The sequence below is a fragment of the Paraburkholderia oxyphila NBRC 105797 genome, from assembly GCF_000685075.1.
Classification (GTDB): domain Bacteria; phylum Pseudomonadota; class Gammaproteobacteria; order Burkholderiales; family Burkholderiaceae; genus Paraburkholderia; species Paraburkholderia oxyphila.
Map to the genome: position 1 here is coordinate 1 of NZ_BAYD01000053.1, position 57,125 is coordinate 57,125.

At 64.4% G+C, this 57,125-nt stretch carries 52 protein-coding genes and 1 pseudogene (1 of these 53 running past the window's edge); 13 read left to right on the forward strand and 40 right to left on the reverse strand.

Annotated elements, in window-relative coordinates:
• The 6 genes from BO1_RS28310 to BO1_RS28340 form a co-directional block, all read left to right on the forward strand.
• The coding region (locus tag BO1_RS28310; RefSeq protein ID WP_028220440.1) for a transposase at positions 1 to 619 on the forward strand (619 nt) is incomplete at its 5' end.
• 479 nt (positions 620 to 1,098) lie between these two features.
• Positions 1,099 to 1,632: a PAAR domain-containing protein gene (locus BO1_RS61360; RefSeq protein ID WP_063744720.1), complete on the forward strand. Its 534-nt coding sequence runs from the start codon at positions 1,099 to 1,101 to the stop codon at positions 1,630 to 1,632.
• A 2-nt stretch (positions 1,633 to 1,634) separates the two neighbouring features.
• Positions 1,635 to 2,153, forward strand: a complete 519-nt coding sequence (locus BO1_RS60620; protein WP_052409622.1) for a PAAR domain-containing protein — start codon at positions 1,635 to 1,637, stop codon at positions 2,151 to 2,153.
• Positions 2,154 to 2,190: 37 nt separating this feature from the next.
• A complete protein-coding gene (locus BO1_RS28330; RefSeq protein ID WP_028220441.1) occupies positions 2,191 to 2,868 on the forward strand; it encodes a hypothetical protein in 678 nt (225 codons plus the stop codon).
• A 48-nt stretch (positions 2,869 to 2,916) separates the two neighbouring features.
• Positions 2,917 to 3,480, forward strand: a complete 564-nt coding sequence (locus BO1_RS58005) for a lysozyme (protein WP_084688242.1) — start codon at positions 2,917 to 2,919, stop codon at positions 3,478 to 3,480.
• Positions 3,481 to 3,601: 121 nt separating this feature from the next.
• Complete coding sequence (locus tag BO1_RS28340; protein ID WP_028220442.1) at positions 3,602 to 3,916, forward strand: hypothetical protein; 315 nt, start codon at positions 3,602 to 3,604, stop codon at positions 3,914 to 3,916.
• Positions 3,917 to 3,945: 29 nt separating this feature from the next.
• On the opposite strand, the gene BO1_RS28345 is transcribed toward BO1_RS28340, so the two are convergent.
• Positions 3,946 to 4,326, reverse strand: coding sequence for a site-specific DNA-methyltransferase (locus BO1_RS28345; protein ID WP_322788546.1), 381 nt, complete (start codon positions 4,324 to 4,326; stop codon positions 3,946 to 3,948).
• Entirely contained in the window at positions 4,327 to 5,214 is an 888-nt protein-coding gene (locus BO1_RS28350) for a LysR family transcriptional regulator (protein WP_028220444.1), read from the reverse strand.
• Between the two features lie 137 nt (positions 5,215 to 5,351).
• On the opposite strand from BO1_RS28350, the gene BO1_RS28355 reads away from it, so the two are divergent.
• Positions 5,352 to 5,834, forward strand: a complete 483-nt coding sequence (locus BO1_RS28355) for a YybH family protein (RefSeq protein WP_028220445.1) — start codon at positions 5,352 to 5,354, stop codon at positions 5,832 to 5,834.
• 127 nt (positions 5,835 to 5,961) lie between these two features.
• Here BO1_RS28355 and iolG read toward each other — a convergent pair whose 3' ends face one another.
• From iolG to BO1_RS28405, 10 genes are all read right to left on the reverse strand, one after another.
• Entirely contained in the window at positions 5,962 to 6,984 is a 1,023-nt protein-coding gene (gene iolG, locus BO1_RS28360; RefSeq protein WP_028220446.1) for an inositol 2-dehydrogenase, read from the reverse strand.
• Positions 6,985 to 7,080: 96 nt separating this feature from the next.
• Positions 7,081 to 8,199, reverse strand: coding sequence for a porin (locus BO1_RS28365; protein WP_028220447.1), 1,119 nt, complete (start codon positions 8,197 to 8,199; stop codon positions 7,081 to 7,083).
• Positions 8,200 to 8,401: 202 nt separating this feature from the next.
• Positions 8,402 to 9,199, reverse strand: a complete 798-nt coding sequence (gene iolB, locus BO1_RS28370; RefSeq protein ID WP_028220448.1) for a 5-deoxy-glucuronate isomerase — start codon at positions 9,197 to 9,199, stop codon at positions 8,402 to 8,404.
• Positions 9,196 to 10,155 carry a myo-inosose-2 dehydratase gene (iolE, locus tag BO1_RS28375; RefSeq protein ID WP_407670014.1) on the reverse strand — a complete coding sequence of 320 codons (960 nt, stop codon included), beginning with the start codon at positions 10,153 to 10,155 and terminating at the stop codon, positions 9,196 to 9,198. The genes iolB and iolE overlap by 4 nt, the downstream gene beginning before the upstream one ends.
• Positions 10,152 to 12,065, reverse strand: a complete 1,914-nt coding sequence (gene iolD, locus BO1_RS28380) for a 3D-(3,5/4)-trihydroxycyclohexane-1,2-dione acylhydrolase (decyclizing) (RefSeq protein ID WP_043286889.1) — start codon at positions 12,063 to 12,065, stop codon at positions 10,152 to 10,154. Before iolD ends, iolE begins: the two co-directional genes overlap by 4 nt.
• Positions 12,062 to 14,026 (reverse strand): bifunctional 5-dehydro-2-deoxygluconokinase/5-dehydro-2-deoxyphosphogluconate aldolase, encoded by a 1,965-nt coding sequence (locus BO1_RS28385; protein ID WP_028220451.1) that lies wholly within the window; start codon positions 14,024 to 14,026, stop codon positions 12,062 to 12,064. Before BO1_RS28385 ends, iolD begins: the two co-directional genes overlap by 4 nt.
• A gap of 41 nt (positions 14,027 to 14,067) precedes the next feature.
• Positions 14,068 to 15,090, reverse strand: a complete 1,023-nt coding sequence (locus tag BO1_RS28390) for an ABC transporter permease (protein ID WP_028220452.1) — start codon at positions 15,088 to 15,090, stop codon at positions 14,068 to 14,070.
• A gap of 42 nt (positions 15,091 to 15,132) precedes the next feature.
• A complete protein-coding gene (locus tag BO1_RS28395) occupies positions 15,133 to 16,698 on the reverse strand; it encodes a sugar ABC transporter ATP-binding protein (protein WP_028220453.1) in 1,566 nt (521 codons plus the stop codon).
• A gap of 89 nt (positions 16,699 to 16,787) precedes the next feature.
• Complete coding sequence (locus BO1_RS28400; RefSeq protein ID WP_028220454.1) at positions 16,788 to 17,708, reverse strand: sugar ABC transporter substrate-binding protein; 921 nt, start codon at positions 17,706 to 17,708, stop codon at positions 16,788 to 16,790.
• A 194-nt stretch (positions 17,709 to 17,902) separates the two neighbouring features.
• Positions 17,903 to 18,748, reverse strand: a complete 846-nt coding sequence (locus tag BO1_RS28405) for a TIM barrel protein (RefSeq protein ID WP_028220455.1) — start codon at positions 18,746 to 18,748, stop codon at positions 17,903 to 17,905.
• A gap of 287 nt (positions 18,749 to 19,035) precedes the next feature.
• Here BO1_RS28405 and BO1_RS28415 point away from each other — a divergent pair, with 287 nt between their 5' ends.
• Positions 19,036 to 20,100, forward strand: a complete 1,065-nt coding sequence (locus tag BO1_RS28415) for a LacI family DNA-binding transcriptional regulator (protein ID WP_028220456.1) — start codon at positions 19,036 to 19,038, stop codon at positions 20,098 to 20,100.
• 6 nt (positions 20,101 to 20,106) lie between these two features.
• Here BO1_RS28415 and BO1_RS28420 read toward each other — a convergent pair whose 3' ends face one another.
• The 11 genes from BO1_RS28420 to kdpF form a co-directional block, all read right to left on the reverse strand.
• Positions 20,107 to 20,970, reverse strand: coding sequence for a sugar phosphate isomerase/epimerase family protein (locus BO1_RS28420; RefSeq protein ID WP_028220457.1), 864 nt, complete (start codon positions 20,968 to 20,970; stop codon positions 20,107 to 20,109).
• Positions 20,971 to 21,049: 79 nt separating this feature from the next.
• Positions 21,050 to 22,291 carry an NAD(P)/FAD-dependent oxidoreductase gene (locus tag BO1_RS28425; RefSeq protein WP_028220458.1) on the reverse strand — a complete coding sequence of 414 codons (1,242 nt, stop codon included), beginning with the start codon at positions 22,289 to 22,291 and terminating at the stop codon, positions 21,050 to 21,052.
• A gap of 4 nt (positions 22,292 to 22,295) precedes the next feature.
• A complete protein-coding gene (locus BO1_RS28430) occupies positions 22,296 to 22,604 on the reverse strand; it encodes a MocE family 2Fe-2S type ferredoxin (RefSeq protein WP_028220459.1) in 309 nt (102 codons plus the stop codon).
• A gap of 90 nt (positions 22,605 to 22,694) precedes the next feature.
• Positions 22,695 to 23,771 (reverse strand): fatty acid desaturase family protein, encoded by a 1,077-nt coding sequence (locus BO1_RS28435; RefSeq protein WP_028220460.1) that lies wholly within the window; start codon positions 23,769 to 23,771, stop codon positions 22,695 to 22,697.
• 168 nt (positions 23,772 to 23,939) lie between these two features.
• Positions 23,940 to 25,601, reverse strand: a complete 1,662-nt coding sequence (locus tag BO1_RS53070) for a hypothetical protein (RefSeq protein ID WP_043286896.1) — start codon at positions 25,599 to 25,601, stop codon at positions 23,940 to 23,942.
• A 211-nt stretch (positions 25,602 to 25,812) separates the two neighbouring features.
• Complete coding sequence (locus tag BO1_RS53075) at positions 25,813 to 26,220, reverse strand: hypothetical protein (RefSeq protein ID WP_052409623.1); 408 nt, start codon at positions 26,218 to 26,220, stop codon at positions 25,813 to 25,815.
• Between the two features lie 11 nt (positions 26,221 to 26,231).
• Positions 26,232 to 26,870 (reverse strand): GNAT family N-acetyltransferase, encoded by a 639-nt coding sequence (locus tag BO1_RS28450; protein ID WP_028220462.1) that lies wholly within the window; start codon positions 26,868 to 26,870, stop codon positions 26,232 to 26,234.
• 134 nt (positions 26,871 to 27,004) lie between these two features.
• Complete coding sequence (locus tag BO1_RS58010; protein ID WP_028220463.1) at positions 27,005 to 28,021, reverse strand: potassium-transporting ATPase subunit C; 1,017 nt, start codon at positions 28,019 to 28,021, stop codon at positions 27,005 to 27,007.
• A 16-nt stretch (positions 28,022 to 28,037) separates the two neighbouring features.
• Positions 28,038 to 30,221, reverse strand: a complete 2,184-nt coding sequence (gene kdpB, locus BO1_RS28460) for a potassium-transporting ATPase subunit KdpB (protein WP_028220464.1) — start codon at positions 30,219 to 30,221, stop codon at positions 28,038 to 28,040.
• 54 nt (positions 30,222 to 30,275) lie between these two features.
• The gene (gene kdpA, locus BO1_RS28465; RefSeq protein ID WP_028220465.1) at positions 30,276 to 32,075 is read right to left on the reverse strand and encodes a potassium-transporting ATPase subunit KdpA; all 1,800 of its coding nucleotides are present in this window, start codon (positions 32,073 to 32,075) and stop codon (positions 30,276 to 30,278) included.
• Positions 32,076 to 32,152: 77 nt separating this feature from the next.
• Positions 32,153 to 32,263: a K(+)-transporting ATPase subunit F gene (gene kdpF / locus BO1_RS62095; protein WP_084688243.1), complete on the reverse strand. Its 111-nt coding sequence runs from the start codon at positions 32,261 to 32,263 to the stop codon at positions 32,153 to 32,155.
• 287 nt (positions 32,264 to 32,550) lie between these two features.
• Between kdpF and BO1_RS59480 the strand changes: the two are divergent.
• Positions 32,551 to 32,673, forward strand: a pseudogene (locus BO1_RS59480) (potassium-transporting ATPase subunit KdpA); the annotation flags it as partial.
• A gap of 149 nt (positions 32,674 to 32,822) precedes the next feature.
• Positions 32,823 to 33,107, forward strand: coding sequence for a hypothetical protein (locus BO1_RS28480; protein ID WP_028220466.1), 285 nt, complete (start codon positions 32,823 to 32,825; stop codon positions 33,105 to 33,107).
• 93 nt (positions 33,108 to 33,200) lie between these two features.
• Here the strand turns inward: BO1_RS28480 and BO1_RS53090 are convergent, their stop codons facing one another.
• From BO1_RS53090 to BO1_RS28520, 8 genes are all read right to left on the reverse strand, one after another.
• Positions 33,201 to 33,791: a PqiC family protein gene (locus BO1_RS53090; protein ID WP_043286900.1), complete on the reverse strand. Its 591-nt coding sequence runs from the start codon at positions 33,789 to 33,791 to the stop codon at positions 33,201 to 33,203.
• The gene (locus BO1_RS28490) at positions 33,788 to 35,410 is read right to left on the reverse strand and encodes a PqiB family protein (RefSeq protein ID WP_028220467.1); all 1,623 of its coding nucleotides are present in this window, start codon (positions 35,408 to 35,410) and stop codon (positions 33,788 to 33,790) included. The genes BO1_RS53090 and BO1_RS28490 overlap by 4 nt, the downstream gene beginning before the upstream one ends.
• Positions 35,385 to 36,668: a paraquat-inducible protein A gene (locus tag BO1_RS28495; RefSeq protein WP_028220468.1), complete on the reverse strand. Its 1,284-nt coding sequence runs from the start codon at positions 36,666 to 36,668 to the stop codon at positions 35,385 to 35,387. Before BO1_RS28495 ends, BO1_RS28490 begins: the two co-directional genes overlap by 26 nt.
• Positions 36,665 to 38,161: an efflux transporter outer membrane subunit gene (locus BO1_RS28500; RefSeq protein ID WP_028220469.1), complete on the reverse strand. Its 1,497-nt coding sequence runs from the start codon at positions 38,159 to 38,161 to the stop codon at positions 36,665 to 36,667. Before BO1_RS28500 ends, BO1_RS28495 begins: the two co-directional genes overlap by 4 nt.
• A gap of 1 nt (position 38,162) precedes the next feature.
• Positions 38,163 to 41,381 carry an efflux RND transporter permease subunit gene (locus BO1_RS28505; protein ID WP_028220470.1) on the reverse strand — a complete coding sequence of 1,073 codons (3,219 nt, stop codon included), beginning with the start codon at positions 41,379 to 41,381 and terminating at the stop codon, positions 38,163 to 38,165.
• Positions 41,382 to 41,392: 11 nt separating this feature from the next.
• Positions 41,393 to 42,589 (reverse strand): efflux RND transporter periplasmic adaptor subunit, encoded by a 1,197-nt coding sequence (locus BO1_RS53095; protein WP_043286903.1) that lies wholly within the window; start codon positions 42,587 to 42,589, stop codon positions 41,393 to 41,395.
• 157 nt (positions 42,590 to 42,746) lie between these two features.
• Positions 42,747 to 43,349 (reverse strand): lipid-binding SYLF domain-containing protein, encoded by a 603-nt coding sequence (locus BO1_RS28515; protein ID WP_028220471.1) that lies wholly within the window; start codon positions 43,347 to 43,349, stop codon positions 42,747 to 42,749.
• 139 nt (positions 43,350 to 43,488) lie between these two features.
• Positions 43,489 to 43,875: a response regulator transcription factor gene (locus tag BO1_RS28520; protein ID WP_028220472.1), complete on the reverse strand. Its 387-nt coding sequence runs from the start codon at positions 43,873 to 43,875 to the stop codon at positions 43,489 to 43,491.
• A 251-nt stretch (positions 43,876 to 44,126) separates the two neighbouring features.
• Here BO1_RS28520 and BO1_RS28525 point away from each other — a divergent pair, with 251 nt between their 5' ends.
• Both BO1_RS28525 and BO1_RS28530 read left to right on the forward strand, forming a co-directional pair.
• Positions 44,127 to 45,290 (forward strand): patatin-like phospholipase family protein, encoded by a 1,164-nt coding sequence (locus tag BO1_RS28525; RefSeq protein WP_084688245.1) that lies wholly within the window; start codon positions 44,127 to 44,129, stop codon positions 45,288 to 45,290.
• A 5-nt stretch (positions 45,291 to 45,295) separates the two neighbouring features.
• Positions 45,296 to 46,036: an acetoacetate decarboxylase gene (locus BO1_RS28530; protein WP_028220474.1), complete on the forward strand. Its 741-nt coding sequence runs from the start codon at positions 45,296 to 45,298 to the stop codon at positions 46,034 to 46,036.
• A gap of 31 nt (positions 46,037 to 46,067) precedes the next feature.
• Here the strand turns inward: BO1_RS28530 and BO1_RS28535 are convergent, their stop codons facing one another.
• Both BO1_RS28535 and BO1_RS53100 read right to left on the reverse strand, forming a co-directional pair.
• Entirely contained in the window at positions 46,068 to 46,697 is a 630-nt protein-coding gene (locus BO1_RS28535) for a response regulator transcription factor (protein ID WP_028220475.1), read from the reverse strand.
• A complete protein-coding gene (locus BO1_RS53100) occupies positions 46,694 to 47,887 on the reverse strand; it encodes a two-component system sensor histidine kinase NtrB (RefSeq protein ID WP_167338401.1) in 1,194 nt (397 codons plus the stop codon). The genes BO1_RS28535 and BO1_RS53100 overlap by 4 nt, the downstream gene beginning before the upstream one ends.
• Positions 47,888 to 48,113: 226 nt before the next feature.
• Between BO1_RS53100 and BO1_RS59485 the strand changes: the two genes are divergently transcribed.
• Positions 48,114 to 48,296 carry a hypothetical protein gene (locus BO1_RS59485; protein ID WP_156992428.1) on the forward strand — a complete coding sequence of 61 codons (183 nt, stop codon included), beginning with the start codon at positions 48,114 to 48,116 and terminating at the stop codon, positions 48,294 to 48,296.
• 397 nt (positions 48,297 to 48,693) lie between these two features.
• Here BO1_RS59485 and BO1_RS28545 read toward each other — a convergent pair whose 3' ends face one another.
• The 7 genes from BO1_RS28545 to BO1_RS28575 all read right to left on the reverse strand — a co-directional run.
• A complete protein-coding gene (locus tag BO1_RS28545) occupies positions 48,694 to 49,647 on the reverse strand; it encodes a dimethyl sulfoxide reductase anchor subunit family protein (RefSeq protein WP_028220476.1) in 954 nt (317 codons plus the stop codon).
• Between the two features lie 24 nt (positions 49,648 to 49,671).
• Positions 49,672 to 50,418 carry a 4Fe-4S dicluster domain-containing protein gene (locus BO1_RS28550; protein ID WP_028220477.1) on the reverse strand — a complete coding sequence of 249 codons (747 nt, stop codon included), beginning with the start codon at positions 50,416 to 50,418 and terminating at the stop codon, positions 49,672 to 49,674.
• A gap of 15 nt (positions 50,419 to 50,433) precedes the next feature.
• A complete protein-coding gene (locus BO1_RS28555; protein WP_028220478.1) occupies positions 50,434 to 53,379 on the reverse strand; it encodes a molybdopterin oxidoreductase family protein in 2,946 nt (981 codons plus the stop codon).
• 292 nt (positions 53,380 to 53,671) lie between these two features.
• Positions 53,672 to 54,043, reverse strand: coding sequence for a BON domain-containing protein (locus BO1_RS28560; protein ID WP_028220479.1), 372 nt, complete (start codon positions 54,041 to 54,043; stop codon positions 53,672 to 53,674).
• Between the two features lie 30 nt (positions 54,044 to 54,073).
• Positions 54,074 to 55,198 (reverse strand): porin, encoded by a 1,125-nt coding sequence (locus tag BO1_RS28565; protein ID WP_028220480.1) that lies wholly within the window; start codon positions 55,196 to 55,198, stop codon positions 54,074 to 54,076.
• A gap of 148 nt (positions 55,199 to 55,346) precedes the next feature.
• On the reverse strand, positions 55,347 to 56,657 hold the full coding sequence (locus BO1_RS28570) for an MFS transporter (RefSeq protein ID WP_156992429.1): 1,311 nt from the start codon (positions 56,655 to 56,657) through the stop codon (positions 55,347 to 55,349).
• A 23-nt stretch (positions 56,658 to 56,680) separates the two neighbouring features.
• Positions 56,681 to 57,125, reverse strand: the 3' portion of a protein-coding gene (locus tag BO1_RS28575; protein WP_028220482.1) for an SDR family NAD(P)-dependent oxidoreductase. The gene runs 293 nt beyond the window's last position; 445 of the gene's 738 nt are visible here — the last part of the coding sequence; its start codon lies beyond the right edge, outside the window; it ends in the stop codon at positions 56,681 to 56,683.

The following is a 57,125-nucleotide window of genomic DNA, read 5'->3' on the forward strand; positions in this document are numbered from 1 at the left end:
CGTGCGCAAGGACGGTGACGATCAGGACGGCGGCGGCGGCGCAGGCGACTTCAAAGGCGAGAAGCGCAGCAACGAGACGCATCAGTCCAGGACCGATCCCGATGCGCGGCTCTATCGCAAAGGCAAGACGGCCAGCGAATTGCGGTACATGGGCCATACGCTGGCCGATAACCGGCACGGCCTGGTGGTCAACGCGCGCGTGACACACGCTGACGGGCATGCCGAGCGTGAAGCGGCCAAGATCATGATCCACGACGCGCGGCAAGCGACAGAGGATCCGAACGTAGAAATTACGTTGGGCGCAGACAAGGGTTACGACGCACAGGAATTCATCGAGGCCTGTCACGAGATGAAGGTCACGCCACACGTTGCACAAAACACCTCGGGGCGGCGTTCGGCGGTGGCCGACACGATTGCCTCGGGCGCGGGCTACGCCATTTCTCAGCAAAAGCGCAAGCTGATCGAACAAGGCTTCGGATGGGCGAAGACCGTGGGGCGCATGCGCCAGGCAATGGTGCGCGGGTTGAAAAAGGTGGATCAGATGTTCGTGTTGAACATGGCCGCCTACAACCTCGTGCGCCTGCGAACCTTGGCACAGGTCCGTCCGCAGTTACGGTAAACGCGGAAATGAGGCTAGGAATTGACCTCAAACTCTCAAAAGGACGTTGAATCCGCATTGAATTTGCACAATGCGGAAAATCTTGCGGCGAGAGCCGCGTGATTGGAGCGAGGCCGCTTCGGCTCGGGTGTATTTCAGCGGCCTGTTACGGGAATTGTGCGGTCCAGAAACGCAAAAGCCCGCATTGTGCGGGCTAGTCGAAAATTCGGGGCACGGTTCAAGCATTCGAATTATTCGCCATATTTGAGAGAAATTGTCGAATGTCAAATTGTGTGCACGCCACAATGCGCCGTGAATCGTTCATCCCCCTATTCGGACACGTCTGATTTCGCGCCATCGGGAGCAGCGGCAGCATCGCCTGAATGGGCGAAATCCAAGCCCGCGCGTAACCGGTCGCCGTGCCGGGCCGGTTGCTTTCATCGACTCCCTGGAGGTATGGAAATGGCAAAGCGACAAAGGCGAATTCTGTGGAGCGCGGTATGAGGCGATACCTGCTAAGACTGGGCGACAAGTCCACGGCGGGCGGCGTCGTTATCGAAGGCGAAGAAAGTTGCACGCACCACGGCCGTTCCTTGACATTCATCGGTGCAAAGGTCTTGTGCCCTGTCTGCAATACGACGGGCGTAATCGGGTGGAAAGGTCCGCATCGAAAGTCCACGATGAAAGGTAAGCAGCAAGCCCTGGAGGGCGACTTGTGCCTCTGCAATTGCGATCCGCCGCCCGTCATGATCGCGTCTCAAGACACCGCCTGGCATGAATTTACGGCGAGCGAGTTGGAAGGCACGGCATACGGAACAGCGAACGAGCCGCGTTCCAGTCCGACTCAAGGTGTCTACGACGAACAATTCACACTCAAAGACTCAACCGGGAAATCCCTTCCCGATACCTATTACACCGCCTGCTTACCTTCTGGCGCACGCGTACACGGCATAACCGATTCACAGGGCCGCACCGGGCGATACGCTACCGAAGGCGCACAACACGTCAGCATCTATCTCGGACACCGGGAGTAAGCATGTTCGATCGACTTGTAGCAGACGGAGACCGCACCACCACGGGCGGCGAAGTGATTGGCCGTAGCGACTTCTATAACGAAGCAGGCAAGATGTACGCGCGCAAGGAGAATCACGCGACGTGCGGAAACTGCAAAGGTGGATGGCCGATCTACGGCACCGCTGGCACCTGGATGGATAACGGCCAGCCTTACGTGAAAGACATGGATCGCGTTCTGTGCCCATGCGGTAAAAACTTTGTTCTTGCGTCCAGCGGTTCGAATACGTTCTATTCGGAAAGCAAGGGAGAGGCAAAAACCGAAAAGCCCGTTGCGCCGACGAGGGCCGGTACATACGACGAACAGTTCACGCTTCGCGACGTAAAGGGCTCGCCGCTCGCAGACACGTACTACACCGTTCGCATGCCTTCGGGTGAATTAGTCCACGGCATAACAGATTCACAGGGGCGAACACGTCGCTATCCGACGGACAACGCGCAACGCGTTGTTATTTACCTTGGCCACCGTGAAATCGTGGAATAACTTTCATATAAATATTCGATCAACAGATAGCTATAACATGAAAATCAAAACGCAATACATCGCGCCGTTGTCTCTGTGGCTTGTCGTCCGAAAGCGCTTTTCGAGTAATGGTCTATTCGTTGAACCCGCATGGATCGGGAACGGAAAACAGAACGGACCGCTCATATTTACGTCGCGTATTCTTGCGTCGTTCTACGCGCACGTTCGCAACAAGTACCACCAGAAGGATGATTCGGATAACTGGCGCGTTATTCCCATGCACGAATTCGATTTGCTCCAGCACGTTCGTGATTGCGATGGGGAACTCTGGTGCATGATGGGATTCGGCGTGACGCTGGAGGAACCTGGATCAATCATCGTGACAACGGGTGCGCCACGTACCCGATATGCTCCGCTGTACTTCGCGCCGCCCACTGATAACGACGACGTAACGCTTCTATTCAGTCAATGGGTTTTCGATTTCATTGCGGACGAATTTAAATCAATCGGCCTGCCGAAGTACGACGAAGAACTAGAAAGTATCGATGAAATGGACGACGCGACGTTCGCGGCGACGCTAAACACTGCGATTGGACGCGCGAACATATGCCGCGAGCCTACGGCACGAGATCGCGCGCTATGGGGAGTCTATAGCCCGCTCCGCGACGCGTGGATATCCGGCGAGGACGCGCGTTGCGATAACCCCGCCGAACGCACAGCACGCACGATGCACTAGGGCGCGTATGCGCGGAAATCCATCCGACGCACAGTTACAGGAGATTTTATGTCAGATGCACTTGCGACAGCAGTAACAAATACCAATCCGAATTCCTGTGTAACCGTACAAACGGCGAGGCTTTGCAAGCCGTGGCACGTCTCGCAACAGGGGATAGATTTTGTTGCTGATTGGGAAGCCTTCCGTGCACATTTGTACGATAACGATGGCGCTGGCGGCGGCGGTAATACGACTATCGGCTTCGGGCACCTGGTTCATATGGGGCCAATCTCGGGCGCTGCATCTGAAGCCCCTTTTCACGCAGGGGTCACGATCTCCCAGGCCAGGCAACTACTACTGCAAGATCTTAGAGACCCTGAGCGCATAGTAAATAAAGAAATCCATGTACCACTTTTCCAATACGAATATGATGCGCTTGTTGATTTTGTCTACAATTTTCGTCACCATAACGACGCTCTATTGAATCTCGTAAATTCCGGCCACTATGATCGCGTGCCGGCGAAATTTATGGAATATACATGGGCCAGCGGCTCGCAACCGAGTGGTCTAGTGAAACGCCGGCGTTCAGAGGGAAATCTCTTCAGGGATGGAAACTATGATTCGAGTCACTAAATTCTGCTTTGCCACTATGGCTATCGTCATATCGGTGTCGGCACTCGGAAATACCGCCTGCGAACAAAATGCAAAGACTAGAGACGATTCTCTTTCTTGTTCGAAAACGGATACGGCACGAATGCTTGCCGACTCCGTAAAATTATACGCGTATATCCGGAAAATTTCGTCCGGGGATAAACGAATCGCACTTGATGCGAACTATAAATTATGGGGAGAAAAGATTAAATCTGATTGTAACCTAATCGGCTTCGCGTTCAATGAGTGGAAAAACGAATATTCGCTCGATACAGATTTCCAGATTGCAGCGTGCCGGCAGAAGGTAGCGGCGCAAGAGTTTGAATTCTATAAGTCGCTAACATGCCCTGATGATATGGAAACTTCAGCGGCTCCGAAGTGCGCCGCGATCCAGAAGGTTCTCGGCGCTGGGCGATAGGACAAGTCCCCGCTTCGGCGGGGGTTTTTTCATTCGAGCGTCAATCGCGCCTGTTCGTTGGCGTTGTCGGCATGAACGAATAGCGCGCCTTGGCGATGCGCATTGCTGATTCGCTCGCACGCACATTCGAAATGCACGGGGTCCAGCTCGATGCCGACGAAGCGGCGGCCCGTTTGCACGCATGCTACGCCCGTTGTCCCAGAGCCCATGAACGGATCAAGCACGGTCGCGCCAGGCGGCACGATCCGCAATAGCTCGCGCATAAGCGGCAATGGCTTTTGTGTGACGTGGACACGATCGCGGGGCGCGACGCACTCATAAAACCCCAGTATCACTTTGACCCTACTGTACGGGCAACGCCACGCACCGCCTGCAGGCCCAAATCCACCGCTCCAAATCTCGCCCGCCACCTAAGCCGCCTTGACCTTCCCGCGCGCCGCCCCCTCCGCCATCTCCAGAAACGCCCCCAGCGCGCTCGAGACATACCCATCGCGCCGCCGAATAAACAGCGTCTGCATCCGCGCCAGCTCCGCCGGCATACGATGCACGCTAACCTTCCCCTCAACGGCCGCTTGCTCGACCACCCCCTTCGGCAGCAACGTCACCCCAACCCCAGCCGCCACGCAGCTCAAAATCGCATCGAGTGAACCGAACTCCAGCGGCTTGGCCACGACGAGCCCGCGCCCATAAAGAAATGCCTCCAACCGCTGCCGATACGAACAACCAAACTGAAACACCACGGTTTTAAGGTCGGCAATCTTCGCCAGATCCTTCAATGACGACACCGCAGGACTGGCAACAAGCACCAGCTCCTCGGTAAAGACGCGCGTCTGCTCGATCTCGGGATGCTCGACAGGGCCAGCAACGAACGCACCGTCGAGCTTGCATTCCACGACGTCGCGCACCAGTTTCGCGGTATTGCCGGAACTGACCACCAGCTGCACCTTCGGCCACTTCCTGGCGAAGCCGGCCAGCAGAGAAGAAAGACGCAGCGCCATGATGGTCTCCAGCGAGCCGAGCACGAGCGCGCCGGCCGGCGTCCCGTCGTCTCGCGCCGCTGCGCGAGCGTCCTCGACGAGCTTCGCAATGCGTCCCACGAACGGCATCATGCGCTGGCCCGCGGGCGTAGCAACCACGCCGCGCGCGTGGCGCTCGAACAGCGCGAGCCCGAGGTCTTCCTCCAGCGCACGAATGCGGGCCGTGACGTTGGACTGCACGGTGTGGAGTTCGGCTGCGGCCTTGTTCATGCTGCCCAAACGCGCAACAGCCTCGAATGTCTTCAAGTCGGTCATATCCATCGGCGCCACCCAGAGCGTAGATGAATGCAGACTAGCACATATCGAAAATGCAGATTGCTGGTATCAAAACATTTCAGTTCTATAGATTGGTATTCGCGCGTAGTCTGCACTCGTCCACCCCAACGGAGCAAACCGACATGAACACCCCCATTCTTCGCGTGACCGGCAATGAACTCGCACCCCAGGGCAGTCCGCTGGAAGCGCTGGTGGCCTTCTATCGCGCCTTCAACACGGGCAATCTGGACGCGCTCGCGGCCAACTGGGCGCCGGGCGAGCGTCCGAGCATGGACAATCCCATCGGTGGGATCCGGCGCGGCTGGCCCGCCATTCGCGCGGGTTACCAGGCGCTCTTTGAAGGTCCGGCGCGCGTGCACGTCGCGTTTCACGACTTCACGTCCGAAGGCGGCGACGACTGGCACTTGTTCGTCGGCCGCGAAGAAGGGACATGCGTGCTGCCCGATCGCACGATCCCTTTGCGCATTCGCACGACGCGCTGGTTCGCGAAGATCGATGGCGTGTGGCGGCAGCTTCATCATCATGGGTCCATCGAGGAGCCTGCCCTGCTCGCCGAGTATCAGACCGCGATCTTCGGCGCGCCGCTTGCAGCGCCAATGGCCTGAGCCACGCACGCGCTTGGTGGATGCATGCGCATCGCGCATGCATCCACCGTCCCCGATTGTCCGCATGGCTGTGAAAGGCGACATGCTCCGCACGCCGCCCTGCTTCGTTCTGGACACAAACTCGCCGCTATACCGCTTCTGCGACACTCGCCTCCTCGCTCGACGGCAGGTCCACCGCGGCCCCGCTGCGCCACGACGACATGGCCAGCTCGGCCAGCTCGAGCGCCTTGACGCCGTCTTCGATGGTCGTGCGCACTGGCGTTCCCTTCGTGACCGCCTCGACGAAATGCGCCATTTCCGCCGCATAAGCCTGACGATAACGCTCCAGAAAGAACGGCTCCGGCACATCCGTCGAGATGCCCCCCGCCAGCCAGGCCGTCACCTGCGTGGGCTGCACGTTGCCCGCCTGCAGCATGCCCTTGCTGCCGAGCACCTCGAAGCGCTGGTCGTAGCCGTAAGCCGCACGCCGCGACGTGTTGATCTGGCAAAGCAGTCCTCGCTTCGTGCGGATCGTGACGGCTGTCGAATCGATGTCGCCGGCGGCCGCCACGGCCGGGTCGGTGAGGCAACTGCCCGTGGCGTGCAAGCGCTGCGCCTCGTCGCCCATGATCCAGCGGAACACGTCGAAATCGTGGATCAGCATGTCCTTGAAGATCCCGCCCGAGCTCTTGATGTAGTCGACGGGCGGCGCGCCCGGGTCGCGGCTGGTGACGATCAGCATCTCAGGCACGCCGATTTCGCCGGCCTCGATCCGCGCCTTCAGTGCCGCGAAAGTGGGATCGAACCGGCGCTGAAATCCGATCATGCAAACCACGCCATTGCGGCGCACGGCCTCGGCGCTCTCGCGCGAGCGGGCGATGGTCAGATCAACGGGCTTTTCGCAGAACACCGCTTTGCCCGCGTTCGCGGCGGCAATGATCAGATTCGCGTGCGTATCCGTGCTCGAAGCGATCACCACGGCGCCCACCGCGGGATCGGCCAGTGCCTGCTCGACGCCAGCCACCTGTGCGCCGTGCGTCTGCGCGAGCGCCTGTGCCGAAGGTGCGTGCATGTCCACCACGTACTTCAGGCGCGCGCCCGGTTGCCGCACCAGATTCGACGCGTGAATCTTGCCGATGCGCCCTGCTCCAAACAATGCAAATTCAATCATGCTCTTCTCCGGTTTCAACGCCTTCATCAAAATAGGGCCCATGCCTCGCGGCATGGGCGGTCAATCGCCTGGGGGCGAACTCAACGCCCCGAACGCTCAAAAGGAATGGTTCACGCCGAGATACGCGCCCGTTTGCGAGCGCCCCGGCAATGGGTTGTCGAGATTGTCGTTATTCGATCCCGGGTTGTTGTTCGCCACCGAGAAGTTCGATCCGCTCGCGTTGCGCACATGCGCAACCGTCGCGTAAAGCAGCGTGCGCTTCGAGAGGTTGTAGGTCGTGCCCAGCGCGAACATCGTCGCGTGGCCCGAGGGATCGTGCGTCGCGTCGCCCGCACCTGCGCCCACGTGCACGTAATAGACCGCGCCGTCGACGCTCAGCGCCGGCGTCACGCGATATTTCGCGCCCGCCCAGTAGTGGTCGGCGTTGCTCGCCAGCCCTGCCGGCGTGTCCGGTGCATTGAGGTGCGTGTACGCGGCCTGCAGTTCCAGCGAGCTCAAATAGAGGTTCGCGCCGGCGAAGAATTCGCGCGAGCTCACGAAGACATTGCTCATCTTGCCGTTCGTGTCGCGAATCTCGTCGTACATGCCGCGCAGCATGAACAGCGAGTTCGCGTAGGTGACCTGAATGCCGTCGCTGCGGCCCACTTCGTTCGGCGCGCCCAGGTTGAATCCGCCCGGCTGGTTGCCAAGCGTGTATTGCGCGTGAACGCTGAATCCCGCCCACGAGGGCGACTGATATTCGATGTTGTTGCTGGTAATCGGCACGTTGCGGCTGCGCACCAGCGCCGTGGACGAATAGGCCTGTTGCAGCATCGGGTCGAAATCCCACTGGTCATTGGCGATGAACAGGTTGCGGCCCATCGTGAACTTGCCGAACTGGTCGTTCTGCACGCCAACCAGCGCCTTGCGGCTGAACAGCCGGCCGTTGCCATCGCCTGCCGTTCCGGACATCAGGTTCGTGCCCGATTCGAGATTGAAGAGGATGCCGTAGCCACCGCCGATATCCTCGCGGCCCAGCAGGCCGAAGCGGCTCGCGCCCCAGTCGCTGCTCTCCGCACGAAAGCGCGACGCCGTGGTGCCGGTGCCCATCTGCACCTGGCTCAGGTAGTCAAAACCCGCATCCGCCACGCCATAAAGCGTGACCGAACTCTGTGCATGGGCTTGCAGGGCCGCGAGACCCATCGCGGCCACTCCGATCTGTACTGCCTTTTTCATCGCGTCTCCAAACGTGTTTTCGTTATTGCATTGAGTTGTCCACTCACGCGACGGACGGCGCATTCGTCGTCCATCGCGTGATGGCGGTACGTTGCTTTTTTATTCGCATGCCTAATTACTTGAAGCTTGAATGCTCAACTGCGCTTGCTACTGATTACATCTGCAGACCGTGTTATTCCGGGTTACCGGCCTGCTACCCCACTCACCTGCCCGCGAGCATCCACTCGTGGGCCGGATCGTTTTTGAAATGCCACACGCGCTTCGGCCCGGCCATCACGTTGAGGTAATAGCCGTTGTAGCCGTGCGGCATCACCACCGGGTGATAGCCGCGCGGCACCATCACCACGTCGTGGTCCTCGACGGCCAGCGTCTCGTCGAGGTCGCGCGCGTCGGTGTAGACGCGCTGAAACCCGAACCCTTGTGGCGGATCGATGCGGTGGTAGTAGGTCTCTTCAAGAACGCTCTCGACGGGAATGTCATCGGCATCGTGCTTGTGCGGCGGATAGCTCGACGAATGCCCGGCTGGTGTCAGCACCTCGACCACGAGCAGCGATTCCGCTGGCTCGGTTTGGGGAAGGATGTCGCACACGTAGCGCAGGTTCGCGCCGCGGCCCCGCGTCGAACGCGTCATCGTGCCCGGCTCGATCAGCCGTGCTTCCAGGCGGCCTTGCGCCGGCGCGCTGGCGAGCCCAACCTCCGCCGCGTCGTGGGCCTCGATCGACACCGCCGTTCGAGGCGGCAAATAAACGGCAGAAGGCGACTTCGGCTCGAACACGCTGCGGCGCGAGCCGATCTCGCGCCACGCTTGCGCGGGCGTCGTGACGCTCACGACGCCCGTGAGCACAACCACGCAGATTTCCATTTCGCCCGTGTCGAACGAGAGCGCGTCGCCGCGCGTGAAGCGGTGAGCCGCGAAACCCACATAGCGCCACTGCGCGCTTTCCGGCGTGACGTGGGCTATGAGCCGCCCGCTTCGGTCTCCCTTCACCAGCAGACTCATGCGGCCTCCGCGCGTGCCTGCACGCCCTCGACGAGCGCCTGCAGATGCCGGAATCCCGCTTGCGCAAACGCGTAGCTCGGCGCGACGGCGGGGTCCTGCTCCGCCTCCACCACGAGCCAGCCGCGATACCCATGCCGGCACAGTTGCTCGATCAGCGGCGCAAAATCGATCGCCCCATCGCCCGGCACAGTGAACGCGCCATGGATGACCGCATCCAGAAAACTCCAGTCGCGGTTGCGCGCCGTCTCGACGATCTCTGCGCGCACGTCCTTGCAATGGACGTGGCAAACCCGCCCGATGTGCCGTGCCAGCAGCGCGGCCGGCGCCGCCGCGTCGAATCTCGAGCGGCTTGCGCCGAATGCCGCGTGACCGCTGTCGAACAACAGGCCCACGTCGTCCGAGGTCAATGCCATCAGCCGGTCGACGTCGTCGGGCGTTTCGACGTGGGCGCCCATATGGTGGTGATAAGCGAGGCGCACGCCGCGCGAGAGCGTAAAGCGCGCAAGCGTATCAAGGCGCTTCGCATAGGCGCGCCATTGCTCGTCCGACGTGAAGCGCGGTCGCGCATACAACGGCGCGCCACGATCGCCCTGAATCGAGCCCGATACTTCGCCGTACACCATCACCGTCGCCCCGCCTTGCGCGAGCAATTCCAGATGCGGGGCGACCGCAGCGATTTCCTCGTCGGCCGATCGTTCGACGAGACGCCCCGAATACCAGCCCGAAACCAGCTCCAGCCCATGGCGCGACAGCACTTCGCGCAACACGCGCGGCTCGCGCGGAAACTTGTTGCCGAGCTCGAAGCCCTGGTAGCCAATCTCGCTGCCCTCGGTCAGTGCGACTTCAAGCGGCGTCTCCCCGCCGAGCGTCGGGAGGTCGTCGTTGAACCAGGAAATCGGATTGATGCCGATTTTCACGTCGAAAGGGGGTACTGCGATGTCATGTGCGATCGTCATGGCGAGACCTTTTGCATCTGTTTGTTCCGTTCATAGTCGGCACGCGCCGAGCGCACCGCTTCGCGTTCTGAAACCTCCGGCACCGCGACTTCCCACCAGCAGCCGCCTTCCTTCGTGGTGCGCGCCGGGTCCGTGTCGATACAGACCACATAGGTGCGATCCGAGGCCCGTGCCCGTTGCATCGCTGCTTCGAATTCCTCAATATTTCCGGCATGCTCCGCGTGCGCACCCAGTGCGGCCGCATGAGCCGCGAAATCGATCGGCGGTGCGCCGAGTGGGCCCTGCAGGCAGTCTTCGAGCAGATTGTTGAACGGTGCGCCGCCACATGCCTGCTGAAGCCGGTTGATGCATCCGTAGCCACGGTTGTCGAGCACGACCACGATGAGCTTGCGGCCGAGCATGACGGAGGTGGCGATCTCGCTGTTCATCATCAGATAACTGCCGTCGCCGACCATCACGATCACCTCGCGATCGGGCCGCGCCATCTTCGCGCCCAGCCCGCCCGCGATTTCATAGCCCATGCACGAATAGCCGTATTCCACGTGGTATCCGCCGGGATGGCCTGCGCGCCAGAGCTTGTGCAGCTCCGCGGGCAGTGTGCCGGCCGCGCACACGACAATGTCGTGCGACGGCGAATCCCCGCGCGAGCGCTGCACGGCGCCGATGACTTCGGCGTCGTAGGGCAGCACGCCTTGCTCGAGCGTTCGCCTGCCCGTCAATTCCGCCACCGTCGTGCGCCAGCCTCGCGCCGCCATGCGTGCCTGCTCGCGCCACACCTCGTCGCTTTGCCACGCGGCGCGCCCGCCTGCTTCGAATTGGCCGCCGCCCCCCAGTTCGCGCGAGAGCGCGTTGAGCGCGAGCCGTGCGTCGGCGATCAGCTCGACGCCGCCGGCCTTGCCCGCGTCGAAGCCGTTCACGTTGATGGCAAGCGCCGCTGCCTGACCGAAGAGCGAGTGCGAGCCGGTGGTGAAGTCCTGCAGGCGCGTGCCCACGGCGATCACGAGATCCGCTTCGCGCGCCATCGTGTTGGCCGCGGGCGAGCCCGTCACGCCCACCGAGCCCAGCTGCAACGGATGGTCCCATGCGAGTGCGCCCTTGCCCGCCTGGGTTTCGCAGACGGGCACGCCGTGCCGCTCGCAGAACGCGCGCAGCGCGGCGGACGCTTTGGAGTACAGCACGCCGCCGCCCGCGACGATCAACGGACGCCGCGCGGCGCGCACCGCCTCCGCGGCTGCGGCGAGCTGATCCTCAGCCGGTTGCGGTCTGCGCAGCGTGACGACCTTCGGCTCGAAGAACGCCAGCGGAAAATCGTACGCATGCGTCTGCACGTCTTGCGGCAGCGCGAGCGTAACGGGCCCGCACAGCTCGGGATCGGTCAGGACGCGAATCGCACGGGGGAGTGCGTTGAGCAACTGTGCGGGCGCGACGATCCGGTCGAAGTACCGCGACACGGGCTTCAGGCTATCGTTGGCCGAGATGCCGGCGTCGTGGGGGTCCTCGATCTGCTGCAGCACGGGGTCCGGCGCGCGCGACACGAAGGTGTCGCCGGGAAGCAGCAACACGGGCAAGCGGTTCACGTGCGCGAGCGCCGCCGCGGTGACCAGATTCGTCGCGCCGGGCCCGATCGACGTGGTGCACGCCATCATGCGCCGGCGCATGTGCGTCTTCGCGTAGGCGATGGCCGTGTGCGCCATGGCCTGCTCGTTGTGCGCGCGCCAGGTCGGCAGCGCGTCGCGATACTGATGCAGCGCCTCGCCGATACCGGCCACGTTGCCGTGCCCGAAGATCGCGAACACGCCGCCGAACAGCGGCTCGGGCGCCGCGCCAGGCGCCTCTTCGTCGGCAACGCGCAACGCGGCGAGATAGCGGACGAGCGCTTGTGCCACCGTGAGTCGAATCGTCTGGCTCATGCGGCACACTCCTCGCGTGCGGCCCCGGCCGCATTGCGGCGTGTCTTGCGCCAGACCTGGATCAGGTATTCGAAGTTGCTGCGCACCGCGCCAATCAGTGCAGCGTCGTCGATCTCGCCGGCGAGCCATGCGCGCGCCGGCTCATGAAAGATCGTGCGGCCCACCGTAAAGCCCCGGCAGGTGCGGCTCGCGCTCGCCGCCTCGAAGCCCGCAGCGAGTTGTTCGGCCGGCGCGTTCAGGCCCAGCAGCACCACGCCGCGGCAGTACGGGTCGCGCGCTTCGATCAGTGCGTCCACCTCTTGCCACGCGGCGGCGCTCATCGGCTCGAGCTTCCACCAGTCGGGATAGATGCCGATGTTGTAGAGCCGCTTGAGCGCACGCACCACGGTGTCCGGCGCGACGGCGCCGCGCCTGGGCGGAATCACTTCGAGCAGCAACTCATGGCCGCTCGCCTGGGTCGCCTCGTAGAGTGCGCGCAACTGGCTCTCCTGTTCGAGCCTCAGCGCCGGTGCGTCGTCCGGGTGATACTGGACGAGACACTTGACGATGTGCTCCGCAGGCCAGCTGTCCAGCGCCGTGCCGATCGAGCGTCCATGCTCGAACACCAGAGGGTTCGATCCCGGCAGCTCGACGGGGCGGCCCACCCACCAGCCACGCCCCGTGGCGGCGTTCAATGCGTCTTGCCCGTAGCGGTCGTCGATCAGCACGGCCATCTTGCCCGTATGGCCGGCTTCGCTTTCGGTCTGCTCCACGGCCTGCACGAACAGTTGCTTGAGCGCTGCGATGCGTGATTGCGGCGCGCCACTGTGCTGCGCCAGTTCGAAGAGCTGATTGCGATGGTCGAACGCGAACCCCAGCACTTCGTCGCGTGGCTTGCGCGACACGCTCACGCGGTGCAGGCGCTGCAGCGCCGCGTCCCGGTCAGGCCGTGCGAGGCTGGCCGCGTTGGCGAGGAAATAGTCGAGCTCGACAGGCGTGGGCATCGCGGGCGCACACGCGTGGCGCGAGACCACCAGGGCGCCGCACGCATTGGCATAGGCACAGCAGCGTGCGTAGTCTTCCTGGCGCAGCCAGCCTTTGAGGAAGCCGGAGAGAAACGCGTCGCCGGCGCCCAGCACGTTCAGCACCTCGACCTGCACGCCGCGATAATGCGCGTCACCGTCCAGATCCGCGGGGATGTCACCATCGATCACGGTACAGCCTAGCGGCCCCCGCTTCACCACGAGCGTCGCGGCGCTCACCTCGCGCACGCGGCGCAGCGCGCCGGGCACATCGTCCTCGCCGCCTGCAATGCGGAACTCCTCCTCCGTGCCCACGATCAGGTCGAACTCGGGCAGGATGGCGCGCAGGTGTGCACTGACACCACCATCGGCGATAAAGCGCGTTTCGCCGTCGCCCTTGCCGGCGAGGCCCCACAACACCGGCCGGTAATCGATGTCGAGCACGGTGCGCACATTGTTGCGCCGCGCGTAGCGCAACGCCGTCATGCTCGCGCGATGCACGCCCCCGGTCGAAAAATGCGTGCCCGTAATCAGCAGCGCCTTGCTCGACGCGATGAACGCTTCGTCGAAATCCGTCTCGTCGAGCGCCATGTCCGCGCAATTCTCGCGATGGAACACCAGCGGAAACGTGTCGCGATCTTTCAGGCCGAGCAGCACCAAAGCCGTGAGACGCTCGATGTCGGTTTTCACATGGCTCACATCGCAGCCTTCGCGCTCGAGGGCTTCAACCAGGAAGCGGCCCATGTGGTCGTTGCCCACGCGCGAAAGCATCGCGCTTTTCAGGCCGAGACGCGCGCAGCCGAATGCGATGTTGGCCGAGGAGCCGCCCAGGTAGCGCGCGAAGCTCGTGACGTCTTCGAGCCGTGCGCCCACTTGCTGTGCGTACAGGTCGACGGCGAGGCGGCCGAGACAAATGATGTCGAGCGGACGTTGCGCAGCGAATGCAGTGTTTCGGTTCATGAAGAATGATGTCCGTAAGGGAATCGGTTGAGCATCCGGGTTCAGCGGGCGCGCCGCTTGCGGTATTGATCGGCGATCACGGCGGCAACGATGATTCCGCCTTTGACGATCTCCTGGATGTACGAATCAATCCCGAGAAAGATGAAGCCACTCGAAATCACGCCGAGGATCAACGCACCGATCACCGTGCCGGTAATGCGGCCCATGCCGCCCGCGAGGCTCGTGCCGCCGATCACCGCCGCCGCAATGGCGTCGAGCTCATACGAGAGGCCCATGCCCGACTGGCTGGTCTGCGCCCGCGCCGACACCACTACGCCCGCCAGCCCGCTCAGGAGCCCCGCGATCGCATAGACGGCAATCAGGTTGCGCCCCACGCTGATGCCCGAGACGCGCGCCGCCTGCACATTGCCGCCGATCGCATAGAGGCATTTTCCGAAGCGGGTGTAGCGCAGCACGATATGAAAGATCAGTGCGGCGGCAAGAAAGATCGCGACCGGGCGCGCGCCGGAGCCGATGGCCGAATAGGCGTCGGTGAACATGCTGATCGGCTGGCCATGGGTGTAGTAGCGGGCGAGGCCGCGAGCCGACACCATCATGCCGAGCGTGACGATGAAAGGCGGCACGTTCGAGCGCACGATCAGCGCGCCGTTCAGGAGCCCGCACAGGCCACCCACCAGCGTGCCCGCCAGCACCGGCACGAGCACGGGCAAATCGGCCACGCCGGGAAATACCGTCGCGCCGAAGCCGCCGGCCTGCGCGAAGCTGCCCGCCACCATCGCCGACAAGGCCACGAGCGAGCCGGACGACAGGTCGATCCCGCCCGCGATGATGACCATCGTCACGCCCACGGCAATGAGGCCGATCTCCGAGACCCGCAGCACCATGATCAGCAGTCCTTGAGGGTTGTACAGGAACGACTGCCCGCGCTCGATCCAGCCGATCGCCTCGAACACGAGTGCGATCGCGACGAGCACGACCAGAATGCTGGTCTCCTGGGGCAAGCGCCACTTGCGCGGCGCGCTGGCCGCCGTATCGGCGGCGCCATTGATGGTTGATGCACTCATGTCCGTCTCCTTGCCGAAGGTCGGCTTCAAATCTCTGGATGCTCAGATACGCTCGCCCGAGGCGAGTGTCATGATGTTTTCCTGCGTGGCCAGCTCGCGAGGCAGGATGCCGCTCACCCTGCGCTCGTGCATGACCACGACGCGGTCGCTCATGCCGATGACCTCGGGCAGCTCCGAGGAAATCATGACGACCGCCACGCCGTTTCTGGCCAGTTGCGTGATGAGCGCGTGAATCTCGGACTTCGCGCCCACGTCCACACCGCGCGTGGGTTCGTCGAGAATCAGGATCTTCGGCTGGTTGAGCAGCCACCGCGCGAGCAGCACCTTTTGCTGGTTGCCGCCGCTCAGGTTCTCGATGATCTGCGCGAGCCCCGGCGTCTTGACCTTCAGGCTCCGGCACAGCGCCTCGCATTCCTCGTTCACGCGCTGCTGCCTCACGAAGCCGAGCGCGCTATGGCGCTTGAGCGCGGTAATTGCCATGTTCTCGCCCACGGAGAGCTGCAGGAACAGGCCCGTTCCCTTGCGGTCCTCGGTGAGGAACGCAACACCTGCGCGAATGGCGTCCGCGGGCGAGCGGATCGTCTTCGGCTTGCCTTCGAAAAGGATCTCGCCGCTGTGAGCCGGATAAACGCCGAAGATGGCTTCCATGACTTCGGTGCGCCCCGAGCCCATCAGGCCCGCTACGCCGAGAATCTCGCCGTAGCGCACGTCGAAGCTCACGCCCGAGAACACGCCGCGTCGCCCCAGATCGCGCACGGCGAGCGCCACCTCGCCGATCGGCACAGTTTCCTTCGGGAACACCTGGGTGAGTTCGCGGCCGACCATGGCGGCGATCAGCGACTGCTTGTCGAAGCGGCTCGCCTCGCGCGTGACGATGTGATGCCCGTCCCGGAAGATCGAGATGTCGTCCGCGATCTGGAACACCTCGTCCATCTTGTGCGTGATGTAGATGATCGCCTTGCCGCGCGCCTTGAGCTCCGCAATGATGCGAAAGAGGTGCTCGACTTCCTTGTCCGTGATGGCCGAAGTCGGCTCGTCCATGATCAGCAGATCGGAGTCGAACGAGACGGCCTTCGCGATCTCCACCATCTGCCGATTCGCGATGCTGAGCCTGCCGAGCGGCGTTTGCGGATCGATCTCGATGCCGAGCTGCGCGAAAAGCTCGCGCGTTTGCCGGTTCAGCGCGCCGTGATTCACGAGACCCAGCCGGCCGCGCGGCTCGCGGCGAATCCAGATGTTTTCGGCCACCGTCATTTCCGGCAGCAGATTGAGCTCCTGGTGAATCATCGCAATGCCGCGGTCGAGCGCGTCGCGCGGCGACTTCAGTGCGATCGGCTCGCCCTTGAAATGCAGCGTGCCGCCGTCGGGCGTATACACGCCCGCGATGATCTTCATCATCGTGGACTTGCCAGCGCCGTTTTCGCCCATCAGGGCATGAACGCGCCCCGCCCGGATCTCGATGGACACGTCCTGGAGCGCGATGACGCCCGGAAACGCCTTGCGTACATGCCGCGCCGCCAGCAGCGGCGCGGCATGGCCGTGAACCACAGGGGGCAGCTCGCTGCGCCGCTCGGCCGGACGCGATGCGGTGAACGTCGAATCTTGCATGGTTACCCTCGCCTGACCTGGCAAATGAAGCGATGGAAGCAATCGAAGCCATCGGACGACAGGCGTCGTCCGCCACGAAGCCGCGTGAGTCAGCGGTTCACGAAACCCTTGTAGTTCTCCGGCGTCACGAGCTGATAGGGAATCCAGGCCTCGCTCTGCACACTCTTGTCGCCGCCCGCCAGCTTCGCGGCCATGTCCACGGCCGCCTTGCCCTGGCCCTTGCCGTCCTGAAACACGGTCACGGCGAGGTCTCCCTTCGACATCGCAAAGAGCGCGTCCTTCGTCGCATCCACGCCGCCCACCAGCACCGTCTTCGGCGAGACACCGGCCTGGCGCATGGCGATCAGCGCGCCCAGCGCCATCTCGTCGTTATTGGCGGCGATGGCGTCGAACTTCTTGCCCGCGCTCAGCCATTGGCTCATCAGGTTGATGGCCTGGCTGCGATCGAAATTGGCGGTCTGCTCCGCAACCACATGAATGCCGGGGTTCTTCGCCACGATGTCCTTGACGCCGCGAGTGCGGTCGCGCGTGGCGTCGGTCGAGAGCTCGCCGAGCATGAGCGCGATATTGCCGTGACCATTGAGCTTCTTCGCGAGGTACTCCATTTGCAGATGGCCCGCCACGAGGCTATCGGAGCCCACGAAGTACGCGCCGTTGCCAAGTGGTTCGTCGGGCTTGCGGTTGACGTAGACGATGGGGATGCCGGCTTTGCGCGCGGCGTCCGTCATGCGCTTCGTCGCCGATGCGTCGGCGGGGTTCACGATGATCGCGGCCACGTGCTGTGCCACGAACGCTTCAACCTGGCTCACCTGGCGGCCAACGTCGCCCTGCGCGTCTTCGAAGTCGAGGCTCACGTTCTTCGCCTTGCCTTCGGCCGCCATGGACTCGCGCACTGTCGTGAGGAAGTTGTCGTCGAAGTGCGCCATCGAGACGCCTATCGTCGTGCCTGCATAGGCGGCAATGGGAAGGGCTGCCGCGAGCGCGAGCAGGGACCGGCTGAGGAAGTTCATGATTGTCTCCATCCATGTGTTTGCGGCTCTGTTTTTTTGGGCGCACAGAGCCTTTCAGGCCGTGCGGTGCACGGTCTGCCACTGCTTCGTTGCGATTTGTTTTCCGACTCGTCTGCCGACTCGTTTGCCGACTTGCTTGCCGGCCCGGCGCCGCGCCCGGATCGCGCGGCGCGTCCGTGGCCGGGTGCCGGGTATCAGGCGGCCTGGCGCAGGCTCGCCGCTTCGAGGGCCTCGCCGATATAGGCGATGCTTGCGGCAAGGCGCGTCTCGATGTCGGCGGCTTCGGCAATTTCCTCGGCGAACGGCTCGAACGAGGCGTAGCCGCGATAGCCGCGCGCACGCAGCGTCGCGAGCTGGCGCACGTTGCCGAGCCGGTCGTCGCGGCCCACGAGCACGCGATGGCCGTCGCGCATTTCGCCCACGGTCACCGCGCTCGCTTCGACGCCCGAGATGTGCACGAGCCCCGTGAGGTCGGGAAAGAAGATGTCTTCGCCAGACAGGTGATGATGGAACGTGTCGTGCACGAGCCTGAAATGGCGCTCGCCGGCGGCGTCGTAGATGCCCTTCACCGCATCGGACTTGCGGCGCAGCGCGCATTCCTCGAAGCCGAGCGTCTCAACGAGACCGAGCAGGCCGTGGTCGTCCAGGATCGGCTTGAGCTGCGCAAGCGCGTTGACCAGATCGGCGTGACGCTCGCTCGCCGCGCGCTGGTCGAGCATCGAGTTGGTCGGGCACATCACGAGCGCCTTCGCGCCGCAACCCGCCGCGTACTTCGCGAGCGCCAGCGCCTCTTCGCGGCGCGTGGCGTCGAACTGCTCGAAGCGCTGCAGCGCGTTGATCGAGAGTATCGTGAGACCCGCACGCTCGCATGCCTCCTTGATCTGGCCGGCGGGCGTGCCGTCGGTGATCTCTACGCCGGGCAGGTCGTTGCGGATCTCGATGGCGTCGATACCCAGACGCTGGCACAGCGCCACATAGTCCGGGAACTTCAATTTCGGCGCGCTCATTCGGTTGAGGGAAAACTGCACTGCCTCGCTCATCGTTGTCTCCAGTGAATGCAAATCGAAAGTTTTATGTGTGGTCTCCCGACCACTTCCAGCCGTTTGATGACGTCCCGGTTCAGCATGACCTGGCGTTGCCGATGTGAGAAAGGTAAGTGACCCATTGACTCGCCTCAACGAAAAGATTGATGATTTTTCGTCAGCGTGAATACGCGGGAAGCCGCCCGGTCGTGGTGCAATTCGTTCTGCGATTCAAGCTGCCATGCGAGCACGCCAATCGACCATGCCGCGCGCATCGTAATCGACAAAAAATACTGGAGACACTCATGGCCGCAGCCCCCCCACCGCGCCGCAAACGCAGCGCGCGTTTCGTTGAAATTGCCGAAGCCGCGGGCGTCAGTCCCGCGACGGTCGATCGCGTGCTCAACGAGCGCGGCAGTGTGTCCGCGGCCATGCGCGAACGCGTCGTGAAGGCGGCGCAACAGCTCGGCGTGCCGCGCGTCTTGCCGCAAACCAGCCATGGCCTCGTGCACATCGACGTCTTGCTGCCGCAGAACAGCACGCCGTTCTTCCAGCGCCTGACACGCGGGCTCGAACGCTCGATGCAGATGCTCGACCGGCGCATCGTGCTGCATCGCCAGTTCCTTCCTGAAGCCGACGACGACGTGATCACGCGCGCGATACTCCGCCCGAACTACAAGCGCGCCGGGCTGATCGTCACGACGCACGACACGGCGCCGGTGCGCGACGCGCTGCGCACGGTCATCGCGCAAGGCGAGCCCGTGGTCACGATGGTCACCGATATCCCGGAGGTCGAGCGCGTGCATTACGCCGGGATCGACAACGCCAATGCGGGGCGCACCGCGGGCTATTTCGTCGGGCGACTCGCCACGCAGCCAGGCCGCGTCCTGCTGATCTGCTCGCGCAAGGACTATCGCGCGCATATCGAGCGCATCAGCGGCTGCCGCACGCAACTAGCCGAGGCGTTTCCCCATCTCGTCTGCGATGCGGATGCAGTGGAAACGCTCGACGACGTGGACCAGTGCCATCGCGCGGTGCTCAAGGAGCTCAAGCGCGGCGGCGTGGTGGGCATCTACAACAGCGGCTATGCGTCGGAGGGCATCGAGGCGGCGCTACGCAAGGTGGGGGCGGCGGGGAAAGTGGTGTGGGTGGGCCATGAGATGCTCGACCGGCATCGCGAGTACATCGAGCAGGGCACCATGGACATTGCCATCGACCAGGACCCGGACGGGCAAGTGATATCCGCATTGCAGCACGCGCTCAATGCGTGCGGCGTGGTGCAGACGCCCGCGCCGCTCGGGACTGTCGAGTTCCGGATATTCTGCTCGGCGAATGTGAGGCGCAATCCCTATCTTGCCGCCGGGCATTGAGCCGCGCTACGCCGTAGCGGGGTCACGCGCCGTTTGCGCTTCGATCTCGCGCCAGAGCTCGCGTATCCAGGCCTGCATCTGCAGCGACTCGGCCCAGCGGTCGGTGGTGTCGTTGCCATCCGCGCCAATGATCGCGTAGGGCTGCGGGCCCAGCTCGCAGGTGAACGCGAGCGTATCGTTTTCGCCCGCCCGCCGTCGCCACGAGCGAAAGCCATCGCCCCACCAGCCGAGAAACAGATCCACCCACTTGCGGTGCGGTGCAAACGAGAGCTCGATCTGCACCTGCTCGCGGCTCGCCACGCGTCCATGAAACGCCCATGAATGGTCGAGTATGCGATGCATGAGCGCATGATTCTCGTCCGAGACGGGCCATGCGAACTCGCGCCCGACGAGAAAGTGCGAGATGTCGCCCAATAGCCTGAGATCGGGCCGCGCGTCGAGCAAATCGAGCGTGAAATATAGATCCGTCGTCATGCGGTCACGATGCGTCTCGATGTAGACGGGCATATCCACCTGTTCCGCAAGACGGCGCCAGCCGTCGAGCAAGACCAGCGCTTCGCGAACGGTTCGCGGCCGCACGTCGGGTTGCAGATCGACGTGATGCAGGCCGAATTCGGTCGCGAGCTCCAGCACGGGCTGCAGGTCGTCCACGGTCTGCGGAAAGCACTGGCCTTCCGCTGCCAGTCCGTATTCGCGCCGCAACCCGGCCAGACGCTTCACGTCCTCGCGGTTCGTGCAGTGTGCGCTCACGCCGTCGAAGCCGGCCAGCGCGATCATGCGGACGTTCTCTTCGAGCGAGCGCTCGTAGCCATCGGTGTGTCGGCGCTCCATCGCCCAAAGCGACTGGAACACCAGTAGTCGTTGCGCCATCGTGTCTCCGTGTTGCCGCGTCGGCGCCTCACCATGCGGGCGTCGTTCGTGCAGCGAGATGTTTCGCGTTGCCCTGCATTCAGAGCAGGCTTTTTAGCTTGATTTCCGGGTTAGCCAACTGCTCCCCGTCAATTGGCGCGCCGCGCTCGACCAGCATCCGCGCGAGGCGCATTTCTCTCGCGAGTGCGCTCGCGAGGCCAAAGCCGCTCGCACCAACGAGCCGCCCTTCTCCATCCAGATCGAAATGAATCCGGGCACCGCTGTCCAGCGCGCGCACGATCGACCGGCTGCCCAGCACAGGCTCGCCGGCGACCTGCAACTGGTGGTCGTACTGATCGGACCAGAACCACGGCAATTCACCGTACGCGTCGCGCGCGCCGAGCATGTTGCGCGCCGCCACCCTCGCCTGGGTTTCGGCGTTGTGCCAGGTCTCCTGGCGAATGCGATGCGCGCCGAAGCGGCTCGGAAACACCGCGACATCGCCCGCTGCATAAACACCGCGTGCCGAGGTTTCGAGCGTCTCGTCCACGAGAATGCCGCGCTCGACGTCCAGACCCGCTGCACGCGCGAGCTCGTCGGCAGGCTCGATGCCGATGCCGACGATCACGCTATCGGCATGCAGCACGTCGCCGTCATCGAGCGTCACGGCCAGCGTGCCGCGCGTGTCCCCGCCGCGCCGCTCGAACGCGCGCGGCGCAGACCTGAGCCGGATCGTCACGCCATTGCGTGCATGCAAGTCTTGCGCGCTCGCCGCGATCGGGGCGGGCACGGCGCGCCCCAGCAAGCGTGCGCCGCCCTCCACTACGGTGACTTCGCATCCGCGCACGCGCGCCGATGCGGCTACTTCGAGGCCGATAAACCCGCCGCCCACCACCACGACATTCGACCCCGGCGTGAGCCGCTCGCCCAGCGCCGCCGCGTCTTCCAGCGTGCGCAGGCATTGGACGCCCGGCTCGCTTGCGCCCGGAATCGAAAGCCGGCGTACATGGCCGCCCGTCGCGAGCAGCAGCGCCTCGTATTCGATAGTCCGGCCATCGCCCAGATACAGCGTGCGCGCGATGGGATCGAACGATTGCACGGTGGCCACCACGTGCTCGATCGCGTCTTCACGCCATGCCTCGGGCTCGCGCAAGCCGCATTGCGCCGCGGCGCGCTCGCCCGTCAGCAGTCCTTTGGAAAGCGGCGGCCGTTCATAGGGCAGATGAGGCTCCGCGCCAATCAGCGCAATGCCGCCGCGCCAGCCCGCTTCGCGCAGCGTCTGCGCCGCGCGGCCGCCCACATGGCCCGCGCCCACGATCGCCATGACCCTTTGCGTTGCCATGATTTCAGATCTCGATCAGGATGCGCCCGGCCTCGACCCTCGCCGGATACGTCGTGAGCTTTTCGCACACGGGCGCGCACAGCGCGCGGCCATCGCGCACGTCGAAGCGGCCGTTGTGCTTCGGGCATTCGATCGTGTGGCCCATCACCAGACCATCGCACAGGTGCACCTGCTCGTGCGTGCACAGGCCGTCGCTGGCGTAAACGGCGTCGTCCACGCGGTAGATGGCGAAGGTGCGGCCTGCGTGGTCGAAGCGCATGACGTCTTCGTCTTCGATGTCGTCCAGCGCAGCCGCGTCGATCCATTGCGTCATGTCGTGTCTCCTTCAGTTGTGTAGTTGTCCATCAGTGTTCGTTCGCGAGCGTGTCGCCCGCGCTGCGCTCGCGGGTGGCCTCGGGTCGCCTCAGGTTGCATCCGGCACGGGCCGCGTGACATGCCAGGCCGGGTCGCGCGTCTGGCGCACGAGCGCGGGGATGATCTCCGCATAGGCCGCGAGGCTGCTCGAATACGAAGGCGGCATGTCCGTCTTGACGGTCTCGTGCAGGCGCGGCAGCGCATGGAACGGCACCATCGGAAACATGTGGTGCTCGATGTGATAGTTCATGTTCCAGTACAGGAAGCGGAACACCGGATTCATCATCACGGTACGGCAGTTCTTGCGGTGGTCGAGCACGTTTTCCGGCAGGCCCGCATGCTGCGTCAAGCCGAAATAGAGGTAGAGCCAGGCGCCGTAGAGACTCGGCAGGCCGATATAGAGCAGCGGCAGCACCGAATGAAATACGATGCACGCGCCGATCACGGCCATATGGACGAGCAGCGTCAGACGCGCCTCGCGCACCACCTTCGGCCATTCTGACTCGGGCACGAAGGTCTTTTCTTCCGCGCCGATATTGCCGCATGCCGCTGAGACGATCTTCGGCACCTCGGTCGCCACGTGCTTGAGCGCGAAAATATTGAGCAGGAGTGCCACCCAATCGGTAGGCCTCGGCGCGGCGATCTCGGGGTCGCGTCCGACGATGAGCGTGTCGGTATGATGCCGCGCGTGCGTCCAGCGCGTGACCGTGGGACGACGGAACACCTGGAACGAAGCGAGCTGGTAGACCACGCTGTTCATCCAGCGCGTCTTGAACGCCGTGCCGTGGCCGCACTCGTGCCAGCGCGAATCGGCCGGGCTGCAGTAGAGCGTGCCGTACAGGAAAAAGGCGGGAATGGCCCACAGCGAATTTGCGCGCCATGCGAACCACGCGAGCACGCCGCTCGCAACGATCGCCGCATACCAGATCAGCGTGTCGCGGATCGCGCGCGCGTCGCCGCGCTGCATCAGCGCCTTCATCGTGGGGCGCGGCACCGGGCACTTGTACCACTGCGCATTGACGAGTCCGGCGGCGTACGCCCGTTCACCCGCACCGCCGATGAGCCGGTAAGCCTGCCGCCCCGTGACGGCGGACGCCGTACGCGAGCCTGTTTGCGTGTTCGACACCTATGTCTCCTTGATCCGGTTCGCCGCGCCTCGTGCGGCGTGTGACTTTCGCTGGATCAAACATAAGCGCCGGGCCCGCGGCGCTCAACGGAAACATTGATGAAATATCGTCAACGCGGCGGCTCGGGGGGCCTGCTCACGCAGCCGGCAGGCCCTCCTGCCCCGTGCTCAGAACCACTTGCCGTTGATGGCACCCGGCGCGAGCGAAACACCGCGCAGCACCTCGCCGAAGCCAGCATTGCGCAGCGTGACGAAGTGCTCCTGCGTCGCGCCGCTCGCCTGGGTGTTGTGCAACACGTCGCGGATCGCGACGAGGCGGTTCGGGTCCGCGCCCTGGTCGCCGTTGCCGCTCACCGTCGAGGTGATCGCCCAGAGCGTGACCGTGCCGTCGGCATCGACATGCCCGGTGAGATTGCGCAGACCGTCGGTGGCCGGCGCCCACGGCAGGCCCGTCGCGCTATTCGCGCCGCCCGGATAACCCGGCACCGTATAGGGCGTGCCCAGGCCAAGGCCGTTTTGCAGCGTGTAGGCAAGCTTCCACGACTTCGTGCCCGCGTTGTACACCCACTTTTGCAGGCCCGCGGTGGTCTGCGCCGCAGCGTGCGTGTCCAGGTCGGGGCCGCTCGCGTAGCCATCGCCTTCGTCGGCGACATAGAGCGTGTTCGCGTCGGCGAACCAGACGCCGAACGGATAGGCCGTCGTGGTCGCCGTTTTGTTCGGCGTGGTCGGAAAGCCCGCGAGCACGCAGACGTTGCTCGGCAGGCCGCTCGACTGCACCGTCGCCGGGTTATAGGCGAGCGGTTGCGTGGGCAGCTTCGCGCCCGGCGCCGGCACGCCCACGCCCGAGGGGCAGGCCGTGCCCGTCGTATCGACGAAGTACACCGTATTCACGCCATTGCCGCCGCTGCCCTTCGTGAAGTACACGACGTTGTTGAACACGGTGAGGCCGCGGAAGTTGTCGTCCTTGCCCACCTTGTCGGCCTTCGCGCCCAGCTCCGTGACGGAGAAGCTCGCGAGCGGCGCCGGCGTGCCGGGCGTTTGCTGCGCTTCGTGCTCGTGCGTGGCCGTGATGAACTGCGCGCCCGCGCCGAGAATCACGTTCGTGGGCTGCGGGTTCGAGCCGTTGCCCGCGTTGCCGACCGTGTAGTAGAAGCCGTCGCCATTGCCGTTCGCGTTGCTGTTGTTCAGGATCGCGGCGCGGCCGTTGTTGCCGCTATAGGCGTTGGTCTCGGTGAAGCTGAAGTGCCCTTCGCGGTCGACGCGCGCAACGGCGCGGTAGTACGCCACGCCATCCGGATTCGTCGGATCGTTCGCGCCCGGCGTGTTCGAATTCGACACGTCGATGGCGTTGACCGGCGCGACGTAGCCCATGAACGTCAGGTAGCGGCCGTCCGCCGAGAGGTTCAGCGCGAGCTCGGACTTGGAGCTGAAGCTCGTCACGAGCTGGTCGTGACCGTCGCCGGGATGCAGGCTGTTCGGCACTTCGAGCGAGTGGACGACTTCGCCGCCCGGCGTGATGGCGTCGAGGAAGACGCGCGCCGTGAGGCCGAAGCTCGCATCGTAGAGCACGTTGTTCCAGACGTACGGATAGGTGCCGTCGTTGGTGGCGCCGTTGCCGGAAGGGCAGCCGGCCTGCGTGCTTGCGCATTGGGGCGGCAGCACCTCGCCGGTCTGCACGTTGCTGGACAGGTTGTCGTAGACGCTGCGGCTCACGACCAGAAGGCCCGGTCCGCCGAAGGCGGACTGGGCGATGGCGCCGGTGCTGGCGCAGGCAATTGCAAGAGCGAGAAGCGTGGGACGAAATGCGGAACGATCGATTACGATGGCCATCTGTAACGTCTCCGTAAGGAATTGAAAACTTCTTGTTCGGACGAACTCGAGGTCAATCGACGCTACCGTATAGGCACTTCGTGAAGGAATTGTTGCAGGGATGTGGTGAGGCGCGAACTTGAGGCGCAGGCCACTCAGATTCGATTAGTAAACCTGAGTTTATTGGCCGACTCGATCTCCGGATTTTTGTCCGTCGCTCGATCAGTGGAAATCAGGCGATCTCAGCCAGTTCCGGGTTCAACTCGATGTGAAGCATGACGAGCCAGCGCCGTGGGCAGGCATCGGCGATATTGAGTTCGCGGCCACCCGAACCGGACCGCGTCGTCGCAACGTGCCCGTGTTTCTTCGCATTGTCCCATGCCGCGCGCGCATCGCTAACCAGCCAGTTGCTCACGAACACGCAGGTCAAACAGCTAAAGACCAGCGTTTCAATTCCCCCCATGGCTGGATCGATCATTTGACCCACGTACGTAAACACCGCAGTCAGGACCTGGTCGACGCATATCGTGAAGATCACGATCTTCAGCCAGGCACGCGAACGCATCAATGTCTTGAGACGCGCACGTTCCGCTTCGCTCAATGCATCGGGATTGTTGGCGTCTCGCTCAGGTTCGTGCATGCCGTTGCCCCTCACGCGGCAAAGCGCACAAAGCGCGAACGCGGCAGAGCGATCTGGTGCGTCCACGCCGCCAGCGTCCGGGCCACGACGGGAGCCTTGCTGAGAATCGCGCTGTCGTAGACCTTGCCGGGAAATCGCAGCGTGTCGACAATGCGATAGCCCTGCGAACGATAAAAGGCCACGAGATGCGCAGCAGGATAAGGCGTATCGAGCGCGAGCTCCGCATAGCCGCGAGTCGCGGCCCAGTGCTCGGCGAAAGCCAGTAGCGACTTGCCGATGCCGCGGTTTTGCCAGCAAGGATCGATCGCCAGTTGACGAACCGAAGCAATGTCGCGCTGTCGATAATGCTCGCAGCGCGACTCCGCCTCGCGCGCATACAGTGTCATCGTGCCGATCAGCTTGCCGTTGGCCACGACGACAAAGCAGTCGCCAGCCTGTGCGCGGCGTTGCGTGAGCGCTGCGTCCTGGTCCACGCACGTGCAGTTCAGGCCCATCATCCCGAGACGCGCGAAAGCGCGATGCAGCAGCACCGTGAGCGCCTCATAGGAGTCGAGCAATGGGTCAAAGCGTCTTAGCACGACATTGCCCACACCACGCCCAGTCTGCCGGTGCACCTTATGCCCGGACCGCGACAGATTTCGCTTCGACATGACCACTCCCTTGCATCGTCGTTTATTCAAGTCTAGGGACGGCCAAGATACGCAGCAAGCAAAAATGTCGTAAAGAATCGCGCGACACGGGTTGTCATGCTTTCCTCGTATTCAACGGCCACCGACCCTCATCGTCATGCCGGCGCCCCATACCGGCGGCGCAACTCGAGATTGACCTGCAGCACGTTGACGAACGGCTCGCCCACCAGCCCGTTGAGCGGCGCCTGCGTCGCATCGTGCAAGATCCCCTCGATCTCGGTGCGAACCTGCGCGGGATCGCGCTTCGTGTCCTTCGCCCACGCCGCCGCGACACGGTCCAGCTGGAACATTGCATTCGCGAGCGTGATGTCCGGGTCGAGACCCGAAGCCGAAGTGGTCACGAAATCGCCCGGCACGTTTTGCAGCGCGACGTCGGGATGGTCCTGGCGCCACATGTCGAAGAACATCGACTGGATATCGCTGCCCGTGCTCACCGGCTCGATCGTGGTCACGTCCTTGCCGCTGCTGTCCTTGTGCGTGACCGCCGAGGGGAACTTGCCCGGATGCTCCGTCGAGAACGACGCGAAGAACGGCACTGCGAGATCGGCCGCCTTGGGCTGCGGCGTGCCGGGGTTCGCGGCAATCCATTGCTTCACGTCGTTCGAGTGCTGCTTCACCCATGCGTCGACATAGGCCGCATGCGTCGGATCGGCGGTGACCCAGGCCTGCGCGAGGCTATTGTGCGCGTTGGCCCATTGCGCAACGATGTGCGGCTGGCCGCCGAAGCGGTCCGCCTGGAACCAGGCCTCGACATCGGGCGCGACGGGCTTGCCCGCCTTCGGGCCATCGGCATATTGCGCGATCGGACCGATGGCGCGCGCGACGCGGTCGCGCAACGCGTAGTTCGCGGCGCCCAGCCCCGACGACCCCGACGACGTGGCGTCGTACGCCACCGCAGACGGCCGTGGCTGGAAGTACTCGTCCTTCGTGAACGGCTGCGCGATCAGGAGCGAGCCCACGGGCTTGCCGTCGGGGCCCTTGACCACGCTGCCATTGGCCTGGAACGGAAAGGCGGTCTGGCCGATGACCCACAGGATGCCCGGGTAGATGCCGCACACGAGGACGACGGCAAGACCCAGCAGCCAGAGACTCTTTGAAATGTGGCGTAGCATGACTTTCCCCTTGGCATCAGGCAACGAGGTGCAGCGCGGTCATCACGACGTCGATCAGCTTGATGCCCGCAAACGGCACGATCACGCCGCCCAGGCCCCAGATCAGCAGATTGCGGCGCAGCAGTGCATCGGCGCCGAGCGCGCGATAGCGCACGCCCTTGAGCGCGACCGGAATCAGCAGCGGAATGATCAGCGCGTTGAAGATCACCGCGGACAAGATCGCCGACGTAGGCGAATGCAGATGCATCACGTCCATCGCGCCGAGCCACGGCAACGTGCCCGCGAACAGCGCCGGCACGATGGCGAAGTACTTGGCCACATCGTTGGCGATCGAGAACGTCGTCAATGCGCCGCGCGTCATCAGCAACTGCTTGCCGATCTCCACGACCTCGATCAGCTTGGTCGGGTCGCTGTCGAGGTCGACCATGTTGCCGGCCTCCTTCGCGGCCTGCGTGCCCGAGTTCATCGCGAGGCCCACGTCGGCCTGCGCGAGCGCGGGCGCGTCGTTGGTGCCGTCGCCCATCATCGCGACCAGCTTGCCCTCGGCCTGCTCGGCGCGCAGATAGACGAGCTTGGCCTCCGGCGTCGCTTCCGCGATGAAGTGATCCACGCCGGCGAGCCGCGCGATCGTCGCGGCGGTCAGCGCGTTGTCGCCCGTGACCATGACCGTGTAGAGCCCCATCGCGCGCAGCCGCTGGATACGGTCGCGGATGCCGGGCTTCAGGATGTCTTCGAGCAGCACGACGCCCGCGATCTCGTTGCCGTTGGCCACGGCGATCGGCGTCGCGCCCTGCGCGCCCGCCTGCTTGAGGATGGCTTCGAGCCCGTACGGCACCTCGCCGCCGCGCTCGTGCACCCACGCGATCACCGCGTCGGGCGCGCCCTTGCGGATCGAGCGGCCGTCCGCGAGATCGACGCCGCTCATGCGCGTTTGCGCCGAGAACGGAATCACCCGGGTATTGGTGTCCGTCATGGCACCGGGAATGCCATGGCTCGCATGGCCGGCATAGGGCGCGAGCGGGGAGCCGCCGGCAGCGGCAATGCTCTTGCCTTCGGGCGTGATGTCGCCGAACGAGGCCATCGCGGCGAGACGCTTGAGCTCGCTTTCGTCGGCGGTGCCCACCGGCATGAACGCCGTGGCGCGGCGGTTGCCCATGGTGATCGTGCCGGTCTTGTCGAGCACGACGGTGTCGATGTCGCCCGCCACCTCCACGGCCTTGCCGCTCTTGGCGATGATGTTCGCGCGCAGCGCGCGGTCCATGCCCGCAATGCCGATCGCCGCGAGCAGCGCGCCGATCGTGGTCGGGATCAGGCACACGAGCAGCGCCACGAGCGTGGGCACGTCGGTGCCCAGGCTATGCAGCGGCTCGGAGAGGCCCAGATAGCCCGTCATGTACTGCTCGGCGTTGAACGCCATCGGCCACAGCGGCACGACCACGATCAGGAAGATCAGCGTGAACGCGGAGAGCACGAGCGTCAGCGCGATCTCGTTGGGCGTGCGCTGGCGCACCGCGCCTTCCACGAGCGCGATCATGCGGTCGAGAAAGGTCTCGCCGGGATCGGCCGAGATGCGCACCGTGATCTCGTCGGAGAGCACCGTGGTGCCGCCCGTGACGCCGGAGCGGTCGCCGCCCGCGTCGCGAATGACCGGCGCGGACTCGCCCGTGATCGCCGATTCATCGACCGAGGCCGTGCCTTCGATCACCTCGCCGTCGCCCGGGATGACTTCGCCGGAGCGCACGACCACGAGATCGCCGCGATGCAGGCTCACCGACGACACGGTCTCGAACGTGCCGTCACTGCGCACGCGGCTCGCTGACGTATCGCGCCGCGCGCGCTTGAGCGTGTCGGCCTGCGCCTTGCCGCGCTCCTCCGCGATCGCGGTCGCGAAGTTCGCGAACACCACGGTCAGGAACAGCCAGGCGTCGAGCGCGATGAAGTACGTGAGCGGTGCGGCGCTATGGGCGATGCCGAAGGCGATCTCGAGGATGAACACAAAGGTCAGCACGGCGCCGATTTCGACGACGAACATCACCGGGTTCTTCCACTGGATGTCCGGCCGCAGCGAGACAATCGACTGCCTTAGCGCGAGACGCACCAGTTCGCGGTCAAAAAGCTGGTCACGATGCCCGTGGTGCGGCGGCTGAGGACCGCTCGAAACCGGTTTTACCGCATCGGGAACGGCATGAGTGGAGTTCATGTTTCGCCATCCTGAATACGTTGTCTATAACGGAAATGGTTTTGTCCTGCTTCGTCATCCACCGAACGGTAGCGGTCCCAGATGGTCCGCCAGCGGCCCGAGCGCGGCGACCGGCAAGAACAGCAGCGCCCCCACGATCATGATCGTCCCGAGCAGCAGGAAGCCGAACGTGGCCGTGTTGTCGCGCATCGTGCCGAGGGTGACCGGCGCCATCTTCTTGCGGCCGAGGAACGCGGCCATGGCGATTGGCGCCACGATCGGCAGATAGCGCGAGAACAGCATCACGAGGCCCGTTGCGGTATCCCACTGCACGGCGGTGGGCGCGGGGTTCGGGTTCGCATTCAGGCCGTAGGTGGTCGAGAGTCCGTCGAACGCCGAGCCGTTATTGGCGGACGCAGACGAGAACTGATAGACGATCTCGCTGAAGCCATGCGCGCCCGGATTCGCCTCGGCCTTCGTGCCCCAGTCGGTGGCGGAGAACAGGCCCGTCGGCCCCAGAATCAGGATCGGGTGCACGAGCAGCGCGATCATCGCCAGCTTCATCTCGCGCGCGCCCACCTTGCGGCCCAGATACTCGGGCGTGCGCCCGACCATCTGGCCAGCGAGGAACACGCCGACAATGAGGAACAGCAGCAGGTTGATCATGCCGACGCCCTTGCCGCCGAACACGCAGTTCAGCCACATGCCGATCATCGGCGAAAGGCCCGCGATCGGGTTCAGGCTGTCGTGCTCGGCGTTGACCGCGCCGCAGGTCACGTCGGTGGTGATCGCGGCGAAGGTGGCGCCGGCCGAGGTGCCGAAGCGCAGCTCCTTGCCTTCCAGATTGCCCAGGTGCTGATCGACGGGCAGCGCGGCCACGGCAGGGCTCGTCACCTCATGCTGCGTACCCGCGAGCGCATAGGTGCGCGCCGGATGCGCGGTGAACGCGGGATTGGGCTGCAGCGTGTCCCAATACACGGCCCAGACGATGAGCCCGATCATCATCGAGAGCATCACGCTATAGATCACGACCGCGTGCCGCATGCGCCCGAGCATGCGCCCGTACATCAGCACCAGCGAGAACGGGAAGATCATCATGGCGAGCGTCGTGACGAGATTCGAGAGCGCCGTGGGGTTCTCGTAGGGCTGCGCGCTGTTCATGCCGTAAAAGCCACCACCGTTGGTGCCGAGCATCTTGATCGGAATGACGGCGGCGACCGGGCCGATGATCAGTGTTTGCTGCTTGGCCTGGCCGTGGTCGTCGGTACCCATCGCGGCGGGCTCGAGCGTCGTCACCTGCACGTCGCTCGCGTAGGTCATCGGCATGCCTTCGTGAATGAAGATCGTGCCCACCACGAGCGCGATCGGCACGAACATGTACACGACCACCCGCCACATGTCGACGAAGAAGTTGCCGATCAGCTGCTGGCCGCGCAGCGCGCGGATGATCGCGCTCAGCGCGCACACGCCCACCGCCGCCGAAAGAAACATGTTCGGCAGGATGAAGAAGATCTGGCTGAAGTTGGAGAGGTGCTGATCGCCCGAGTAGTGCTGCAGGTTCGTGTTGGTCATGAACGAGATGACCGTGTTGAAGATCGTCGAAGGCGCCAGCATGCCGCGGCCGAGCGGGTTCAGCGGCATGAGCGGCTGCAGCGAGAGCACCACGAAGCCGAAAATGAACAGCGCCACGTTGAAGACGAGCAGCGCGACGGTGTACTGCTTCCAGTCCTGCTGGCCGCTGTCGAGGCGTGACTCGAACCAGCGCAGCAGGCGCGGCGCGTGCAAATGGTCATCCATGATCCCGGCCATGTAGCGGCTGAGCGGAATCGATATGGCAATCGCGATGACGAGAATGATGATCGGCAAGGTCCACATGGACAGCCCCTTTCAAGCCGGAAAAGGCAATCGATTGAGAATGTGCGCCGTAGCGGCGTTCGCGCGCGCGAGGCGCGTCAGAACCATTCGGGGCGGATCAGCGCCACGAACAGATACACGAACGTCAGGGCGGATATCGCAGCGGCAAGCCAGGCCATGACGTTCTCCTTATATACGCTCGCAGGCATCGACAAACAGCAGGCACAGGATGAGACTCACCAGCCCGAGCCCGAACAAGGCCGGCAACCAGACGACGAGGTTCATTGCGCATCCCCAAATAAGAATGTTTCGGCAAGACGCTGCCGCTGCGCGTGAGTGCGCAGTGTGCCCCCGCGTTTTGCGGGGTGCTTAAGGTATAGGAGGCTCCGGATAAAAATTCCGTAAATCCGGAAGGGGTTTGTGCATAGGCGGGATATACGACGCGACGTTGACCAAAAATTGATACGGGAGCCCGGGAGCATTTCATTGAATTGACACACTGCCCACGCACGGCCCGCTGTTCGTCAGTCTGCTGATCGGCACGGTGGTGCTGATCACCTCCATCACCTGTCTGCCTGCGCTCGCGCTCGGCCCGAGCGTCGAACACCGCTGTCGATGAGAAAAACAAGTCGTTCCGGAAGAAAAGCGAATGGCGACGACCTAGACTTGTAGATACCGAGTCGCCCAGCTCTCCACTGCTTTGGCATCGTGATTCGGTCTGCACAACCAGGCTTTTTCGACGGACTCAGCCCTTGCAGGAGAACTTCCATGAAGACCCTGATAATATTGGTATGCGCATTGCTCAGCGCCCATGCGTATGCGGAATGCGCGACGAACGCCCGTGGCGAGACGGCCTGCGGCAACGGTCAGACCGCTGGAGGCTATAACCGCAATACCGGCACGGCCTGGACATCCCAGGTGAACCAGAATGGCGTGCGCACGACCCAGACGAACCGGGGCGGCGAAGCCAGGACGATGAATGGCAAAGGCGTGGTCAAGGGGCCCGGCGGCACCACGTGTTATCGAAGCGCCAACAGTCACGGCTGCAATTGACGGCGCGCGCCGCCGCCCCATTGCCGCTCGATCAACACGTGCGAAGCCGGCACGCAAGACACCAAGGACACCACGGAGCCGCGCCCGCGCAGGTCAGCGCGGCAAGTCCGCCTGGATGGCCGCCGCAATATCGCGGCTCACCGAGGCCAGCGCCCGATCGTGCGCGGCCACGAGCGCGTCGTAGCCCTGCCCTTGCACCGGCTCGTGCGCGGAGGTATGGCCGAGGATCGGCTTCGTGTCCTTCGGCGGCCAGATCGTCCACTGCGCGTCGACGCTCGCCGTCTCCCCCACCACCGAATCGAAGCGCATCACATCGACACGTACGCGCCACACCGGCGGCCCGCTGGGGTCGGCACCAAAGATGCTCACGTGCTCGGAGCCGAGCAGCGCCGCGAGGTCGCCGGCGATCGTGCGCTGGATGCCGCTTTTCAGCGGGTCGGCCCAGCGCTGAAATTCATTGGGCGACACCTGGTTGCCGGCCAGCGTCACGACGATCTGCGGCCGGTCGACCAGCTCCGGAATGGTCACAGGGCTCACCACGACATACAGCGGCGCAGCGGGGCCCTGGGTCGTGAGCGTCGCGTCCGGCTTCAGGCGATAGAAGCTGGCGGTTGGCGAACTACTGCAGCCGCCAGCCAGGCCGGCGATCAGCACGACAGCGGAGAACAGGAAGGTGCGCTTCACGGCTGGGTCTCCTGCGACTTTCCGCGAATCAACGCTTCCGGATGCCGCTCCAGATAATCAGCAAGGGTGCGGAAGGACGCGGCCGTGCGCGCCAGCTCCTGCATCGCGTCCGCGGTGTTCTGCTGCAGCGCCGAGTTCGGCTGCAGCGCGTTGGTGGCGGCGCCGAGCGCCGCGTGCGCCGCCACCAGCGTGTCCTGCGCCTCCGGGACGATCTCGGTATCGAGATGATTGAGCAGCGTGTTGGCGCTCGCGAGCGTCTGCTGCGTGTTCTTGCCGATCGACTCGAACGGAATCTTGTTCAGCTTCGCCACGAGTTGCGCAACATCGTCCTGCAACCGTTGCAGGTTGCCGGGGATCGCGGGCAGCGCCGGCGGCGAGGAGTCCCAGTCGACCATGGCCTTCGGCGCGTCGGGGAAGAAGTCGACGGCCAGGTACAGTTGCCCGGTCAGCAGGTTGCCGGTTCTCAGCTGCACGCGCAGTCCCTTCGCGACGAGGCTGTCTGCAAGCGCGTGGGGCTGGTCGGTCAAACGGCCATTCGGGTTGGCCGCCGTACGGTCCCGGTAGCGGGACGTGAAGAGTGCCGGATAGAGATTGAATTCCACCGGAATGCTGAATTTTTCCAGCTTCGGATCGAAGCGCGTATAGATTGCCGTCACTTCTCCGATCACGATGCCGCGGAAATCGACGGGTGCGCCCACCGTCAGGCCTCGCACCGATTCATTGAAGTTGGCCATGTACTTGACGACGATGCGGTGATGCGGCTTCATCGCCTCGGTCCGGTCCGGGAACAGCGTGAACGTCGTGCCGTTCGTGGCGACGGTCTTGTCGAGTCCGTCGGGCGGCGCTTCGAATGCCACGCCGCCGATCATGATCGACACCAGCGACTGCGTGTTGACCTGAATGCCATTGGAGCCCACCGTCACGTCGACGCCGCTCGCGTGCCAGAAGCGCGTGTCCGCCTGCACGAACTTGTCGTACGGTGCGTTGATGAACACGCGCAGCGTCACGCCGCCGCCGTCGGGATCGAGCTTGTAGCCCGAGACCTGCCCGACCTGCAGACGGCGGAAGTACACCGGCGAGCCGATGTCGAGCGAGCCCATGTCCGCGCTCTTGAGGACGAATTCGCGGCCGGGCACGTCGCTCGCGATCACGGGCGGCACTTCGAGGCCGACGAAGTCGCGCCGCTCGGCCTTCGCGTTGCCGACGTCCATGCCGAGGTACGAGCCGGACAGCAGCGTGCCGATCCCCGACACCGTCCCGCCTGAAATGCGCGGACGCACGACCCAGAAGCGCGTGTTGTCGACCAGCATGTCGGTCGCGTCCTTGTTGATGTCGGCGGTCGCGACCACGCGCATGTGGTCGGGCGTGAGCGTCACCGACTTGACGATGCCGATATCGACGTTCTTGAATTTGATCCTGGTCTTGCCCGCCTCGAGCCCTTCGGCCGTCGAAAAGCTGATGGTGATCGTCGGCCCCTTTTCGATGACCGCCTTGAGCGCGAGCGAGCCGCCAATCAAGACCGCGAGGATCGGCACGAACCAGATGAGCTGCAGGCGCCAGCGCGAGCGCGGCACCGCCTCGGCGTCGGGGAAATCAGGCTTGGGGTCCTGTGCTGGCATGATCTTGCTCCGCTTCGTCCCACATCAGACGTGGGTCAAACTCCATCGCCGCGAACATCGTGAGCACCACCACCGCCCCAAAGGCGATCGCCGCGTTGCCGGCCTGGATCGTTGCGAGCGCCTGAAACTGCACCAGCGCGACAAGCATCGTGATCACGTAGATGTCGAGCATCGACCAGCGCCCGACGAACTCGACGATCCGGTAGATCCGCGTGCGCTCGACGGGGTACCACTGCGAGTGCATCTGCGTCGAAAGCGCGAGGTAGCAGAGCGCGAGAATCTTCAGCATCGGCACCGCAATGCTCGCGACGAACACGACGATCGCGAGCGGCCATGAGCCCGATGTCCAGAGGTAGACGACGCCGGAGAGGATCGTGTCGTTCTCGGCGCCGAACAGCGAGCTCGTGTACATCACCGGCAGCATGTTCGCCGGGATGTACATCACCATCGCGGCAATCAGCAGCGCCCAGGTGCGCGACAGGCTCGCGGGCTTGCGCAGGTGCAGCGCCGCGCCACAGCGCGGGCAATGGTGCCCATGCTGCCGCGCGCTCGCGAGCAGTCCGCAGTCGTGGCACAGCGCGAGGCCGCATTGCGCGGCGGTAATCGTGCCTTGCGGCAACGGCTCGTCGAGCGCGGGCGGCCCGCCCTTGTGCTCCACCGCGGCCACGCGCAACCACAGGATGTGCGTATCGAAGGCGGCCGCAGCCGCTGCGAGGACCAGCATCAGCGCGCCGAACGACCAGAGCGCGGGGCCGACCACCACGCCCGCGATCTTCGAAAGCTTCACGAGCGCGACCAGCAAGCCGAGGATCAGGACTTCGGTCATCCCCCACGGCTGGCACAGATGGTACAAGCGGAACACCCATGGCCCACCCCATGGCACGCGCTCGTACTTCAACGGCAGCAGAATCCACAACATGCCCGTGGTCTGCAGAATCGGCATGAGCACCGTAGTCGCGAACACGAGGCTCGCGAGCGGCCACTTGCCGTCCCGATACAGCACCCGCACCGCGCCCATCAACGTCGTCTCGACGACCGTGCCGTTGACCGACAGTCCCACGATCGGATACACGTTCGAGATGACGAACAGCACGACCGCGGCAAGCGACAGCGCGAGCGCGCGTTCGAGGCTGTCCGGGAGGTTCCGGTAGAACTCGGCGTGGCAGCGGCGGCAGCGCAGCACCCCACCCTCCGGCACGGGCACCTCACGCTGCAGGAGGTCGCATTCGTGGCATGCAATGAGCTTGCCCGCTGTCATTGCGGCACCTGCGCGGCGGGCTGTGACGCGGCCGGTTGCGCAGCCTGCGCCTGACCGGGCGCCGGCGCGGGCACGCTCATGCGCTCCGCCTCAACGACCCAGCCGCCGCCCATCGCCATGTAGAGGCTGACGAGGGTCGTGAGCGTCGCGGCCTGCGTCTGCGTGAATTGAAGCTCCGCGCTGAACAGATTGCGCTCGGCGTCGAGCACCTCCAGGTAGCTCGTGTAGCCCCCCTCGTAACGCAGCCGCGCGAGCCGCAGATAAGTGCGCAGCGAGTCGACCTGGCGGCTCTGGATCGCCACTTGCTCGCGCGACTTCTGCACCGCGATCAGCGCGTCGTCGACCTGCTGGAACGCCACCTGGATCGCGTTTTCATACGCAAACAACGCCTCTTGCTGGCGCGCGTCGGCCTGCTTGTTCTGGCCGTAGATGTTGCCGCCCGTGAAGATCGGCAGCGTTGCCGAGCCGGCAAACGACCATACCCGCGCGGGTCCGGTGAAGAGGTTCGAGAACTGCGTGCTGACCGAGCCAAACAGCCCCGTGAGCGAGATCTGCGGGAAATACAAGGCCCGCGCCGCGCCGATCAGCGCGTTTTGCGCGACCAGGTTCTGCTCGGCCTGCAACAGGTCGGGCCGGCGATCGAGCAGGTCCGATGGCATGCCCGCGGGCACGTCGGGCGTGGCGAGGTCCGCGAGCGCGCGGCCGCGCAGGATCGGCTCCGGATTGCTGCCGAGCAGCACCGAGAGCGCATCTTCCTGCTGTGCGATCTGCTGCTCGAGTTGCGGGATGGTCGCCGCCGTGGCCTCATAGTCGGACTCGCTCTGTGCGAGCTCCATCTCCGAAGTCTGGCCGAACTGCCGGCGCAGCGTGAACACGTGCACGGAATCGGCGCGGCTCACCAGCGTGCTCTGGGCAATCTCGAGCTGCGCGTCGAGGCTGCGCAGCGTGATATACGACGTCGCGACCGACGAGACGAGGGTGAGGATCGTCGCGCGGCGGCTCTGCTCGGCCGCGTTCACATTCGCACGCGCCGCCTCCGTCTCGCGCCGCACCTGGCCGAACAGATCGATATTCCAGAAGGCCGAGAGGCTCGGCTGGAACTCGTTGAACACCGGCGAGACGCCGGCCGGTATCGGCGTCGGCCCATCCTGCGAGGCGCGCTGGCGCGACGCGCCGAAGCCGACGCTCGCCTGCGGGAACAACGCCGAACGTGTGCTCACGAACTGGCCCAGGAACTCGTCGACGCGCGCGGTCGCCTGCTTCACGTTGAGGTTGTTCGCGAGCGCGGTCTTCACGAGGTCGTTGAGCACCGGGTCCTGGAACTGCTTCCACCAGGTGGTGTTGGCGACATCCGCCGCGTTCGCGTACGGGAAGCGGTAGGTGTCGGGCACGGCCACCTTCGGCCGCTCGTAGTTGGGGCCGAGCAGGCAGCCGTGCAGCAACCCTAGGACGAGGAGCGGCGCAGCGATGCGCGCGAAGGCGGCGGGACGCATGTCAGTCATCCTCATGCCGCGCGGACGGCGTGACATGCGGCGAGCCCGAGCCGCCCGGGGCCGCCGGTGGGGTCCCGCTGCCCGACTCGGGGTTTGACTTGCCACCGCCCTTGCGCGAGCCGAGCGACTCGATCCCCCAGTAGAACATCGGGATGAAGAACACGGCGATCGCGGTTGCACCCAGCATCCCGCCGATCACGCCCGTGCCGATCGAGTGGCGGCTGTTCTGCGAGGCGCCCAGCGCAATGGCGAGCGGCACACAGCCCAGGATGAACGCGAGCGAGGTCATCACGATCGGCCGCAGACGCTCTTCGGCGGCAACGAGCGCCGCGTCGTATGGCGACTTGCCCTCCTCCCGGTTCAGCACCGCGAACTCGAAGATCAGGATCGCGTTCTTCGCGGCGAGCGCGATCAGCATCGTCAGGCCGATCTGGAAGTAAACGTCGTTGTTCAGGCCGCGCAGCAGGATCGCGAGCAGCGCGCCGAACAGCGCGAACGGCACCGCCATCAGCACGCCGAACGGCAGCGACCACTTTTCGTATTGCGCGGCGAGGATCAGGAACACCATGATGATCCCGAACACGAACACGAGGCCGCCGGCCGAGCCCGACTTGATCTCCTCGAATGCCTCGCCGCTCCAGCCGACGGCGTAGCCCGGCGGCATCTGCGCGGCGAGCTCCTGCAAGGTCGAGATCACCTGGCCCGAACTGTAGCCCGGCGCTGCGTTCGCGGTGATCTTCACGGCCGGGAAGTTGTTGAAGCGCGTGATCAGGTCGGGGCCCGTGACGTACTTGTAGGTCATCACCGCCTTGATCGGCACCATGTTGTTGGTCCGGCTGCGCACATAGATCTGGTCGAGGTCGGCCGGCGTGAGCCGGTAGCGCGGATCGGCCTGCACGATCACCTGCCAGAGCCGCGCGTCCTTGTTGAACTGCGAGACGTAGAGCGAGCCGAACATCGTCTGCATCGCGCTGTACACCTCTTCGACCGGCACGCCGAGCGTCTCGGCCTGATCCCGGTCCACGTTCACCAGCAGTTGCTGCGAAGCCGCGTTGAAGGTCGAGGTCACGCCGGCGAGTTCGGGCCGCGCCTTCGCCTTGACCACGAAGTCCTGCACAACGGCCGCGAGCTGCTGGATCGATCCATCCCCCTGGCTTTCGATCCACATCTCCGTGCCGCCCGTCGTGCCAAGGCCCGGAATGGAGGGCGGGTTCACGGGCACGACGATGCCCTCCTGGACCTTCGATAGCGTCTCATAGGCCTTGATCAGCACCGCGCGCGCGTTTTGCTCCTTGATGTTGGAGAATTTGTAGCGCTCGTCGAAACCCTTCAGGCCGACGAAGAACGTGCCCGCATTGTTCTTGTTCTGGCTGTCGAGCAGGCTGTAGCCATTCACGATCGTGACGCTGCTCACCGCGGGCTGCTTCATGAAGTAGTCGGTGACCTTGTCTCCCACGTCCGCGGTCCGGTCGAGGCTGGCTGCGTCCGGCATGATGATCGCGCCGAGCAGGTAGCCCTGGTCCTCGGGCGGCAGGAAGCCGCCCGGAATCGTCTTCGCCATCAGGACCGCGAGCACGATCACGCCCGCGAAAACGATGAGGCCCATCACGTAGCGCCGGATCACGAACTGCACGGCGCGCCCGTAGCTGGCCGTCATGCGCGCGAACTGGTTGTCGAACCACTTGAAAAAGGCTTTCTTTTCGTGATGCGTTTCCTTGAGCAGGATCGCGGCCAACGCCGGCGACAACGTCAACGCGACGATGCCCGAGAACACCACGGAGATCGCGATCGTGATGGCGAACTGCTTGTATAGCTGCCCGGTGATCCCGCCGAGGAACGCCACCGGCACGAACACCGCGCACATCACGAGCACAATGGCGACCACCGGGCCCGACACCTCGTCCATCGCGCGCTTGGCCGCGTCTTTCGGGCTCAGCTTGTGGACGGTCATGTTGCGCTCGACGTTCTCGATCACGACGATCGCATCGTCCACGACGATGCCAATCGCGAGCACCATCCCGAACAGCGTCAGCATGTTGATCGAGAAGCCCAGCTCGGCCATGCCCATCGCCGTGCCGACGATCGACACGGGCACCGCCATCACCGGGATCAGCGTCGCGCGCAGGCTTTGCAGGAACACGTACACGACGATCACCACCAGCACGAGCGCCTCGAAGAACGTGTGGATCACGTCGGCGATCGACGCGCGCGTGAAGTCCGTCGTGTCCATCGCGATCTGATAGTCGAGCCCTTCAGGGAACGCCGTCTTCAGTTGATCGAGCGTCGCGCGCACCTGCTTCGAGACGTCGAGCGCGTTCGCGCCCGGCTGCTGGTAGACCGCGATGATCGTGGCCGGCTTGCCCTGGTAAGTGGTGCGGTTCGAATAGCTCTTCTGGCCCAGCTCGGCCCGGCCGATGTCTTTCAGGCGGACGATCGCCGCACCGTTGCTGGCCGCCCGGATGATGATGTTGTCAAACTCTTCCGCTGTCGCGAGCCGCCCCGTTGTCGTCACCGCGAACGATTGCTCGACCGGGCTGCCGGTCGGCGACTGGCCCACGGTGCCCACGGCGAACTGCTGGTTCTGCGCGCGCACCGCGTTCTGCACGTCGCCCGCAGTAATGCCGAGCTGCGCCATGCGGTCCGGCTTCAGCCAGATCCGCATCGCGTAATCAGGTGTGCCGAAGATCGCCGACTGGTTCGCGCCCGGTATTCGCTTGAGCGTATCGAGCACATAGACGTTCGCATAGTTCGCGATATAGGTCGGGTCGAAGCGCTGGTCGGGCGAGTAGATCGCGATCACCATCATGAAGGCGTTCGACTTCTTCTGGACCTGGACGCCCTGCGACTGCACCTGCTGCGGCAGTTGCGGCAGCGCCAGGTTCACGCGGTTCTGCACGTCGACCTGGGCGAGCTCCGGATTCGTGCCGATCTCGAAGAAGACGTTCAGCGTCAGGTTGCCGGTCGACGAGCTGGACGAATACATGTAGATCATGTTGTCCGCGCCGTTGACCTGCTCCTCGAGCGGCGCGGCCACATTGTTCGCGACGACGTCCGCGCTCGCGCCCGGGTAAGTGGCCGAAACCGTGATCTGCGGCGGCGTGACGTCCGGGTACTGCGCGATCGGCAGCGAGAACATCGTCAGCGCGCCACCCAGCGTGATGACGATCGAAATGACGGACGCGAAGATCGGCCGGTCGATGCAGAAGTGGGAGATGTTCATCGGATCCGCCCTTACTGCGACGCGCCGCTGGCCGCGCCCTGCGTCATTGGGCGGGCGCCCTCGGGCACCTCTGGCGCCGAAGCGCCGCCTTTCTCGACGACGGTCTTGCCGCCGGTTTGCGTCGAAGCGACCGTGCCGGCGATCTTGAGCGCCACATCGGGCACGACGCGGATCGCGCCGTCCACGACGATGCGCTCGCCGGCCTTCAGGCCATCGGAGATGAACCAGTTGTCGCCGTTCCAGTCGCCGACCTCGACGACGCGCTGATGGGCCTTCGACTCGTTGTCGACCACCCATACAAAGTGGCTCTTCGCGCCCTGCAGCACCGCGCGCTGCGGCACGAGGATCGCATTGGGCCGCACCGCGCCCGACACGCGCGCGCGCACGAACTGCCCTGGCCGCAGCGTGCCTTTCGGGTTGGCGAGGACGGCCCGCACGAGGAAGGTCCCGGTCTCGGTGCTAAACGCCGGGTTCGCGAAGCTGATGGTGCCGTGCTGCGGAAATTCTTTGCCGTTGGCCAGTTCGACCGACACGACGAACTTGCTATCCGCCGGAAAGATCAATTTGCCCGCCGAGATCTGGTCCTGAAAGTGCAGCATTTCGTTTTCCGAAATACTGAAGTTCACCCACATCGGGTCGAGTTGATAGACGTACGTGAGCAGGCCCGATGCGTTCGCGATCAGATAGCTGCCGTCCTGCTGCCGCGCATAGCTCGCGAGACCGTTCAGCGGCGACTTGATCGTCGTGTAGCCGAGGTTGATCTGCGCCGTGTCGACCTGCCCTTGCGCCGAAATCACCGCGGCTTGCGCCTGCTTCTCGTTGCCGATCGCATCGTCGAGGTCCTTCTGGCTCAATGCCTGCTGTGCGGCGAGCGGCTTGACCCGCGCGAGGTTCTGCTGCGCCACCGTGAGCCGAGCCTGCTGTTGCGCGAGCTGACCGCGCGCCGTCTGCAGCGCGGCCTCGAACGGCTTCGGGTCCATCTGGAACATCGTCTGACCGGCCTTCACCTCCTCGCCTTCGGTGTACATCCGCTTGTCGAGGAAGCCGTCCACGCGCGCGCGAATCTCGACTTCGCGCGAGCTCTGCGTCTGCGCCGTGAACTCGAGATCGACGGGCGTGTCCTGGGCGACGACCGTCATCACCGTCACCTCTGGCGCGCCGAGCGCCGGAGGGCCCGACGCCTTCTTGCAGCCCGCGAACAACGCCATCGCCACGACGACGAGGATCGGCGGCAGGAGGCTCCCGAGAGTCGCAAAACCGCGTAACCGTCGAGGGTTGGGAAACAACGGGTCGCTCATGAAAGACCTCCCGCAGCGCGTCACAAGCGGCGAATGCCGCCGTGACCCAGCTCTTCATGGCCGCAAATCACGACGGTGAAAAATCCCTGATCTTGGTGATCTTCGAGCCTTCCAGTCCCAGTCCGGCCATCAGTCCCTTCTGGTTGAAAATAAACGCATAGATCTCGGACTGCAGCGTTGTGGTGTTCAGATTCCTCGCCGTACCCTGGTCCGCAATCACGATCGTCGGCGCAACACCCACGCTAAAGCCAGGGTTCGTTTTCACGTCGTTCAGCTCCTTGTCCGTCATGAAGAACATGGCATACCCGTAGGTCTGTATGCCAGCCTGCATCCCGAACGTGCCCGAGGTCGTGGCATACGAGCCCGTCGCCTTGCCGTTCTCATACAGAATGCCCGCGCCGTGCGCGACGCCGCCGATGAATCCCGCCCTGATGACTTGCGGAAAGACCAGGATGCCCTTCGCCTCCTTGCCAAGGTCCTGCGCATGCGGCGTATTCGCATACAGTGACGCCAGCGCCGCCTTGCAATCGGCGTCGAGCGTCGGATCGGCCTGCGCGACCGTCTGTGACGGACCACCCGAGTCCATCATGGACGTCTGCTGCGTGGCGCCGCACGCTGCGAGCAGCGTGAAGAGAGAGAGGATCGCCAGCTTGTGAACAGGTTGGATCATGATGCCGACTCCCGTTGCGATTTCAAATGAACAGGACCCCGAATGGCTTGCACGGCCCTTCGTGGTCAAGTCTGGTAGCTGCTAGTGGCAAACTCAATGGGACTTTGGTCCCATACCCAGCCCCCCCCTCTCTCCCGGTTCATGGCGTCGGCGCAATGCCTAGCGCCGCTTGCACCGTCTTGATCAGCAGCGAATCGTTAAAGGGCTTGCACAGATAGCCGAACGCCCCCGACGCAAGCGCCTGCGCGCGCACGCCGACATCGTCGTGAGCGGTGATCAGAATCACGGGGATACCGCTGCCGCCAAGACGCTGCTGCACTTCCAGCCCATTGAGCCCCGGCATCTGGATGTCGAGGATCACGCAGTCCGGCCGGTAAGAGGGCATTGAAGACAGCGTGTCCAGAAACTCTTCGCCGCTCAAATACGCGTCCGCACCGATCCCGGCGGAGCGCAGCAGACGCCTGATCGCCCGGCCCACCGATTCGTCGTCGTCGACAATGGCCACAAATGGATCTGGATCACCCATCATGCGAAGTCCAGACTCGGCAGTTACCCATGTAACCGCGATCCTTGAGATTCAGGCTATGCGGCCCGAGGCACAACCGGTATAGGCCTTTGGTCCAACACGCAGGCGACAGGCCGCTCATGGGTACGACCAAGGTCCAATTGTCCGCATGGCCGTGGCGACATACGCTTTACAGACCCTCTCGATCACAGTCGTGGCGCGCCGCCCCGTGCGCGCCGCACAGGCAGGATTGCCCACCGCCGGGGACAGCCATGGCCCGTACACGCAAAGCGGAATCGCCCATCCCCACACTGCCCGTTGGCAGGTTCGCCAACACGATTCTCGTGCTGCAGGGTGGTGGCGCGCTCGGAGCGTATCAGGCTGGCGTCTTCGCGGGACTCACTGAAGCGGCTATCGTTCCGAACTGGGTCGCCGGCGTGTCGATCGGCGCCATCAACGCCGCGCTGATCGCAGGCAATCCGCCCGAGCGCCGCGTCGAGCGGTTACGCGAATTCTGGGAGCGCTCGTCGGCATGGGCGCCTGTCACCCTGCTTTCGTCGCTCGACACGATGCGTCCGCTCTTCAACCTTTATAGCGCCGCCTCGGCGATTTCATTCGGGGTCCCAGGATTCTTCACGCCGCGCATGCTCTCTCCTCTGCTCGCGCCCGAAGGCTCGCTCGGCGCGCTGAGCTTCTATGACACGGAGCCGCTGCGTGCGACGCTTACCGAGCTCGCCGACTTCGATCTCATCAACAGCCAGGCGGTGCGCCTGTCACTCGGCGCGGTCAACATCTGCACCGGGGAATCCGTGTATTTCGACAACACGCGGATGCGTCTCGGGCCCGAGCACGTGATGGCGAGCGGCGCGCTGCCGCCGGGTTTTCCGCCCGTGCAGGTCGACGGCGCATGGTACTGGGACGGCGGCATCTCGTCGAACACGCCGCTGTGGTACGTGGTTGACGAGGCCTACCGCGAAAGCGGCCTCGTGCTGCAGATCGACCTGTTCAGCGGCGCGGGCCCGTTGCCGCAAAACTTGAATCAGGTCCAGGAGCGCATGAAGGACCTGCAGTACGCGAGCAAGGTGCGCTTTAACGCGGCGCGGGTCAAGCAGCAGGAGGAGCTGCGCGCGTCGCTGCGGCGCGTGCTGGCGATGCTGCCCGCGAATGCGCAGTCCGATCCCGACGTCGAGCGGCTGGCCGCGATCAGCACGCGTGGCGAGGTCCTGCTCGTGCGCTTCACCAACCGCCACGACACGCGCTCGTCCGACTTCAAGGACTACGAGTTCTCGCGCGCCACCGTGCTCGAGCTGTGGGAAGGCGGTCATGGCGACGTGCGCCATGCGATCGCCACCGAGGCGTGGCGCAACGCGACGGAGATGGCGCAAGGCATTCACGTCTGCGACCTCACGCCGATGGAACACGCTCAAAAGGAGTAGCGACGATGACTGAATCCGAAGTGATGGAACGCGCATTCGCAATGCCGCTCACGAGCCCTGCGTTTGCGCCGGGTCCGTATCGTTTCGTCGATCGTGAGTTTCTGATCGTGACGTACCGGACCGACCCGGAAGCCCTCGCCAAGGTGATCCCCGCGCCGCTGGAGATGACCGATCCGATCGTCAAGTTCGAATTCATCCGGATGCCCGATTCGACCGGCTTTGGCGACTACACCGAAAGCGGGCAGGTGATCCCGGTACGGTTCAACGGCGAGTCCGGCGGCTACGTGCACGCCATGTATCTCGACGACATGGCGCCGATCGCGGGCGGGCGCGAAATCTGGGGGTTTCCGAAGAAGCTGGCATCGCCCCAGCTGCGCGTCGAGAAAGACACGATTGGCGGCGTGCTGCGCTACGGGCCGGTGCCGATCGCGGTCGCCACGATGGGCTACAAGTATCGCGCCCTGCCGCACGACAAGATTCTCGAGTCGCTCTCGGCGCCGAACTATCTGCTGAAGATCATTCCGCACGTGGATGGCACGGTGCGGATCTGCGAACTGGTTCGCTACTTTTGCGAGGACATCACCATCAAGGGCGCCTGGGACGGCCCCGCCGCACTCGAGCTGTTCCATCACGCGCTCGCGCCGGTCGCGGCGCTGCCCGTGCTCGAGGTGATCTCCGGCGTGCATATCCTGAGCGACCTCACGCTCGGGCTCGGCACGGTGGTGCACGACTATCTCGCGGAGTGACAGTCACAGCGCGCGACGTGCACGCGCAGGCTCAGTGCAACGCGTACGCAATCCCGGCGGCACTCGCCTTGTCGGCGAGATGGATCAGGTCGGCCAGCGAGTCCGCCTTCATTTTCTCCATCACGCGTGCGCGATGCACCTTGATCGTCTTCTCGGCGATACCAAGGTCGAACGCAATCTGCTTGTTCAGGCGCCCCGTGACCACGAGCGCCATCACTTCGCGCTCGCGCGGCGTGAGGGTCGCGAGCCGCTGCTCGATCTCCGCGAGCCCCCGCCGCTCTTCGTGCATCTGCCTCGCGCGCGTGAGCGCGCGCTCCACCACATCGAGCAGCTCGGTATCGTTGACCGGCTTGGTCAGAAAATCGCTCGCGCCGGCCTTCATGGCGTTGACGGTCGTGCCGACATCGCCGTGCCCGGACAGAAACACGATCGGCAGGCTCTTGTTCAGCTCGCGCTGCAACTCTAGCCCGTTCACCTCCGGCATCTGCAAGTCCAGCACGAGGCAGGCGGGCTCGCTCGTGAAGTCCGCGTCCGCCAGGAACGAGCGCGCGGAGGCGAAGACTTCGGCGCGATACCCGGCGCAACGCAGCAAGCGCCCGAGGGCGCGGCAAACGCCATCATCGTCATCAACGACAAACACGCGGGGCGACGAGTCAGTCATGGCCGTGAGCATACGGAGTTCGATCCGCTCGCGCGCTCGGCGGGCAGCGAAACATAGAAGGCGGCGCCGCCTTCCGCGTTGTTCTCAGCCCAGACGCGCCCACCGTGCGCGCCAACGATGCTGCGGCTGATCGAGAGCCCGAGCCCGAGGCCATGCGGCTTCGACGTGAAGAAAGGCTGGAAGATCTTGTCCATCTGGTCCACCGTCAATCCACGGCCGCAGTCGCGCACGCAAAGACGCACGTCGCCGCCGGGCTCGACGCCCGCCTGCACCGTCACGAACCGGCATGCGGCCGGACACTCCTGCACCGCATCGAGCGCGTTGAGCATCAGGTTCAGCAGCACCTGCTGCAACTGCACCTTGTCGCCGAGCACGGTGGGCAACGCGCCGGCGATCTCGATCGTCGTGCGCACGCCGCGCACGATGGCGTCGCTGTGCATCAGCGAGACCACGTCGCGCACGACGCCACCGACGTCGACCGGCAGCCATTCCATGTCGCACTTCCTGACGAGCGCGCGCATCTTCCGAATGATCTCGCCCGCGCGGCGATTGTCGGCGACGATATCTTTCAGCGTCTCGCGCACTTCGCGCAGGTTGATCGGGTCCGCTTCAATGAAGCGCTGGGCGGCCTGCGAGTTCGACAGGATCGCCGTGAGCGGCTGATTCAGTTCGTGCGCGAGCGAGCCCGCAAGCTCGCCGAGCGCGGAGACGCGCGTCAGATGCGCGAGCTCCTGGCGGTTGCGGTGCAATTCGTTGCGCTCGCTGCGCTCCACGACCACGGCGAGCAAAGTTGGCACGCCATCCACGCTGCATGGACGCGTCGTGATCTCGGCGGGAAATTCAGCGCCGTCGTGGCGGCGCGCGATGACACTACGCAGAGCCGAGTCGGCTGACGCGTGCTTCGCCGCCACCGCGTGCGAGCCCTGCGCGCGCCATTCGGGAATCAGCAGGCTCGCGCGCGCGCCGCTCAGTTCATCGCTGTGGTAGCCAAACAGCTCGGCCCCCTTCTCATTGACGAACCTGATCTTGCCGGCCCCGTCGATGGCCAGAATCGCAATCGGCACGAGCTCTAGCGCGTCGCGCATGGGCGTACCGGCGAGGAACGACTCGACGCCCTCGAGGTGCTGCCTGTGTGCGCGGTTTTGCGGTGCGAGCGCCCTCCGTGCTTCGGGTGCCCAGTGCCTGCTCAAGCGCCGAACGGATCGCGTCACGCCGGTCAGGACGGCCAGCGGACGAAACCGCGGACGCTGCGATGCGCGGCACCACGTGATCATCGCAGCGAGAACTGTCGGCACGAGTCCGCAATCTGACATGCCGTTCTGCATGGCGAATAGCTCCCCGTCTGCAAACATGCGCCGCACCCATCCCGATCGTTCAGGATGCACATTCGCGGCCGCAACGTTCGAAGCGAGCTCAATGATGACCTTCAAGGCAACCGCCAATTCGCGTCAGGCCTTTGCGGCGCTCTACCCAACAGCGCTGCAACGCGATCGTCCATCTCCTGCGGTCACGGTCACCATGAAAGCAATACTAGTAGATGATAGACATTTTTTACTTACGATAGAAAATATTTCGGTACTTGTTACGGCAACCGTATGAGCGCCAACACTGCAAGGCTCGATTATCGTTTCGCTTAATTCAGATTAATGCCTCGCACAACTATTCGATTCGATCTCCGTGGAAATCGACCCAATCCATTAATAGTGCACTCACATCAAAGTCGCTTCATGCGTGCGATTGAATTCTCATCGAGGCTTTTCTGCCAGAGGTAATCAAACAATCATCGTCCAGTGTGCGCGAATCGACGCTATCGTACAGGCACTTCGTGAAGGATTTATGCCGGCGCGGGGCGCGCACTGCAAGGCGTCTTCAGCACCTCAAACAATAATCAGGATGTCTATCTATTCTGCCGAAAATGAAAACCGCCTGAACCAGAACCATCGGTCTGGTCAGGCGGCCTTGCCAATATCCTCAGCGTTCGATTCGTGCGTGCCGACTACGCCTGACGATAATAGACATTCTGCGGATGCCGCGCCTCGGCGAAGAAGAACCAGCGCTCCGCCACGAGCCCCGCGTACTGAATCAGGGCGGCGGCACACAGCAAGACCAATGAGGCGCCCACCGGCCGTACGTTCGCACCGAACGCCACGAGCACGAACGGCACGGCGAACGCGGCCACGAGGAACGTCCACTTGATGCGCTTGAGCGTGGCCGGCGTCTTGCCGTGGAAGAACTCGCGCAGATTGAATGCGCCGGCCGTGAAGCCGCGCGACTTCTGCTCGACGCGTGCGCCACGAATGCCGGTCGCGCTCTGCACCGTCGATTTGGGCCGCAGCCGTGCATTGCGCTTGAGCGAGGCGACACGCGAGACGCATCCGCCGAGCGTCAGCAGGCAAGCGAGCAGTGCGAGCGGCCCGACCAGCACGGGCGCCAGCCACGCGGCGCACACGGTCGCAAGCGTGAAGCCCGAGGCGCAGCCGAGCAGCGCGAAATTGACGAGCGTGAGCGGCGTCGCCCATTCCTGCAGAAAGCGCAGGCATGCGTAGATCATGCCGGTGCAGACGAACAGCAGCCCGCTCGCCACCACGGCAACAGCGCCAATCGCGAGCGTATAAGGCAAGCCGCACAAATGCGCGACGCCGTAGGCGAACGCGCAAGCGAGGAACAGCGGCAGGCACAGGCATTCGCGCGAGAGCCACGACGTGCGCCACATCGCAATGGCCCGCCACGCACGCTCGGGATGCCCGAGGTGGAAGAACGACGCAACGAGCCCCGCCGCGCCGAGCACGCACGCCAGCGCCGCCCCGACCACATAGAAGAGCTGCGGCACCGCCGCCCCATCGCCGAGGCCGAGCTGGCCCGCCGCTTCCACGCCCACGAGCGCGATCACGAGGCCCTGCGCCGCGCCAATCAAGGTGGTGAGAAACACCACGGAAAATGCCGGATTCATGTTGGTTCCTTTGTCCGTGGGAGGTTAATGCGCCGCGGGGCGCGAGGCGATGGAAGCGAGGTGCAGCTCGCCGCGTTCAACCTGCGATTCGAGGGAAGCCGGCGCATCGTCGGCGGACTCGCCCTTGCACGAACACGATCCGCTTCCGCACGACGACACCTTCTGGCGCGGCAGATAGTGATTGGCGGGCCGCGTGCCCCATTCGGGCATCAGCTGATAGCCGCCGCGCTCGCGAATCGCCTTCGACACCACCGAGTCCGGGTCGTGGATGTCGCCAAAGAGGCGCGCCGAGGTCGGGCAGGCGAGCACGCACGCGGGTTTGCGGTCGCGCTCGGGCAAGGCCTCGTTATGGATGCGGTCCGAACAGAGCGTGCACTTGGTCATCTCCTTGCGCTCTTCGTCCAGTTCGCGCGCACCGTAGGGGCACGCCCACGAGCAGTACTTGCAGCCGATACAGCGGTCGTAGTCGACCAGCACGAGGCCGTCTTCCTTGCGCTTGTAGCTGGCCCCGGTCGGACAGACCGGCACGCACGGCGGATCTTCGCAGTGCAGGCACGACTTCGGAAAGTGAATCGTGTCGGTGAGCGGAAACACACCGGCCTCGAAGGTCTGCACGCGATTGAAGAACGTGCCGGAAGGGTCAGCATCGTAAGGGCGGATGTCCGAGAGGCTGCCCGCCTCGCCCGACGTGTTCCACTCCTTGCAGCTCGTCACGCAGGCGTGGCAGCCCACGCACACGTTCAGATCGATTACGAGCGCCATCTGTGTCATAGCGTGCTCCTTGCCTCAATGGTCTTGTGTGGCTTTGCGCAGGCGACGCGCGAACTCGCCGCGTCCCGCGAAATACGTCTGCACGACGCGCTGGAGCATGCCGCCCACGCCCGTGCCGGTCACGCCGGGCAAGGCCTGCATGGGCGAGAACTGCGGCAGCGTATGATCGGCGTCGTGCTCGGCGGGATAGATGCGCACGCGCACGTCGTACCACGCGGCCTGCCCCGTGATGGGATCGGAGTTCGACACGCGCCTGCCGCGTTGCGCTTGTGGTTGCGTATCCGGTATTTCGTCCGAGATCAGGTGATTGAGCAGGAAGCCGCGCTGCGACTCGTTGGCGTCCGGGCCGAGGTTCCACGCACCGGCCGCCTTGCCGATCGCATTCCACGTCCACACCGTGCCCGGCTCCACCGCCTCGCTATAGCGCGCCATGCAGCGCACCTTGCCCCATTGCGATTCCACGTAGATCCACGCGCCGTCCTCGATGCCCTGCGCGGCGGCGGTGCCCGGATTCATGTATAGATAGTTCTCCCCATGAATCTGGCGCAGCCACGCGTTCTGCGAATCCCACGAGTGATACATCGCCATCGGGCGCTGCGTGAGCGCCGCGAGCGGGTACTTCGCATGATCGGTGGCGGCGTGCTCGAGCGGCGCATGGTAGAACGGCAGCGGATCGAAATACTGCTCCACGCGCGCGCGCAAATGGTCCGGCGGCTGACGCCCTTTGGTCTTGCCCTGGGCGGCCAGGCGGAACTTCTGCATCACGTCCGAATAGAGCGCGATGATGATCGGCTCGTTGAACTTGCGAAAGCCCTTCTCGACCGCGAAGTCCAGATACGGCCCGTTGCAGTTGCGCATGTACTGCAGGGTCTCGGGCAGCGTGTAGTGATAGACGCAGTTGTGCTTCGCGTATTCCTCCCACTGCCGCGGATTGGGCTCGCCCACCAGCGCGTCCTTGCCATCCTTGCCGCGCCAGCCGATCAGGAAGCCCACGCCCGAGCCCGGCGCCGTCTGGTGATTGACGATGAAGTCGGGATAGTCGCGATACTTGCGCCCGCCCTCCGGCGTGGTGAAGGCCGGCAGCTTCAGGCGTCCCGCGAGCTCGACCAGCACTTCCTGGAAGGGCTTGCACTCGCCCGTCGGCGGCACGACGGGCACGCGCACGGAATCCACGGGGCCGTCGAACTCCGAGATCGGGCGGTCAAGCATCGACATCGCATCGTGGCGTTCGAGGTAGGTGGTATCGGGCAGGATCAAGTCGGCGAAGGCCGTCATCTCCGACTGGAACGCATCGCAGACGACGATGAACGGGATCTTGTACTCGCCGTTCTCGTGCTTGTCCGCCAGCATCTTGCGGACTTCCACGGTATTCATCGACGAATTCCACGCCATGTTCGCCATGAAGATCAGCAGCGTGTCGATCGGGTACGGGTCGCCGCGCCACGCGTTGGTGATCACGCTGTGCATCAGGCCGTGCACGGCGAGCGGATACTCCCACGAGAACGCCTTGTCGATGCGCACCGGGCCGCCGTTTTCGTCGATGAACAGATCCTCGGGCGCGGCGGGCCAACCGAGCGGACCATTGGCGAGCGGCGTGTTCGGCTTGACGTCCTCGGGCTTGTTGGGCGGTTTCGCCGATGGCGGCACGGCACGCGGATACGGCGACTTGTGGCGGAAGCCGCCCGGCCGGTCGATCGTGCCCATCAGCGACATCAGCACGGCCAGCGCGCGGATCGACTGAAAGCCATTCGAATGCGCCGCGAGGCCGCGCATCGCATGAAACGCGATCGGCACGCCCGTGACGGTTTCGTGCGTCTCGCCCCACGCGTCGGTCCAGCGGATCGGCAGCGTGATCTTCTGGTCGCGCGCCACTTCGGCCATTTCGCGCGCGAGCCGGCGGATCGTATCGGCGGGAATGCCGGTGATTTCCGCGGCCCATTCCGGCGTGCAGTCGGCCATGCGCTCGCGCAGCAGCGCGAACGCGGGCGCGACGCTCGTGCCGTCCTCGAGCGTATAGCGCCCTTCCAGCGCCGGCCGCGCGCCCGGCGTGTGATGCGGCACGGCACGCTGCGTTTCGAGGTCCCACCACATGTGGTTCTGCGGGAAGAGCGCGTTGCGTTCCTCCACGCCAGGGTCGCGCACGAAGAGGCCATACGCGTCGCTTTCCGCGCGCATGTCGAGCAGTTCGGCGCCGTTCGTGTAGCGCGCGACGAACTCGTGATCGTAGGCGCCGTTTTCGATCAGCTCGCGCATCAGCGCCATGAAGAGCGCGCCGTCCGTGCCGGGACGGATGGGCACCCATTCGTCGGCAATGGCCGCGTAGCCGGTACGCACCGGATTGATGGCGATGAAGCGGCCGCCCGCGCGCTTGAACTTCGAAAGCGCGATCTTCAGTGGATTCGAGTGATGGTCCTCCGCCGTGCCGATCATGAAGAACAGCTTCGCGCGGTCGAGGTCGGGGCCGCCGAACTCCCAGAACGAGCCGCCCATCGTGTAGATCATGCCGGCCGCCATGTTCGCCGAGCAGAATCCGCCATGCGCCGCATAATTAGGCGTGCCGAACTGTTTGGCGAACAGGCCGGTCAGGGCCTGCATCTGGTCGCGCCCGGTGAAGAGCGCGAACTTCTTGGGGTCGGTGGCGCGCAGGTGGGCGAGGCGCTTCTCCAGCACGTCGAACGCGACGTCCCACGAGACCGGCTCGAATTGTGCGGTGCCGCGCTCGGCGTCGCGCTTGCGCATGAGCGGCTGCGTGAGGCGCGCCGGCGAATACTGCTTCATGATGCCCGACGAGCCTTTCGCGCAGATCACCCCCTGGTTGAGCGGGTGCTCCGGATTGCCGTCGATGTAGCGAACCTCGCCGTCGCGCAGATGAACGCGAATACCGCATCGGCAAGCGCACATGTAGCAGGTCGTGGTCTTGACTTCGAGCTGCTCATTCTGGGTGCGGGCCTTGTGCTCCATCGTTCCTCCCGGTCCGCCTGCGATGAGGGCGGCAGTTGTGTGATTGCCCTCTCATCGTATAAACCCCGTCAACATAATAAAAGTCGCGATTCGCGATCTGTTCTATCGGCTGGCCTTATGGTTGGTGGCTGGGCCCGCGCTTGGCCCGCGCCTGGCTCGCGTTTTGGCCCCCACGTTGGCCGGCCGTGGGGCTGGCATCCGCCCCCGGTAAGGTCTGCTTGCGCCGGCGTCGCGCCCAGATCGAGCGCGCGCCGGGTCTTCGTCTGGAGAATGGCGCTGCTCGCCTGCCGGCCTACTCACCCATCGGCCGCTGCACCGAAAGCCGGTTGGTCACCGATTTCACGCCGGGCACGGTCTTCGCTATGGCCGCCACGCTGTCGATCTGGGCGGCGTCCGTGACCGTGCCGTTGAGCGTCACGGCGCCGTCGCGCGCCACGACGCTGATGTTGCCGGCATCGATCTCCTTGTGCTTCGCCAGCGCCGCATAGACTTTGCGGCTCAGCGCGCGGTTCGCCTTTCTCACCTCTTTGGCCGTGGAGGCGGCAGGCGCCGCCGATGCGCCCGCCGTCTCGCTACCCTGGGCCCAGACGGCCACCGACCCGCTTGCCAGCAACGCTGCGACCGAGGCAGCCATAGCAATACGCAGGAATCCTTTTTTATTCATGGAAATGCTCCGGTTAGCCGAACAGCGGGATCAGAAGGTATGGCGAATGCCGAGCATCGCCGCGGTGGTCGAGACGCCCGGCGCGACGGGCTCGCCGTACGTGATCGTCTGGTTCATCGTGCCGTGGTTCGCCACGTATCCCACCTGAGCATAAAGCAGGGTGCGCTTGGACACGCCGTATTCCGCCCCGAGCGCGTATTCGCTCGAATGGTTCACCGAGTTGTTGCGGTCTTTCAGATAGTAGAAGCCGGAGGTGACCTTGAAGAAGGGCGTGAACTGGTAGCCAAGGCCGCCCGAAATCATCTCATAGTCGGATTGCCCGGTGTTCGACGGATTCTTGCCGATACCATACGAAGCCGATACCGAAACCGAGTGGAACGTGTATTTCGCGCCCAGGTAGTAAAAGCGGTTGTTGTCGAGCCCGGTGGCCGGCGTGGTGGCCGCCAGGTTCGTATCGTGGGCGTTGTAGTAGACCGCGGCCAGGTTCAGGCCATAGTTCGAATACCGGAGCACGGCCGACTCGCGCGTGCCGCCCTGGATTTGCCCCGGCACGCCGCCCGGCGCGTATTCGAGCCCGACCGAAGCGCCGTAGAACTTCGGCGACTGGTAGACGATCGCATTGCTGTCGTACAGCGCGCCAATCGGCACGTTCGTGTTCGTGCCGCTCCACCCTGCGGCCTGGTTCAGCCCGAGCCACGCGCTCAAGATGCTGCCGAAGTACTGCGCGGCGCGCACGTCGGTGTCCGCCATCGCGTAGATCATCGGCGTGTATTGCCGTCCCAGGTCGATCGAGCCGAACGGCCCCGACACGCCAACGGTCGTCTGCTGGTTGAAGATGGCCGTGCCGCCGGTCGTGTCCGCGAGGCCGAGCTTGCCGGTGCCGCTGTTGAACACCCCCTGCAGCCGGAAATTGACCTTGTAGCCGCCGCCGATGTCCTCGGTGCCCTTGATGCCCCAGAAGCTGGCATAGATGCCCGCGTCCTTCAACGCGAAGACGTGGCCCAGGTTCTTCGCGTTCGATGCGAACGATGTCGCGCCCGTGCTCTGATAGAACAGCCCCGTATCGATGGCGCCGTAAAGCGTCACCGACGATTGCGCGTGCGCCGCGCCGGCCATGACCGCGAGTACGGCCAGGACGCTCAACTTCCGTTTCATGCTGTCTCCTCCAAACTATTGTCAAGGCCGCCTGTTTCTTTTGGGCCCGCTGTCTTCCTTCTAATCAACGGCTGTTTCTTATTGTTGTCTTGTTGTGGTTCTTTCCGATCGATCGCTGCCGTTTGTTTCGGCTTGATTGCGGCAGCATTCAAGGCTCGCGCTGCGGTGCCGCGATCCGCGCGAGATCGTTCGCGTAGTGGCGCTTGCCGAGCGCGAACAGCAGCGCCGAGCCGATCGCCGCGAACGGGATCCATTCCAGCGCCACATGCAAGCCCATGCGGTCGGCGATCATGCCCGCGATAACAGGGCCTGCGGCGAGGCCGAGCAGGTTGTTGGCGAGCGCCCAGAGCGCCATGGCCGTCGCGTGAATCGAGGACGGCGTGAGCTCGGCCACCAGCGCACCGGTCGGGCCGCACACGCCCGAGGCGAGGAACATGCCGATGCCGATCAGCGCGAGCTGCAACGGCCCCGGCGGCAGGTGGAACGCCGTGGCCATGGCCACGCCCACCAGCACGCAATAGGCCACCGCCATCGTCCATTTGCGCGCCGGGTTGCGGCGGCTGATGCGGTCGGTCAGCACCCCGCACGTGATCATACCGATACCCGAGGTGAGCACGAAGGCGGCGGCCAGCACGCTCGCCTGATCGATCCGCATCGCATAGGCGCGCACGAGATAGCTCGGCAGCCACGCGAACATGGCGCCGGGCAGGATCAGTTGCACGCCGCAGCCCAGATAGGCGAAGACCACGGATTTCGAGGCGAACAGCGCAAGCGCGAGGCCACGCGGCGTGAAGCGGGGCCGCGCGGCGCGCGCAACGCCGCCGGACGCGAGCGCGCGCTCGGGCGCGAGGCGCCGCTCGGTCACCACGAGGCGATAGATCGCGGCGAGCACGAGGCCGAACACCGCCATCGTGGCGAACGACCAGCGCCAGCCGAAATGCGCGGCCACGATGCCGCTCAACGCCATCCCGAGCATGGAGCCGAAGGCGCCGCCCGCGAGGAACGAGCCCGAGAGCGTGGCGCGCAGGTGCGCCGGGAAGACACTGAGCACGACCGCGAGGCCGACGCTTCCGTATGCGGCCTCGCCCACGCCCACGAAGAAGCGCGCCGCGAACATTTGCCCATAGTTGGCGGACACCGCGCAGCCGAGCGTGGCGAAGCTCCAGAGCACGGCCATGAGGACGAGGCTTCTCACGCGGCCCCAGCGGTCCGCGAGAATCGAGAACGGGAAGGTGAGCAGGCCCACCATCACCGAGACCACGCTGCTAAGCGATCCTAACTGTGTATCGGTGAACAGCCATTCGGCCTTGAGCAGCGGAAAGACGGCGTTGAGCACCTGGCGCGACATGTAGTCGGCGAGCAGCAGGCCAAAGGTCAGTGCGAAGACACTCCAGGCGTAGGCCCGGGATACGGACGGTGCGCCCGCGTGGGCGTCTCCCAGCGCGGCGGTTGCATGCATTCCCACTTTTGTCTCCTTAATTGTCAAGCATCGCGGCGCATGAGGCTGAAGCTCTGCGCGGTCGGTCCCGGCTCGGGCTGCGCGGCAAGAAACACCGCGAGCGGCGCGACGTCCTCGGGCGACTTGGCCCACTCGCCTTCGTAAGTGTTGCGCGCCAGCAGGTCGCCGGTCATCTCCGTGAGCACGGGGCCCGGAATCAGTTGATTGACGCTGATGTTGTGGGGCGCCAGCTCCTGGGCCAGCACGCGCGTGAGCATCCAGAGTCCGGCCTTCGAGCAGGCGTAATCGGAAATGCCGGCCCTGCCTCGCTGCCCTTGACCGGACCCGATCGCAATGATCTTGCCGGCGCCGCGCCGCTTGAGCGCCGGCACCGCGGCCTTCGCGCAGTAGTAGGCGCCCACGAGGTTCACCTCGATGGTCGTGCGCCACGTTTGCGGGTCGCTCGCCTCGACCGTCTGCTGGCCGCCA

Excerpts from the sequence above, each read along its gene's own strand:
- BO1_RS28500 (WP_028220469.1), bottom strand. The coding sequence starts at position 38,161 with ATGCGTCCCGCCGCCTTCGCGCGCATCGCTGCGCCGCTCCTCGTCCTA.
- BO1_RS28425 (WP_028220458.1), bottom strand. The coding sequence starts at position 22,291 with ATGGCAACGCAAAGGGTCATGGCGATCGTGGGCGCGGGCCATGTGGGC.
- BO1_RS28560 (WP_028220479.1), bottom strand. The coding sequence starts at position 54,043 with ATGAATAAAAAAGGATTCCTGCGTATTGCTATGGCTGCCTCGGTCGCA.
- iolE (WP_407670014.1), bottom strand. The coding sequence starts at position 10,155 with ATGACGATCGCACATGACATCGCAGTACCCCCTTTCGACGTGAAAATC.
- BO1_RS28450 (WP_028220462.1), bottom strand. The coding sequence starts at position 26,870 with ATGTCGAAGCGAAATCTGTCGCGGTCCGGGCATAAGGTGCACCGGCAG.
- BO1_RS53075 (WP_052409623.1), bottom strand. The coding sequence starts at position 26,220 with ATGCACGAACCTGAGCGAGACGCCAACAATCCCGATGCATTGAGCGAA.
- BO1_RS53070 (WP_043286896.1), bottom strand. The coding sequence starts at position 25,601 with ATGGCCATCGTAATCGATCGTTCCGCATTTCGTCCCACGCTTCTCGCT.
- BO1_RS28570 (WP_156992429.1), bottom strand. The coding sequence starts at position 56,657 with ATGCATGCAACCGCCGCGCTGGGAGACGCCCACGCGGGCGCACCGTCC.
- BO1_RS28525 (WP_084688245.1), top strand. The coding sequence starts at position 44,127 with ATGGCCCGTACACGCAAAGCGGAATCGCCCATCCCCACACTGCCCGTT.
- BO1_RS28340 (WP_028220442.1), top strand. The coding sequence starts at position 3,602 with ATGCTTGCCGACTCCGTAAAATTATACGCGTATATCCGGAAAATTTCG.
- BO1_RS28555 (WP_028220478.1), bottom strand. The coding sequence starts at position 53,379 with ATGGAGCACAAGGCCCGCACCCAGAATGAGCAGCTCGAAGTCAAGACC.
- iolB (WP_028220448.1), bottom strand. The coding sequence starts at position 9,199 with ATGAGTCTGCTGGTGAAGGGAGACCGAAGCGGGCGGCTCATAGCCCAC.
- BO1_RS59485 (WP_156992428.1), top strand. The coding sequence starts at position 48,114 with ATGATGACCTTCAAGGCAACCGCCAATTCGCGTCAGGCCTTTGCGGCG.
- BO1_RS58005 (WP_084688242.1), top strand. The coding sequence starts at position 2,917 with ATGTCAGATGCACTTGCGACAGCAGTAACAAATACCAATCCGAATTCC.
- BO1_RS28385 (WP_028220451.1), bottom strand. The coding sequence starts at position 14,026 with ATGAACCGAAACACTGCATTCGCTGCGCAACGTCCGCTCGACATCATT.
- BO1_RS28365 (WP_028220447.1), bottom strand. The coding sequence starts at position 8,199 with ATGAAAAAGGCAGTACAGATCGGAGTGGCCGCGATGGGTCTCGCGGCC.
- BO1_RS28350 (WP_028220444.1), bottom strand. The coding sequence starts at position 5,214 with ATGGATATGACCGACTTGAAGACATTCGAGGCTGTTGCGCGTTTGGGC.
- BO1_RS28415 (WP_028220456.1), top strand. The coding sequence starts at position 19,036 with ATGGCCGCAGCCCCCCCACCGCGCCGCAAACGCAGCGCGCGTTTCGTT.
- BO1_RS28495 (WP_028220468.1), bottom strand. The coding sequence starts at position 36,668 with ATGACAGCGGGCAAGCTCATTGCATGCCACGAATGCGACCTCCTGCAG.
- iolD (WP_043286889.1), bottom strand. The coding sequence starts at position 12,065 with ATGAGCCAGACGATTCGACTCACGGTGGCACAAGCGCTCGTCCGCTAT.
- BO1_RS28530 (WP_028220474.1), top strand. The coding sequence starts at position 45,296 with ATGACTGAATCCGAAGTGATGGAACGCGCATTCGCAATGCCGCTCACG.
- BO1_RS28550 (WP_028220477.1), bottom strand. The coding sequence starts at position 50,418 with ATGACACAGATGGCGCTCGTAATCGATCTGAACGTGTGCGTGGGCTGC.
- BO1_RS28390 (WP_028220452.1), bottom strand. The coding sequence starts at position 15,090 with ATGAGTGCATCAACCATCAATGGCGCCGCCGATACGGCGGCCAGCGCG.
- BO1_RS28405 (WP_028220455.1), bottom strand. The coding sequence starts at position 18,748 with ATGAGCGAGGCAGTGCAGTTTTCCCTCAACCGAATGAGCGCGCCGAAA.
- kdpF (WP_084688243.1), bottom strand. The coding sequence starts at position 32,263 with ATGCCTGCGAGCGTATATAAGGAGAACGTCATGGCCTGGCTTGCCGCT.
- BO1_RS28490 (WP_028220467.1), bottom strand. The coding sequence starts at position 35,410 with ATGCCAGCACAGGACCCCAAGCCTGATTTCCCCGACGCCGAGGCGGTG.
- BO1_RS28355 (WP_028220445.1), top strand. The coding sequence starts at position 5,352 with ATGAACACCCCCATTCTTCGCGTGACCGGCAATGAACTCGCACCCCAG.
- BO1_RS28535 (WP_028220475.1), bottom strand. The coding sequence starts at position 46,697 with ATGACTGACTCGTCGCCCCGCGTGTTTGTCGTTGATGACGATGATGGC.
- BO1_RS61360 (WP_063744720.1), top strand. The coding sequence starts at position 1,099 with ATGAGGCGATACCTGCTAAGACTGGGCGACAAGTCCACGGCGGGCGGC.
- BO1_RS28480 (WP_028220466.1), top strand. The coding sequence starts at position 32,823 with ATGAAGACCCTGATAATATTGGTATGCGCATTGCTCAGCGCCCATGCG.
- kdpA (WP_028220465.1), bottom strand. The coding sequence starts at position 32,075 with ATGTGGACCTTGCCGATCATCATTCTCGTCATCGCGATTGCCATATCG.
- BO1_RS28505 (WP_028220470.1), bottom strand. The coding sequence starts at position 41,381 with ATGAACATCTCCCACTTCTGCATCGACCGGCCGATCTTCGCGTCCGTC.
- BO1_RS28420 (WP_028220457.1), bottom strand. The coding sequence starts at position 20,970 with ATGGCGCAACGACTACTGGTGTTCCAGTCGCTTTGGGCGATGGAGCGC.
- BO1_RS28330 (WP_028220441.1), top strand. The coding sequence starts at position 2,191 with ATGAAAATCAAAACGCAATACATCGCGCCGTTGTCTCTGTGGCTTGTC.
- BO1_RS28515 (WP_028220471.1), bottom strand. The coding sequence starts at position 43,349 with ATGATCCAACCTGTTCACAAGCTGGCGATCCTCTCTCTCTTCACGCTG.
- BO1_RS28400 (WP_028220454.1), bottom strand. The coding sequence starts at position 17,708 with ATGAACTTCCTCAGCCGGTCCCTGCTCGCGCTCGCGGCAGCCCTTCCC.
- kdpB (WP_028220464.1), bottom strand. The coding sequence starts at position 30,221 with ATGAACTCCACTCATGCCGTTCCCGATGCGGTAAAACCGGTTTCGAGC.
- BO1_RS28545 (WP_028220476.1), bottom strand. The coding sequence starts at position 49,647 with ATGAATCCGGCATTTTCCGTGGTGTTTCTCACCACCTTGATTGGCGCG.
- BO1_RS60620 (WP_052409622.1), top strand. The coding sequence starts at position 1,635 with ATGTTCGATCGACTTGTAGCAGACGGAGACCGCACCACCACGGGCGGC.
- BO1_RS53095 (WP_043286903.1), bottom strand. The coding sequence starts at position 42,589 with ATGGCGTTGTTCGCGGGCTGCAAGAAGGCGTCGGGCCCTCCGGCGCTC.
- iolG (WP_028220446.1), bottom strand. The coding sequence starts at position 6,984 with ATGATTGAATTTGCATTGTTTGGAGCAGGGCGCATCGGCAAGATTCAC.
- BO1_RS28520 (WP_028220472.1), bottom strand. The coding sequence starts at position 43,875 with ATGGGTGATCCAGATCCATTTGTGGCCATTGTCGACGACGACGAATCG.
- BO1_RS58010 (WP_028220463.1), bottom strand. The coding sequence starts at position 28,021 with ATGCTACGCCACATTTCAAAGAGTCTCTGGCTGCTGGGTCTTGCCGTC.
- BO1_RS28565 (WP_028220480.1), bottom strand. The coding sequence starts at position 55,198 with ATGAAACGGAAGTTGAGCGTCCTGGCCGTACTCGCGGTCATGGCCGGC.
- BO1_RS28430 (WP_028220459.1), bottom strand. The coding sequence starts at position 22,604 with ATGACGCAATGGATCGACGCGGCTGCGCTGGACGACATCGAAGACGAA.
- BO1_RS28395 (WP_028220453.1), bottom strand. The coding sequence starts at position 16,698 with ATGCAAGATTCGACGTTCACCGCATCGCGTCCGGCCGAGCGGCGCAGC.